This is a genomic window from Allostigmatella hybrida, assembly GCF_020103775.1.
Taxonomy (GTDB): domain Bacteria; phylum Myxococcota; class Myxococcia; order Myxococcales; family Myxococcaceae; genus Hyalangium; species Hyalangium aurantiaca.
In genome coordinates, this window is record NZ_JAHXBH010000023.1 from 56,895 (window position 1) to 113,433 (window position 56,539).

53 protein-coding genes and 1 pseudogene (2 of these 54 only partly in view) are annotated in these 56,539 nt (G+C 69.1%); 25 read left to right on the top strand and 29 right to left on the bottom strand.

What is annotated here, in order from left to right; genetic code table 11:
- From nuoD to KY661_RS27395, 5 genes are all read left to right on the top strand, one after another.
- Positions 1-476 carry the end of an NADH dehydrogenase (quinone) subunit D gene (gene nuoD, locus KY661_RS27375; RefSeq protein ID WP_075008160.1) on the top strand. The gene continues 772 nt to the left of window position 1, outside the view, so the window shows 476 of its 1,248 coding nt (coding positions 773-1,248); the start codon falls outside the window, past its left edge; its stop codon occupies positions 474-476.
- Positions 473-2,362 carry a 2Fe-2S iron-sulfur cluster-binding protein gene (locus KY661_RS27380; RefSeq protein ID WP_225413025.1) on the top strand — a complete coding sequence of 630 codons (1,890 nt, stop codon included), beginning with the start codon at positions 473-475 and terminating at the stop codon, positions 2,360-2,362. The genes nuoD and KY661_RS27380 overlap by 4 nt, the downstream gene beginning before the upstream one ends.
- Positions 2,363-3,787, top strand: coding sequence for a complex I subunit 1/NuoH family protein (locus tag KY661_RS27385; protein WP_225413026.1), 1,425 nt, complete (start codon positions 2,363-2,365; stop codon positions 3,785-3,787).
- A gap of 12 nt (positions 3,788-3,799) precedes the next feature.
- Positions 3,800-4,534: a NuoI/complex I 23 kDa subunit family protein gene (locus tag KY661_RS27390; protein ID WP_225413027.1), complete on the top strand. Its 735-nt coding sequence runs from the start codon at positions 3,800-3,802 to the stop codon at positions 4,532-4,534.
- A gap of 97 nt (positions 4,535-4,631) precedes the next feature.
- The gene (locus tag KY661_RS27395) at positions 4,632-4,988 is read left to right on the top strand and encodes a (2Fe-2S) ferredoxin domain-containing protein (RefSeq protein ID WP_225413028.1); all 357 of its coding nucleotides are present in this window, start codon (positions 4,632-4,634) and stop codon (positions 4,986-4,988) included.
- A 16-nt stretch (positions 4,989-5,004) separates the two neighbouring features.
- On the opposite strand, the gene KY661_RS27400 is transcribed toward KY661_RS27395, so the two are convergent.
- A complete protein-coding gene (locus KY661_RS27400; protein WP_225413029.1) occupies positions 5,005-7,599 on the bottom strand; it encodes a CHASE2 domain-containing protein in 2,595 nt (864 codons plus the stop codon).
- 98 nt (positions 7,600-7,697) lie between these two features.
- Between KY661_RS27400 and KY661_RS27405 the strand changes: the two genes are divergently transcribed.
- Entirely contained in the window at positions 7,698-8,549 is an 852-nt protein-coding gene (locus KY661_RS27405; protein ID WP_225413030.1) for a hypothetical protein, read from the top strand.
- A 54-nt stretch (positions 8,550-8,603) separates the two neighbouring features.
- On the opposite strand, the gene KY661_RS27410 is transcribed toward KY661_RS27405, so the two are convergent.
- From KY661_RS27410 to KY661_RS27460, 10 genes and pseudogenes are all read right to left on the bottom strand, one after another.
- Positions 8,604-8,954 carry a DUF2019 domain-containing protein gene (locus KY661_RS27410; RefSeq protein ID WP_225413084.1) on the bottom strand — a complete coding sequence of 117 codons (351 nt, stop codon included), beginning with the start codon at positions 8,952-8,954 and terminating at the stop codon, positions 8,604-8,606.
- Positions 8,954-10,303 (bottom strand): annotated as a pseudogene (gene sitA5 / locus KY661_RS37920) (SitA5 family polymorphic toxin). Before sitA5 ends, KY661_RS27410 begins: the two are co-directional and overlap by 1 nt.
- A 191-nt stretch (positions 10,304-10,494) precedes the next feature.
- Entirely contained in the window at positions 10,495-11,394 is a 900-nt protein-coding gene (locus KY661_RS27425; RefSeq protein WP_225413085.1) for a hypothetical protein, read from the bottom strand.
- 172 nt (positions 11,395-11,566) lie between these two features.
- Positions 11,567-11,839, bottom strand: coding sequence for a YtxH domain-containing protein (locus tag KY661_RS27430; protein ID WP_075008151.1), 273 nt, complete (start codon positions 11,837-11,839; stop codon positions 11,567-11,569).
- Between the two features lie 50 nt (positions 11,840-11,889).
- Positions 11,890-12,321 carry a hypothetical protein gene (locus KY661_RS27435; RefSeq protein ID WP_075008150.1) on the bottom strand — a complete coding sequence of 144 codons (432 nt, stop codon included), beginning with the start codon at positions 12,319-12,321 and terminating at the stop codon, positions 11,890-11,892.
- A 34-nt stretch (positions 12,322-12,355) separates the two neighbouring features.
- Positions 12,356-12,556: a hypothetical protein gene (locus KY661_RS27440; RefSeq protein ID WP_075008149.1), complete on the bottom strand. Its 201-nt coding sequence runs from the start codon at positions 12,554-12,556 to the stop codon at positions 12,356-12,358.
- 54 nt (positions 12,557-12,610) lie between these two features.
- Positions 12,611-12,826, bottom strand: coding sequence for a DUF3618 domain-containing protein (locus KY661_RS27445; RefSeq protein ID WP_225413033.1), 216 nt, complete (start codon positions 12,824-12,826; stop codon positions 12,611-12,613).
- Entirely contained in the window at positions 12,816-13,277 is a 462-nt protein-coding gene (locus KY661_RS27450; protein ID WP_075008147.1) for a phage holin family protein, read from the bottom strand. Before KY661_RS27450 ends, KY661_RS27445 begins: the two co-directional genes overlap by 11 nt.
- 159 nt (positions 13,278-13,436) lie before the next feature.
- The gene (locus KY661_RS27455; RefSeq protein ID WP_225413034.1) at positions 13,437-14,201 is read right to left on the bottom strand and encodes an endonuclease/exonuclease/phosphatase family protein; all 765 of its coding nucleotides are present in this window, start codon (positions 14,199-14,201) and stop codon (positions 13,437-13,439) included.
- Positions 14,202-14,214: 13 nt separating this feature from the next.
- Entirely contained in the window at positions 14,215-14,700 is a 486-nt protein-coding gene (locus KY661_RS27460; protein ID WP_225413035.1) for a hypothetical protein, read from the bottom strand.
- Positions 14,701-14,931: 231 nt separating this feature from the next.
- Between KY661_RS27460 and KY661_RS27465 the strand changes: the two genes are divergently transcribed.
- The gene (locus KY661_RS27465) at positions 14,932-15,846 is read left to right on the top strand and encodes a M23 family metallopeptidase (protein WP_225413036.1); all 915 of its coding nucleotides are present in this window, start codon (positions 14,932-14,934) and stop codon (positions 15,844-15,846) included.
- Between the two features lie 4 nt (positions 15,847-15,850).
- Here KY661_RS27465 and KY661_RS27470 read toward each other — a convergent pair whose 3' ends face one another.
- The 11 genes from KY661_RS27470 to KY661_RS27520 form a co-directional block, all read right to left on the bottom strand.
- The gene (locus tag KY661_RS27470) at positions 15,851-16,624 is read right to left on the bottom strand and encodes an enoyl-CoA hydratase/isomerase family protein (protein WP_075008143.1); all 774 of its coding nucleotides are present in this window, start codon (positions 16,622-16,624) and stop codon (positions 15,851-15,853) included.
- Positions 16,579-17,271: a TetR/AcrR family transcriptional regulator gene (locus KY661_RS27475; RefSeq protein ID WP_225413037.1), complete on the bottom strand. Its 693-nt coding sequence runs from the start codon at positions 17,269-17,271 to the stop codon at positions 16,579-16,581. The genes KY661_RS27470 and KY661_RS27475 overlap by 46 nt, the downstream gene beginning before the upstream one ends.
- A gap of 86 nt (positions 17,272-17,357) precedes the next feature.
- Positions 17,358-18,881 carry a hypothetical protein gene (locus KY661_RS27480; protein WP_225413038.1) on the bottom strand — a complete coding sequence of 508 codons (1,524 nt, stop codon included), beginning with the start codon at positions 18,879-18,881 and terminating at the stop codon, positions 17,358-17,360.
- 144 nt (positions 18,882-19,025) lie between these two features.
- Positions 19,026-19,376, bottom strand: coding sequence for a helix-turn-helix domain-containing protein (locus KY661_RS37620; RefSeq protein ID WP_075008140.1), 351 nt, complete (start codon positions 19,374-19,376; stop codon positions 19,026-19,028).
- A gap of 86 nt (positions 19,377-19,462) precedes the next feature.
- Complete coding sequence (locus tag KY661_RS27490; protein WP_225413039.1) at positions 19,463-22,012, bottom strand: LPS-assembly protein LptD; 2,550 nt, start codon at positions 22,010-22,012, stop codon at positions 19,463-19,465.
- A 57-nt stretch (positions 22,013-22,069) separates the two neighbouring features.
- Positions 22,070-23,425: an AMIN domain-containing protein gene (locus KY661_RS27495; protein ID WP_225413040.1), complete on the bottom strand. Its 1,356-nt coding sequence runs from the start codon at positions 23,423-23,425 to the stop codon at positions 22,070-22,072.
- 84 nt (positions 23,426-23,509) lie between these two features.
- Complete coding sequence (locus tag KY661_RS27500; protein WP_225413041.1) at positions 23,510-24,787, bottom strand: alpha/beta hydrolase; 1,278 nt, start codon at positions 24,785-24,787, stop codon at positions 23,510-23,512.
- Between the two features lie 9 nt (positions 24,788-24,796).
- Complete coding sequence (locus KY661_RS27505; protein WP_225413042.1) at positions 24,797-26,110, bottom strand: bifunctional folylpolyglutamate synthase/dihydrofolate synthase; 1,314 nt, start codon at positions 26,108-26,110, stop codon at positions 24,797-24,799.
- An 11-nt stretch (positions 26,111-26,121) separates the two neighbouring features.
- Positions 26,122-26,973, bottom strand: coding sequence for an acetyl-CoA carboxylase, carboxyltransferase subunit beta (gene accD, locus KY661_RS27510; protein ID WP_075008136.1), 852 nt, complete (start codon positions 26,971-26,973; stop codon positions 26,122-26,124).
- 50 nt (positions 26,974-27,023) lie between these two features.
- Positions 27,024-27,779, bottom strand: coding sequence for an MBL fold metallo-hydrolase (locus KY661_RS27515; RefSeq protein WP_075008135.1), 756 nt, complete (start codon positions 27,777-27,779; stop codon positions 27,024-27,026).
- A complete protein-coding gene (locus KY661_RS27520) occupies positions 27,780-28,430 on the bottom strand; it encodes a Crp/Fnr family transcriptional regulator (RefSeq protein WP_075008134.1) in 651 nt (216 codons plus the stop codon).
- Between the two features lie 89 nt (positions 28,431-28,519).
- Here KY661_RS27520 and purM point away from each other — a divergent pair, with 89 nt between their 5' ends.
- Genes purM through KY661_RS27535 form a run of 3 tightly spaced genes read left to right on the top strand, consistent with a single transcriptional unit; the run spans position 28,520 to position 30,692 of the window.
- Positions 28,520-29,554, top strand: coding sequence for a phosphoribosylformylglycinamidine cyclo-ligase (purM, locus tag KY661_RS27525; protein ID WP_225413043.1), 1,035 nt, complete (start codon positions 28,520-28,522; stop codon positions 29,552-29,554).
- Complete coding sequence (gene purN, locus KY661_RS27530; RefSeq protein ID WP_225413044.1) at positions 29,551-30,216, top strand: phosphoribosylglycinamide formyltransferase; 666 nt, start codon at positions 29,551-29,553, stop codon at positions 30,214-30,216. The genes purM and purN overlap by 4 nt, the downstream gene beginning before the upstream one ends.
- Positions 30,213-30,692, top strand: coding sequence for a DUF523 domain-containing protein (locus KY661_RS27535; RefSeq protein WP_225413045.1), 480 nt, complete (start codon positions 30,213-30,215; stop codon positions 30,690-30,692). Before purN ends, KY661_RS27535 begins: the two co-directional genes overlap by 4 nt.
- Here KY661_RS27535 and KY661_RS27540 read toward each other — a convergent pair.
- Positions 30,673-31,614 carry a LysR family transcriptional regulator gene (locus KY661_RS27540; protein ID WP_225413046.1) on the bottom strand — a complete coding sequence of 314 codons (942 nt, stop codon included), beginning with the start codon at positions 31,612-31,614 and terminating at the stop codon, positions 30,673-30,675. The two genes, KY661_RS27535 and KY661_RS27540, sit on opposite strands and share 20 nt — an antisense overlap.
- A 76-nt stretch (positions 31,615-31,690) precedes the next feature.
- Here KY661_RS27540 and KY661_RS27545 point away from each other — a divergent pair, with 76 nt between their 5' ends.
- Positions 31,691-32,785, top strand: coding sequence for an L-dopachrome tautomerase-related protein (locus KY661_RS27545; protein ID WP_225413047.1), 1,095 nt, complete (start codon positions 31,691-31,693; stop codon positions 32,783-32,785).
- A gap of 5 nt (positions 32,786-32,790) precedes the next feature.
- Here KY661_RS27545 and KY661_RS27550 read toward each other — a convergent pair whose 3' ends face one another.
- The 4 genes from KY661_RS27550 to KY661_RS27565 are packed head-to-tail and all read right to left on the bottom strand — an operon-like array spanning position 32,791 to position 36,050.
- On the bottom strand, positions 32,791-33,480 hold the full coding sequence (locus tag KY661_RS27550; RefSeq protein ID WP_225413048.1) for a lycopene cyclase domain-containing protein: 690 nt from the start codon (positions 33,478-33,480) through the stop codon (positions 32,791-32,793).
- A 7-nt stretch (positions 33,481-33,487) separates the two neighbouring features.
- A complete protein-coding gene (locus KY661_RS27555; RefSeq protein WP_225413049.1) occupies positions 33,488-34,396 on the bottom strand; it encodes a prenyltransferase in 909 nt (302 codons plus the stop codon).
- Positions 34,393-35,118 carry a ferrochelatase gene (locus KY661_RS27560; RefSeq protein ID WP_225413050.1) on the bottom strand — a complete coding sequence of 242 codons (726 nt, stop codon included), beginning with the start codon at positions 35,116-35,118 and terminating at the stop codon, positions 34,393-34,395. The genes KY661_RS27555 and KY661_RS27560 overlap by 4 nt, the downstream gene beginning before the upstream one ends.
- Positions 35,115-36,050 carry a prenyltransferase gene (locus KY661_RS27565; RefSeq protein ID WP_225413051.1) on the bottom strand — a complete coding sequence of 312 codons (936 nt, stop codon included), beginning with the start codon at positions 36,048-36,050 and terminating at the stop codon, positions 35,115-35,117. The genes KY661_RS27560 and KY661_RS27565 overlap by 4 nt, the downstream gene beginning before the upstream one ends.
- 104 nt (positions 36,051-36,154) lie before the next feature.
- On the opposite strand from KY661_RS27565, the gene KY661_RS27570 reads away from it, so the two are divergent.
- From KY661_RS27570 to KY661_RS27605, 8 genes are all read left to right on the top strand, one after another.
- The gene (locus KY661_RS27570) at positions 36,155-37,618 is read left to right on the top strand and encodes an amino acid permease (RefSeq protein ID WP_225413052.1); all 1,464 of its coding nucleotides are present in this window, start codon (positions 36,155-36,157) and stop codon (positions 37,616-37,618) included.
- A gap of 41 nt (positions 37,619-37,659) precedes the next feature.
- Entirely contained in the window at positions 37,660-38,352 is a 693-nt protein-coding gene (locus KY661_RS27575) for an HAD family hydrolase (RefSeq protein WP_225413053.1), read from the top strand.
- A gap of 24 nt (positions 38,353-38,376) precedes the next feature.
- Positions 38,377-39,888 (top strand): NAD(P)-binding protein, encoded by a 1,512-nt coding sequence (locus KY661_RS27580; RefSeq protein ID WP_225413054.1) that lies wholly within the window; start codon positions 38,377-38,379, stop codon positions 39,886-39,888.
- A 97-nt stretch (positions 39,889-39,985) separates the two neighbouring features.
- A complete protein-coding gene (gene rpmB / locus KY661_RS27585) occupies positions 39,986-40,177 on the top strand; it encodes a 50S ribosomal protein L28 (RefSeq protein WP_075008123.1) in 192 nt (63 codons plus the stop codon).
- Positions 40,178-40,194: 17 nt separating this feature from the next.
- Complete coding sequence (locus KY661_RS27590) at positions 40,195-41,109, top strand: N-acetylmuramic acid 6-phosphate etherase (RefSeq protein WP_225413055.1); 915 nt, start codon at positions 40,195-40,197, stop codon at positions 41,107-41,109.
- Positions 41,106-42,197 (top strand): hypothetical protein, encoded by a 1,092-nt coding sequence (locus tag KY661_RS27595; protein WP_225413056.1) that lies wholly within the window; start codon positions 41,106-41,108, stop codon positions 42,195-42,197. The genes KY661_RS27590 and KY661_RS27595 overlap by 4 nt, the downstream gene beginning before the upstream one ends.
- 59 nt (positions 42,198-42,256) lie before the next feature.
- The gene (locus tag KY661_RS27600) at positions 42,257-43,411 is read left to right on the top strand and encodes an anhydro-N-acetylmuramic acid kinase (protein WP_225413057.1); all 1,155 of its coding nucleotides are present in this window, start codon (positions 42,257-42,259) and stop codon (positions 43,409-43,411) included.
- Positions 43,408-44,547 (top strand): GTP-binding protein, encoded by a 1,140-nt coding sequence (locus KY661_RS27605; RefSeq protein WP_075008119.1) that lies wholly within the window; start codon positions 43,408-43,410, stop codon positions 44,545-44,547. The genes KY661_RS27600 and KY661_RS27605 overlap by 4 nt, the downstream gene beginning before the upstream one ends.
- Before the next feature lie 21 nt (positions 44,548-44,568).
- Here KY661_RS27605 and KY661_RS27610 read toward each other — a convergent pair whose 3' ends face one another.
- Positions 44,569-45,657 carry a DUF4388 domain-containing protein gene (locus KY661_RS27610; RefSeq protein WP_225413058.1) on the bottom strand — a complete coding sequence of 363 codons (1,089 nt, stop codon included), beginning with the start codon at positions 45,655-45,657 and terminating at the stop codon, positions 44,569-44,571.
- Positions 45,658-45,698: 41 nt separating this feature from the next.
- On the opposite strand from KY661_RS27610, the gene KY661_RS27615 reads away from it, so the two are divergent.
- The 6 genes from KY661_RS27615 to KY661_RS27640 all read left to right on the top strand — a co-directional run bounded on the left by KY661_RS27615 (position 45,699) and on the right by KY661_RS27640 (position 55,569).
- Positions 45,699-46,634 (top strand): alkaline phosphatase family protein, encoded by a 936-nt coding sequence (locus KY661_RS27615; protein WP_225413059.1) that lies wholly within the window; start codon positions 45,699-45,701, stop codon positions 46,632-46,634.
- A gap of 7 nt (positions 46,635-46,641) precedes the next feature.
- Positions 46,642-47,505 (top strand): peptidase MA family metallohydrolase, encoded by an 864-nt coding sequence (locus KY661_RS27620; protein ID WP_225413060.1) that lies wholly within the window; start codon positions 46,642-46,644, stop codon positions 47,503-47,505.
- A gap of 133 nt (positions 47,506-47,638) precedes the next feature.
- Positions 47,639-48,292 carry a hemerythrin domain-containing protein gene (locus KY661_RS27625; RefSeq protein WP_225413061.1) on the top strand — a complete coding sequence of 218 codons (654 nt, stop codon included), beginning with the start codon at positions 47,639-47,641 and terminating at the stop codon, positions 48,290-48,292.
- 62 nt (positions 48,293-48,354) lie between these two features.
- Positions 48,355-48,846 (top strand): thiol peroxidase, encoded by a 492-nt coding sequence (gene tpx / locus KY661_RS27630; protein ID WP_225413062.1) that lies wholly within the window; start codon positions 48,355-48,357, stop codon positions 48,844-48,846.
- Between the two features lie 1,382 nt (positions 48,847-50,228).
- Complete coding sequence (locus KY661_RS27635; protein ID WP_225413063.1) at positions 50,229-53,609, top strand: NACHT domain-containing protein; 3,381 nt, start codon at positions 50,229-50,231, stop codon at positions 53,607-53,609.
- A gap of 178 nt (positions 53,610-53,787) precedes the next feature.
- A complete protein-coding gene (locus KY661_RS27640) occupies positions 53,788-55,569 on the top strand; it encodes a phosphatase PAP2 family protein (protein ID WP_225413064.1) in 1,782 nt (593 codons plus the stop codon).
- 105 nt (positions 55,570-55,674) lie between these two features.
- Here the strand turns inward: KY661_RS27640 and KY661_RS27645 are convergent, their stop codons facing one another.
- Positions 55,675-56,539: the 3' portion of a D-alanine--D-alanine ligase family protein gene (locus tag KY661_RS27645; protein ID WP_225413065.1), read on the bottom strand. 110 nt of this gene lie beyond the right edge of the window; only the last 865 of its 975 coding nucleotides appear in the window; its start codon lies off the right edge, out of view — the gene reads right to left on this strand; its stop codon occupies positions 55,675-55,677.

A 56,539-nucleotide genomic window follows, 5' to 3' on the forward strand; every position in this document is an offset into this window, starting at 1 on the left:
AGCCCTACTGGGTCTATGACCGGTTCGACTTCGACATCCCCGTGGGGGAGAAGGGGGACAACTACGACCGGTTCCTCGTGCGGCTGGCGGAGATCGAACAGTCCGACCGCATCCTGCGCCAGGCGTTCAAGCAGCTGCCCGGCGGCCCCATCATCGTGGACGACTGGCGCATCGCGCTGCCGCCCAAGCCCGAGGTGTACGGCACCATCGAGGGCGTGATGAGCCACTTCAAGCTCGTCATGGAAGGCATCCAGGTTCCGCCGGGCGAAGTCTACGACTTCACCGAGGCGTCCAACGGCGAGCTGGGCTGGTACCTGGTGAGCGACGGCCGCGGCCGTCCCTACAAGGTCCACGTCCGGGCTCCGGGGTTCCCCATCCTCTCGTCCATCTCCCACATCATCGAGGGCAAGATGCTGGCGGACCTCATTCCCACCTTTGACACGATCAACATGATCGGCGGCGAGGTCGAGCAGTGAGCGACAACGACACCAAGAAGCCGACGGGCGACGCGCAGACGCCCCCCAAGGGCGCGCCCACGGACACGCCGGCGGCGAAGATTGGCCCCGAGCCGTCCAACCCGCCTGCGGCCCCCAAGGCGGACACCCCGCCGGTGGCCCACAGCAGCACCACGGGCACCAAGCCCGCGGCGCCCCCGCCCCCGCCCGGCCCGCCCAAGCCTCCACCCCCGAAGAACCCGGGCTTCGTCACCTGCACCATCGACGGCCGGGAAGTGGTGGTGAAGCCGGGCACGAACATGATCGAGGCGGCCAAGACGGTTGGCTCGGACATCCCCTACTACTGCTACCACCCGCGCCTCTCCATCGCGGCCAACTGCCGCATCTGCCTGGTGGAGGCCTCCAACGCGCCCAAGATGGTGCCGGCGTGCCAGACGCCGCTGGCCGAGGGCCAGGTCATCAACACCACCTCCGCCAAGGTGAAGGAGCAGCGGCGCGCGGTGATGGAGTTCCTGCTGCTCAACCACCCCGTGGACTGCTCCATCTGCGACCAGGCCGGGGAGTGCAAGCTGCAGGACTACTACATGAAGTACGACTACCGCCCCTCGCGTCTGGAGGGCGGCAAGGCGCTGAAGAACAAGCGCAAGGTGCTCGGGCCCCGCGTGGTGCTGGACCAGGAGCGCTGCATCCTGTGCACCCGCTGCGTGCGCTTCATGAACGAGGTGCCCAAGGAGCCGCAGCTGGGCGTGTTCGGCCGCGGCAGCCACGAGCGCATCGACGTCTTCCCGGGCAACGAGCTGTCGAGCAATTACTCGCTCAACACGGTGGACGTGTGCCCCGTGGGCGCGCTGCTCAGCCGGGACTTCCGCTTCCGGGCCCGCGCGTGGTTCCTGTCCGCCACGCCCTCGGTGTGCACGGGCTGCTCGCGCGGCTGCAACATCTACGCGGACTGGATGTCCCAGGACACCTACCGCTACCGCCCGCGCGAGAACGAGGCCATCAACAAGAGCTGGATGTGTGACCAGGGCCGGCTCTCGTACAAGTCCCTGAACCTGGGGCGCGTGCTCGTGGCCTCGGTGGGCCGCCGCGCCACCCAGGCGCCGGACACCGCCCAGCCGGCGCTCACGCGCGTGGAGGCGGCCAAGGCCGCGGCCCAGGCGCTCCAGCCCTTCAAGGGCAACGCGAAGCTGGCCGTGCTCGCCTCGCCGCTGCTCTCCAACGAAGACCTGCTCTCGGGCCTGTCCTTCGCCAAGGCCACGCTGGGCATCAAGGACGTGTACGTGGGCGGCCGCCCCCAGGGCGACGCGGACCACTTCCTGATGACGGCCGACAAGAACCCCAACCGCAAGGGCCTGGAGCTGATCGCCCAGGGGCTGGGGCTGACGCTCAAGCCGTTCGAGGACCTGACGGCCGCCCTGCGCGGCGGCAAGGTGAAGGCGCTCTACGCGCTGGGCACCGAGGTGCCCGCGGGCGAGGAGGCCTTCGCGCAGGCGGCCTCGCAGCTCGAGGTCTTCGTGGCCCAGGCGCTCACCGAGTCGGCCGTCACCGCGCAGGCCACGGTGCTGCTGCCGGCCTCGGCGCACATCGAGGACGAGGGCTCCTTCGTGCAGTTGGAGGGCATCGTCCAGCGCTTCCGCAAGGCCTACCCCTCCAAGGGCGAGGCGGTGCCGCACTGGCGCTGGACCGCGGAGATCAGCAAGGCGCTGGGGGGCACGCAGGCGTGGACCTCCGCGCGCGACGTGTTCCGCGAGCTGGCCCCGCAGGTGGCCGCGTTCGCTTCATTCAACTGGGATCAGGCGTCCCCGCCGGACCGCGAGAAGCCGGGCATCAACCCGCTGCCCAGCGGCGCCGACGGCCGTCCTGCGGGCTACCGCGAGTTCGGCACGCCCCGCGTGCGAGGGATTTAAATGAAGCGGATCTTCACCGTTCTGTTTGGCATGGGGTTGATCGTCTTCGCGTGCGCCGCGGTCACCGCCGTGGCGTACGTGGTGGGCGCGCTCGCCGAGGAGCACCTGTTCGCGGGCGCCAGCCGCCTGACGAACATCATCTTCCTGATGGTCACCTTCGTGATGATCATCGCCACGCTGCTCACCGTGGCCGAGCGCAAGTGGAGCGCGCTCATCCAGGACCGCATCGGCCCCAACCGCGCGCGCATCAACCTGCCAGGGCTTCGCAACTCCCCGCTGGCCGGCATCCCTCACCTGGTGGCCGACGCGGTGAAGATGCTGACCAAAGAGGACTTCATGCCGGCGCTGGCCAGCTCGTTCCTCTACAAGCTGGGCCCGGTGCTGGCCATGGCCTCGGTGGTGGCGCTGTTCGCCGTCGTCCCCGCGGGCCCCTCCATCACCCTGTGGGGCCACCGCGTGGACATGGTGGTGAGCACCCCGGACTTCGGCCTGCTCTACCTTCTGGCCATCGCCTCGCTGGCCGTCTACGGCACGTCGCTGGCCGGCTGGGCCTCCAACAACAAGTTCGCGCTGCTGGGCAGCGTGCGCGCCTCCTCGCAGATGATCTCCTACGAGGTCGCCCTCGGCCTGTCGCTGGTGGGGCTCATCATGGCCTTCTCCACCGTGCAGCTGCCGGCCCTCGTCGGCACGCTCGCGGCCGAGACGGGCACGAGCACCGGCCAGGCCCGCTACCTGTGGCAGTTCACCGGCGCCGAGGGCGGCTTCGACTTCGGCCTGCCCGCCTGGGGCTTCATCCTGCAGCCCATCGGCTTCCTTGGCTTCTTCGCGGCCTCGTTCGCGGAGACCAAGCGCGCCCCGTTCGACGCGCCCGAGGGTGACTCGGAGATCATCGGCTACTTCGTCGAGTACTCGGGCATGAAGTTCGGCCTGTTCATGATCTCCGAGTTCATCGAGGTGGTGATTCTGGCGGGCGTCACCGCGGTGCTCTTCTTCGGCGGCTGGAACCTGCCGTTCGGCGGGGAGTGGGTGGCCACGCAGCTCAAGGACGCCCCGCTGCTGTACGGCACCCTGCTGGGCACGGTGTTCTGGCTGAAGGTGATTGGCCTCATCTTCGTGCAGATGGTGATCCGCTGGACGTTCCCCCGCTTCCGCTACGACCAGATCCAGACGCTGGGCTGGAAGATCCTCCTGCCCATGGGCCTGGTGAACGTCTTCGCCACGGGCGCCCTGGTGCTGTGGGATCCGTCCCTGCGCTACCTGGCCCTCTTCGGGTTCCTGCAGATCGCCGCAGTGCTGGCCCTCACGTTCTCCACGGGGGACGAGCCGCAGGCCTCACATGGCCCTGCCCTGCCGGCGCACGGCCGTGTCGCCGAGTCCCTGGACGCCAAGGCCCCGGTGGCGGCGTCCGTCTCCTCCTCGCATTAGGTTAGGAAAGCCATGGCCTACAAGGTAAGCCAAGATCCCCGCACGGACATCCGCGAGCGGAGCTACGTCCCCGAGCTGCTGCGCGGGCTGGCGATCACCACCAAGCACTTCTTCCGCAACCTCTTCGGCACCCGGGACACGAACACCGAGGTTGTCGACCGCACGGGCACCAGCCTCGTCACCACCGTGTCGTACCCGGAAGAGAAGCCCGTCTATCCGCCGGGCTACCGGGGGCTGCACCGGCTGGTTCCCCGCGAGGATGGCAAGCCCCGGTGCGTGGCCTGCTACATGTGCGCCACCATCTGCCCCGCCCAGTGCATCTACATCGAGGCGGGCGAGTACGCGCCGGAGTCGGACGAGAGCGAGTCGCGCGTCATCGAGAAGTACCCCACCCAGTTCGTCATCGACGAGCTGCGCTGCATCGTGTGCGGCCTGTGCGTGGAGGCGTGCCCCAAGGACGCCATCCGCATGGACACGTACGAGCACACCAAGCCCGAGTACAACCGCCAGGGCTTCGTCTTCGACATCCCCAAGCTGCTCAAGGGCCCCGCCGTGTCGCACCCGTCGGATCCCTGGAACAAGCGCGACAGCTCGAAGGAGCCCCACCACGCGCACAAGGAAGCCCACACCCGCATCGGAGAGGGCCTCGTGCAGCTCAAGACGCCCCACTCCGTGGGTGCGGGTCACGAGCCGGCGAAACTCGCCAGCGGTGAAGGGGTCCCCCCGAACCCGCCTGCTCACAAGTAGCCCCCCTGCCTGCTGGCTTCCCCCTCTCCGGGAACGCCCGCGGGCTTCGGGCGGGGGTGCCCTTCCTGGGTGCCTCAAAGTCCCGTAGGGTGGCGGGATGAAGCGCTACCGTTTGTCCGTGTGCAAAGGCATGGACTGCAAGGCCAACGGATCCAACGCCGTCTTCGCCGCCGCCCAGGAAGAGCTCGCCAGCCGGGGCCTCGCGCCCCGCTGTGAAGCGTACCGGGGCGGCTGCTACGGCTTCTGCCACATGGGCCCCAACGTCGTCATCCGCGAGGACACGGGCCGCAAGAAGGACCCCCTGTCCCCCGAGGACTACCAGCTCATGGGCTGGCCGGGCGAGGTCTACTACTCGCGCATGACGCCCGAGCGGATGCGCCGGGTCGTCGCCGAGCACATTGCTCAGGATGCGCCCGTCCGGGAGTTCTACGGAGACCCGGACGAGGGCCCCTGAGCGGCCCCCTTCCGCCTCACGGCTCCTGCAGCGCGTACACGCCGTTCCAGTCCTCCGCCGGCGCGGTCACCTGGAAGCGGCGGCACCGTCCCGCGTACACGGCGGAGACGGGATCCTGGTATTCGGTCTCGCCCCGCTCGAACAGGGCCAGCGCCTCGTCGAAGCGCCGCTGGTGGTAGGCCGTGAGGGCCTGCTCGTACACACCCAGCAGCTCCTGCACGCGGGGGGCGATCTGTCCCCGGCGGCCGAGCAGCTCGTGAATGCGCGTGGGCTCGGGGCTGCCCGGCACGCGCACCCGGTCCACCTCGCGGAAGACGTAGGCGTCGCTGGCGAGCTGGGCGGTGTCCTCGCCCACGAGCACCGAGGTGCCATAGGCCTTGTTGGCGCTCTCCAGGCGTGAGGCCAGGTTCACCGCCCGGCCCATCACCGTGTAGTTCGACTTGAGCTCGCTGCCCATGTCGCCCACCACCGCCTCGCCGCTGTTGATGCCGGCGCGCAGCTGGATGCGGTGGCCATAGGTCTTCTGCCAATGCGGCTGGCGCTCCTTCAGCACTGCGTGCATCTTCATCGCGGCCTCGCAGGCCAGGTGCGCATGCCGGTCCGAGCGCACGGGCGCGCCCCAGAACGTCATCAGCCCGTCGCCGATGTACTTGTCCACCTGGCCGCCGGTGGAGCGCACCGCCACCGTCATCTCCGTGAAGTACTCGTTGAGGAACTGGACGAGCTGCTCGGGCGGCATCTGCTCGGACAGCCGGGTGAAGCCCTCGATGGCGGAGAAGTACGCGGACACCTGCCGGCGCTCGGGGCGCACGAGCAGCGTCAAGTCCCGGGTGACGAGCCGCGCCACCTCCGGGCTCACGTAGCGGCCCAGGGCGTGGTTGACGAACTCCCGCAGCTCGCGCTCGGTGCGCACCGCGTACAGGGTGGTGAAGAGGAACGTAGCGCCCATGGCCGCCAGCGGCCCCACCACGGCGATCCACAGGCTCTGCGTCACGAAGACGTAGCCCGCCGCCGCGCAGTAGCCCAGCCCCGTCAGCACCGCGACGGAGAAGAACAGCGTGGCGCCGAAGCCCGAGCGGAACGTGTTGCTGAAGAAGAAGGAGATGGCCGCGCCCAGGAAGGCCATGCCCACCGTCAGCATCAGGTCCAGGTCCAGCGGGGCGCGGAGGATGCCCCGGGACTGGAGGAGGTTGTCGAGCGACTGCGCGAGCATGGCGCCCCCGGGCGTCAGCTTTCCGATGGGGGTGGGCTTGTAGTCCGTGGCATACGAGGACGTGTGGGTGAGGACGACGGCCCGGCCCTCGAGATCATGATCGGCGCGGGGCGGCCGGCCGTTGGCGGTCTCGAAGAGGTTGGACAGGATGTTCCAGGCGCGCAGGGTGCGGAACACCGAGGCCCCCGCGGAGCGGCCCACGTCCCCCGTCTCCCAGCGCATGAGGCTGAAGCCCGTCTCGTCCATGGGAATCGCGTAGGCGTCCCCCACGTGGAGCAGGCCGTTCGCGTAGCGCAGCTTCCGGGTGCCGGCCTGCTGCATCGCCGCGGCCAGGGGCAGCGAGGGCAGGACATGGCGCACGCCCTCCCGGGGCGCATAGCTGACGAGGTGAAGCAGGCCCCGGACCACGCCATCGGGGTCCGGCAGCGCCGTGGCCGCGCCATAGAGGATGGAGGGGCTCAGCAGGGGCGCCACCGGGTGCCGGAGGTTGCGCACCTGCAGCAGCCGGGAGGCGTCCAGCCCCTCCACCTCGACTTCGGCCAGGGAGACGAAGAGATCCAACGCGGTGAAGCGGTGGTCACCGTCCCGGGCGCTGCGCTCCTCCACCTTCGTGGGGGGCAGGCCGAGCTGCGCGGCGAACAGCTGCCCGTCCCGCTCATCCTCCACGCCCGCCCACACCGCCATCCGCTCGCCCTCGGGCAGGAGGAACGCGGGGCGCTGCGCGGCGAGCACCCGCTGCGCCAGGGCGTGCGCCTCGGGCAGCGCCTGGGGGGCGCCCACGCGCACGCGGTAGGGCCACAGCCGGAGCGAGGGCGGGCTCGCGCGGGGCACGGACCAGGAGAAGGCGAGCGCGGAGCGCCCCGGGGTCTGGTCCAGCAGCTTGCGGAAGGCCGCGTCGTCATCGCCGCTGCCCTCCTTGCCGGCGCGGGGAAGCTCGCACGTGCGGGGGCTCAGCTCCGGAAAGCGCATGTCGAGCAGGACGGCCGAGGCGCCCTCCTGGATGAGCCGCTGCGTCATGCCGCCGGTGATTTCCCGGGGCCAGGGGTAGGAGGCCAGCCCCGGGTACTCGCTCTGGCGGGCATTGGCGAGCGTGTCGTCGTCCACCGTCACCACCACCACGCGGTCCTGGCGCTTGGGCTCCCGCCGCCGCTGGCGCTGGAGCCACTCGCCCAGCAGCCGCACGCGGACATCGTAGGTGGAGCGCTCGGGCGCCTCGACCCACTCGGACAGGTAGGCGATCAGCGTCGGGGATGTCCCCTCCTCCTCGAGCTGGGTGCGCGGCACCCGGAAGTACAGGAGCGAGCCCACCAGTCCGCCCACGAGGACGGCCTGCAGGAGCGCGAACCCCAGGCGCTTGAGGAAGCGGCGGCCGGAGGATTGGAAAAGAGGGTTTCGCACGGGGGCGCGAGGATAGCGCGCCCCCGCCCGCCGCGTCCGGGGACTGCTATGCTCGGTGCCTTTCCCCCGGGGCCGGCCTTCTGGCTCCAAGGAGCCCCATGCACCGCCTCCCGCTGCTGTTCACCGCTGCCGCCTGCTGCCTGCTGCCCCTGGGATGTGATCTCGACAAGCTCACCGCCGACACGGTGATGGTGGGCACCCTGCTGACCACCCCCGAGGTGCGCATCTCCCCCGCCGCCTTCCTGAACGTGGACACCGGAACGCCGCCGCAGAACGGAGAGGACGATCTGGTCATCCCCGCCCAGACGGCGGCCTTCGTCTTCATCGGCACCCGGGATGGCGAGGGCGGCTCGCCCCAGGGGCTCTCCGGCGCCACCGTCACCCTCCGGCCCCAGAATGGCACCGGGGTGGAGCTGACGCCCGATGGCTCGGGCGCCTACAGCCGCTCCGTCAACGGGGATGACTCCCTGAAGTACCAGAGCGGCGCCAACTACCAGTTCATCGCGGAGCGCAACGGCACGCGCTACGAGGGGCGGGTGGAGAACGTCCCCCCCCAGGAGAAGCTCTCCGTCCTGCACCCGCCCGAGGGCGTGGTGCGCCTGAACGCCGGGCAGTCCCTCACCCTGGAGCGCGCCGCCCCGGCCTCGGGCCAGGACCGCACCATCGGCTTCGTCACGGTTGTCCCCCTGAGCCAGAACGGGGCGCGCGGCAAGCCCACCTACAGCAACGTCCCCACCGAGCCGCTCGACTTCGTCGAACTCGTCGCCTTCCCCTCGGCCTGGAAGCAAGCGCGCATCACCCTGCCCGTAGAGGCCTTCCCCTCGCCCCAGCAGACCTACCTCGTCACGTTCCAGTCGGTGCGCAGCGGGGGCGCCGAGTCCGACAACCTCTTCCTGGGCAGCGCCCTGCTGGCGGGCACGGCGGACGTGGGCGTGATCCGCACGCGCTAATGACACGCGCTGGATTCACATCTTCGATGGCCAGCAGCCCGGACTCGCGCTGGGCTACCCTGGATCGAGCGCCCAGGTTCCTTCTTCCCAGCGTTTCAATGCCTGCTGCGCTCCGAACGGGACCAGCCCCTGTCCCTTGGCTGCTTCCTCCAGGACCGCTTTGGCCTCGGCCGTCCGGTAACGGAGCAGATGCGCGGCAGCCATCACGCGCACGTCCATTCGCTCATGCTTGAGCAGCACGGCGAGAGCGTCACGTCCAGCATTGCCGTGGGCCAGGAGCTTATCGACGGCGGCACCGTACTTCCTGGCGTGCTTGTTCCCGGTCTTGGCGTCTCCCCGGAAGATGGCCTCGTTCTGCGCGGCCACGTTCTGGGAGAACTGCTCGACAAGATCCTCCAACTTCATCACCAGAGCCCTTTCCCGATGTTCTTGATGGCCAGTAACCCGAAGTCACGTTGGGCCTCATAGGATTGCGTGCTCAACCATTGCCGCACGGTCAAGGGTGAGCCGGTAATATCGCGTCGAATCGACGAATAGAACGCGCTGACGTCGGTGTGCAGGATCTTGTCCAGCGGGATGATATTCCCGGTGTTGTGGAGGGCATGGGGGCCGAAGTGCTTCATGTTGCCCGGGGTCTGCTCGACGATGTGGTGCCACTCCTGCCCTGGGCCCGCCGGGCCCAGGGCCTTCTTGAATCCGCTGAACGATCCCCAGGCTCTGTAGCCCGTGGGACGCGTCTTGGCGGAGGTGCCGCCGCCCGTGCCTCTGGCTGCCATGGCCACCGCGCCGGGCGCGAGGGCGATGGTGATGGTTTCGGCACTCACGGTGACTGTTTCCACTGCCCCAACCGCTGCGAGCCTGATGCCCACCTGAGCTTCGGCTTGCACCGCCGCCTGCGCAGCACCGGGGAGCTTTGGCACCTTCGCGGCCAACCCTGGCGCCATGTTCCCAATGGCGGCCGTGGCCAACAGGGCGAACGCGCGCGCCGCGTTGCGGCCCATGACCTTGCCGTAGCGCTCCCCCTCCACGCGCAGTTCGTCAAAGGTGGTGGCCCGGTCCGCTGCTACCACCAGCCGCTTGAAACCCACGATGAGGTTCCAGAAAGTGTCGATCCCTACGTAGGCGATGAGCGTGGAGGTCATCACGGCGGCGAGCCCTTTGGAGAAGGGTTCGGGCACCGTGAGCAGGATCATGTACGTGGTCTACGTCCATAGGACGGTGGTGAGCATGGCCTGGGGGTCGGCCATGTCCTTGAAGGCGTCCATCATCTCGTCCAACACGGCGCCCTGGGCCAGCGCCATGGCCAGGGCGTAACGTCCATCCCCGGTGACCGTAGGATTCTCCACCAAGAGGCGTAGGCAATCGCCGGGCTTGTTCGTGCGCTCGCACCAGCGCAGATAAGCGCGTGTCAACTCCACCGCTGCCGCGGGTTGTTCGCCCTCCAGGTGTTTGCCCGGTCCCAGCGGAGTGACGCGACGGGTGCGAGGGTCATACAAGTACGAGCCGCTGCGCGGCTCCACCTCGAACAGCCGCCTGGCGGTTTCCTGGGGGCGTGTGGACGGGCGCACGGCGCGGGCCAACGCGTCCAAGGCCTGCTCGAAGTCGTCCTCGTCCAGTTCTACCGGATGGGCACTGGAGCGTGGGGTGAACATGAGGGGCGAGCCACGGCCGGTGTCCAGGCGCACCACTGTCCGGGTGCTGCTGCATCCCGTGAGGAGGACCAGCAGGAGGGGAATCCACCACCCTGGCCGCATGCGGAACGCTCCTGGTAACCGTGACGAGCACACACTTACGGGAACGTCACCCCGGAGACGATCACGATCCGGGTTCCATCCTCGTTCCACACTCAAGATCGCGATGGCGCGTCTCTCCACCGCGCTGATGCTCCCCACCGAAACGCTCACTCCCAGGGGTTCCAGCAGGAACTCGCGAGCTTCGCGCTCGCTCAGCCCGCCTCCAGCTCCAGGTCGATCTTCCCCGCGAGCTTCAGCCGCAGGAGGTGGCCCGCGAAGCGCTCCGCCTCCTCACGTGCCAGGAAGCTGCGGAACGTGCCGCCCTCGGCCACCTCCACCTCCATCACGGGCCCGCGCTGCAGCAGCCGGAAGAAGTCCTCGCCTCCTCCGGGCCTCGGGATGAAGATGGGCAGGAAACCCTTGAGGGGCACCACCGCCCCGGGCGCCCTCAGACATGCTTCCAGGGCAGCGGCGCTGGGACGAATGCCGTCTGGGGCCACGCCCTCCTCCGCGTACAGGACGGGCGGCGGCAGCGCGACATCCTCCGTGGAGTCATCGAAGAGAAAGCCGTAGCGGGACGGGATGCGCCCGGCCCACAGAAAGCAGAGCAGCACGGCCTCGTCCGCGCCCACGCGCGTCACGTGGAGGATGGAGCGCTGTGCATCCACCTTGCGCAGGAGCAACTGGAGCCGCGGGCGCGTGGCCTCCAGGAAGCGCTGAACCCGGTTCACCAGCGTGGCGCGGAGCTCCGCGAACGCCTCCTGGTACCGCGCCTCCGCCTCCGTCTCCTGGCGCTCCAGCTGCGCCCGCCGCTCGCTCAACCGCCCCTGGGCCTCCCCCAGGAAGCCCTCGCCGCCCGTGGACGCCAGCGCGGAGGCCTCCCCGGCCTCGGGCGTCAGGCCCGCGGCCCGCACGGCCCCCAAGAGGAAGCTGCCCTGCTGATCCAACCGCTCGCGCTCCTCCCGGAAGCGCGCCCGCGTGGCGCCATGCTCCGCCCGCAGCGCCAGCCAGGCCTCATAGGCGGGCTCCAGCGTCTCCAGGCCGCGCACCCGGGAGAGCACGTCCCCCGGGCCGTCCCCAACGCCCTCTGGGGCCGCCTCCAGGGCGGGCATGTCCCGGGGCGTGTCCCTGCGCGCATCCACGAGCCCCCTCGCGGGCGGGCGCGGGCGTCGGGGGCGGGAGGGTCCATCCTTCGGCGGCATGGGGGCGAGTGTACCCGGAAATGAAAAGCCCCCCGAGCACGCTTCCGCGCTCAGGGGGCGTTGGACCTGGATGCGGTCCGGATCAGGCGTTGCGGGTGACGCCCTCGGTCACGCGGCCCACCGCGCCGGAGACCGCGTCCTGGCCGCTCTGGAACCGGTTGCGCAGGTCCGTGCGCAGCTCCTGGCCCGGCTTGGGGGCCAGCAGCACGCCCACGCCGACGCCGAGCAGCACGCCCACGGTGAAGGCGCCCAGCGCGGGCAGCAGGTAGTCCGCGGTGTCCTTGCGGGTCTCGAGCCCGATGAGGTTGAGCAGGTCGTCCTTCTCGAGCTTCTTGAGGTCTCTGGCGGTGAACATGGATCAGATCTCCAGGTAATGGGGTGTAGGGTGTGAGGCCGTGCGACGGATCAGCTGATGCTCCCGGGACCGGAGGTCCGGGGCGCGGCGCCAATGCCCGCGGAAGGGTTCTGGCCGTTGACGTTGGCCTGGCCGGTCTGGAAGCCCTGGAGCGCGGCCTCGGCCATGCCCAGCAGTTCGTCCTTCACGAAGGGCAGCGCCGCCAGGCGCACGCCGAGCTTGAGGATGCGCCCGGTGAGCGGCGTGAACAGTCCGCCTCCCAGCACATAGCCCACGCCCACCGCGGCCAGCACCATGCCGTAGGGGTTGCGATCCACGCGGCCGCGGACGTCGAGCGTCTCGGACAGGCCCGTGACGGCGCTGCGCGCATCGCTCCACAGCTGCTGGGCGTCCACGCCGATCTGATCCACGCGCTGGCCGAAGCCGTTGTTGTCGGTGCTGCCAGCAGTGCCGTTGTTCTGAGGACTCTGGAAGGTCGTCATGACTGTGCTCCCGGTAGGTCGAGGAAGGAACGGCTCAGCGGCGCGAGGCGAGCCGGCCGACGAGGAAGCCCACGGCGATGGCGCCGATGAGGCAGGTGCCCGGGTTGGCCCGGATGAAGCTCACCGCGCGGGTGTTGAAGTCCACCAGGTTGCGGCGCGCCTCGTCGATCTGCGGAACGATGCGGTCCTGGAGCTCACGGGCACGGTCCTGAATCTGCTGCGGATTGATTTCCATGGAAGCCTTCTCCTTCGTGCGAATATGGGACTGAAGTCCGGTGGAAAGAAGTGGTCAGCGGCGCTGGCCGAGCAGGAAGCCAAGCGTGAAGGCCGCGCCCACGGCCGCCATCGGATGGGTGCGCACCCACTCACGCCAGTCCACGGCGGCGGCCACCTCTTCGCGCAGCGCGGACACGGAGGTGGACAGTTCGGCCCGGGTGCGCTCGATCTCGGCGCGCAGGGCTTCGGGGCTACGAGGCTCGGTCTTGGGAGGACCATTACTGGGCATGCGGAGTTTCCTTCAACATGGGTCGAGACGCCGCAGCGGGCGAGGCCTCGGTGTCCTGGGTGCCGGGCCCACCGAGCGCCGCCACACTGCGAGAGAGTTCCTGGGCACTGTCATCCATGACCTGCCGGCCCTGGAGACGGGAGATGGCCCGGTGAATGCCAATGCCCCCGCCAATGAGGTTGAGGACACCCACCGTCACCAGCGCCCCGGCCACGCCCAACCACCGGGCAAGCACCGCGGCGAGGGCGCCACAGACGAAGAGGTAGCCCACGAGGATGAAGGGCACGAACGCGGCGATGCGGGCCACGTCCTTGCCCATGGCCTTGGCATCCTCCGCCATCTCCATGCGCGCCAACGTGAGGTGCTGGGACACCAGGCGGCTGAACCCATCGGCCATCCGCCCGACAAGGGCGGAAATGCCGCGGTCCGTCTGTTCCGAGCCCACGTTCATCTGTTCTCCAAACCACGCGCGTGTCGTCCCCACGGGCGGAAGCCAACCTAGGCATATGCACCCGCTGCGACAACCCCGTCACAAACGAATGTGTCCAGCAGACGAAGAGCGTTGGCCATTCAACCAACGCCGCCGAAGGACGGCATGTTCTCCGCCCCCCTACCCGATGAGCTGCACGGGAGCCGGCACTTCCGCCACGGACACCACCGGGGCCTCGAAGCGCATCACCAAGGGCAGATGGTCCGAGGCCACGCTGGCCAGCGACGACCGGTGGGGCCGGATAGCCAAGGGCCGCACGCCCGAGTCCACGAAGATGCGGTCCAGCCGGAGCATGGGCAGCCGCGAGGGGTAGGTCCTCGCGGGGGCGTCGAGCTCCAGGGCCGCGTCGTGGATCGCTTGGCGCACCAGGGCCGGCACAGGCTTGTTGCCCCAGTAATTGAAGTCCCCGCAGACCACCACCGGGTCCTTGCGCGCCGCATCCTGGAGGATGTCCGCCGACAGCAACAGCCGCTCCTGCCGGCGGCGCTCGCCAATGGAGAGCCCCAGGTGGAGGCAGAAGACGTGCAGGGGCTTGCCAGAGCCCAGGTCCAGGTCGCACCGCAGCGCGCCCCGGGGCTCGCGCCCGGGGACACTGAGGTTGTAGTTCTTCGACTGGAGAATGGGCAACCGGGTGAGGATGGCGTTGCCATAGCGGCGTCCGGACTTCACCACGTTGGGGCCAAAGGCCATGTGCAGGCCCAGCATGTCGGCCAAGTGCTCCGGTTGATCCTCGCGGGGCGTCACGCTGCGGAAGTCGCCGACTTCCTGCAGCGCGATGACATCCGCCTGGATCTCCCGGAGCACCTCGCCCACCCGGTGCAGATCAAAACGCCCATCCGTGCCAATCCCGCTGTGGATGTTGTACGAGACGAGGGTCAGCTCCACGGGCCCGGCGTCCTCAGCCCTCGATGGGGTTCAACCGGCGCGCGGCCAGACGGACCGCCTCCCCCGGAAGCGAGGCCAGGCGCTGGGCGGCCTTCACCACGTCGCCAATGCCCCCCTGGATGGCCTCGACCTGGCGCGTCGCCTCGTCGAGCAGGTCCTTCAGGCGCCGGCGCGGCGGCAGTTCCTCGGTCATCGGCAAGGCCCCAATGGGGGCCGTGTTGCGGTTGACCGGCGGCGGCAGGGCCTCGGCCTTCATCTGAGCGGGGGCCTGCTCCTCCTCGGCCTCCTGCTTCTTCTTCTCATGGCGCGGCTCGGCGGCGCGCGCCTTGAGGATCTCCTCGGTCTGCGCGTGGCTCTTGCCGTAGTGAATGCCACCGTCCTGGCCAGGGCTCACGTGGTGCGAGTCCGCGAAGTGCTGCTTGTCCTCGCGGCGCAGCGCCCTGCTGCGAGGCTCGGCCGCCGGCACTTGAAAATGATCATAGCTGTATGAACGAGGCATGCTGCGATCCCCCTGGCTGAATGGTCCGCTCCAAAAGCTAGGCAGACGTCCGGGTTCACGGAATGTCGAGCCCTATTCCCAACGCCTGGACGTTCGCTCCTCGACCAGTTTGCTTCCCAGTGGTGAACAGATTCCCTTTCCTCGCTGGACGCCTGGGGATGGGCGGGCGGCCCGTCAAGTCCCCGCGTGAAGGGAGCAGGGTCGGCCGTTTCCCGCTATAGAGCCACCCCTATGCCGCCGCTCTCCCCTGCCCGCCGCTGGTCCCCTGCCCTGTCCCTGCTCCTGGCCCTCCTGAGCCTGGGGGCGGGCCGCGCCGGGGCGGAGCCGAGCCTGTCGATTCAGCCCGGCACGGCGAAGCCGGGGGATCCGGTGCTCATCACCGTCTGGGGCTTGAACGGGACGCCCACCGGCACCCTGGCCGGGCGCGCGCTGCGCTTCTACGAAGCCACCGGCGGCTGGCAGGCCATCTCCGGGCTTCCGGTGGAGCTGACGCCGGGGACCGCCGCCATCCAGGTGCTGGGCTTCGGGCCTTCCGGCAAGGAGCCGGTGGAGCTGACCGGCACGCTGGACGTGGTGGACCCCGCCTACCCGGACCGGCAGCTGCGCGTGGCGGGCAAGTACGTCCAGCCGCCCGCCTCGGTGAAGGCCCGGATGGCCGAGGACAAGGCCGCCTTCGCCACCGCCTTCTCCCAGGCGCTCGGGCCGCTGCTCATCGCCCAGAACTTCGCGTGGCCGCGCCAGGACCGCATCACCGCGCCCTACGGCGACAAGCGCTCCTTCAACGGCAAGCTCCAGAGCCAGCACTTCGGCACGGACATCGACGGGGATCCGGGCACGCCCGTGCAGGCCGCCAACGATGGCGTGGTGGTGATGACGCGCGACAACTACAGCGCGGGCAACACGGTCATCCTCCACCACGGCGGAGGGCTCTACACCACGTACTTCCACCTCTCGCGCATCGACGTGAAGGTGGGCGCGAAGGTCCGGCAGGGCGAGCTGCTCGGCAAGGTGGGAAAAACGGGCCGCGTCACCGGCCCGCACCTGCACTGGGGCGTGAAGGCCGGCGAGCTCTGGGTGGATGGCGAGACGCTGCTCAAGCTGAACTTCTTCTCCGCGCCCCCGCCCCGGAGCACGCCGGCGCCGTAGGGGCTCAGCGGTCCTTCCACTCCGGGGCGCGCTTGGCCAGGAAGGCCCCGATGCCCTCGGCGGCATCCTCCGCCAGGGTGTTGAGCGACAGCTGGGAGGCGAGGAACTCCAGGGCCACGGGGAACGGCATGTCCTCGGCGGTGAGGAAGGCCCTCTTCCCGAGCGCCAGCACCGCCTGGCTCTTGCCTGCCAGCTTGCCCGCGAGCGCGCCCACCGCCGCATCCAGCTCCGCGGCGGGCACCGCCCGGTTGATGAGCCCCAGGGCCACGGCGTCGCGCGCGGACAGCCGGTCGCCGGTCATCACCAGCTCCAGGGCGCGCTTGCGCCCCAGGTGCCGCTGCAAGAGCGCCATCACCATCATGGGGAAGAGCCCCACATCGATCTCCGGAGTGCCCAGCTCCACGTGCTCGGCGGCCACCGCCAGGTCACACGCCAGCACCAGCCCCAGCCCGCCCGCGAGCGCGTGGCCGTTGAGGCGCGCCACCGTGGGCTTGCGGCAGCCCTGCAGCCGCGACAGCAGCTGGGCATAGGCGCGGCGCCCCTCGTGCGTGGCCAGGAAGCCGCCCTCGCCCATCTGCCCGAGGTCTCCACCGGCGCAGAACACCTTCTCGCCGGCGCCGGTGAGCACCAGCACGCGCGCTTCGGGGTCCGCCTCCGCCCGGGAGACGGCCTCCATCAGCCCCTGGACGACGTCCGGCGACAGGGCGTTGCGCGCCCGCGGCCGGTCGATGGTCACAAGAGCTTGGCGCTCTTGGACCGCATAACGGACTTCTTCCATGACTCCTCCGCGGCGGCGGCATCCTGCGTGAGGACACCATGAAGGAAGGATCCGGCGATCTGCTGCCGGGCGCGCTCCAGCATCTCGGTGTCGCTCGGATCCACCAGCCCCAGCACCAGCGCGGTGAGCCCCATCTCGATGGAGCCAAAGAGCAGCGCCGAGGCGAGCAGCGGATCCACCTCGGGCCGCAGCTCGCCGGAGGCCTGGGCCCGGACGAACATCTCCGCGCACATGCGGATGGTGTCCGTGAAGGCGTTCTGCCGGTTCACGTGGCCGCCCGGGCTGCGGGCGATCTCCACGATGAGCACCTTCACCGCCCGGGGGTCCACCCGGTACGCCTCGAAGGCCACATCGGTGATGCCGCGCACCTTGAGGCCCACCGGCCCCTCGGCCTCCACCACCGCGCGGATGCGCGACACGAAGCCGCTCCAGCCCGTCTCGAAGACGGTCTCCAGCAGCTCATCCTTGTTCTTGAAGTAGTGGTAGACGAGGCCGTAGGCCACCCCGGCCTCGCGCGCCACATCCGCGATGCGGCACCCGTGGTAGCCCTTGCGCGCGAAGACGTCGATGGCGGCCCGGAGGATGGTCCTGCGGCGCTCTCCCTCCCGGCTGCCTCCCTCGACGGCCTTGCTGCTCTGCTGGCTCACACGTCCTCCACGGCCCGTTGACTCAGAAATCAGCCGTGGAAGACCCTACGGAGGCAGGGGCCCGCGGTCAATAGCCCCGTTTGCGGCTACTGCACCGTGCCCCGGATCTGCGGCGCGGCGATGAGCACCACGTGCCCCTCCTCGGGCGAGCCCGTGTACGAGCAGGAGGCGTTGACCTCGTACGGGAGCGGCGGGACGAAGGGGGACGGCGGCGGCTCGGTGACCGGGTCGTGCGCGTCCCGGATGGTGTAGGTCTCCACGCTGAAGGCCGGGTAGGTGAAGGCCACCCCCTTGGGCAGCGGCTCCACCAGCACCGGGCCAATGGCGCCGCCCTTGCAGCCGTCCCCGCTCGCGTTGCGGGCGATGCTGTTGAACCAGGGGTCCGACAGCAGGAAGGTGGACAGCACCGTGGTGAAGTGGCCCACCGCCACGGGCGACGTCGAGGGAGACAGCTGGCGCACGATGGGCCGGGCATCCAGGCGGTCCAGCGGGTGCGGCCAGCCCGTCCACAGGATGCGCTCCTGCACCCAGATGAGGGTGTTGGCGTCGAACAGGCCGTTCTTCCCGTCCCACCGGCCGTTGGCGTTGGTGTCCACGAACCGCTCGCCGGCATCCCACGTCCCGTTGTCATTGCTGTCGACAAACGGCTCGGTGAGGTCCACGAACGTCTCACCCGGGTCGTACTGGCCGTTGTTGTTGCTGTCGTCGTACCCCTCCTCGCCCGTGGTGACCGCGATCATCGCCACCAGGTTGTCGCGCGGGTTGTTGGTGCGGTTGGGGCGCACCGGATCCGCGCGGAAGGGCTCCGGCCGGGGGGTCGACGGATCGGGGGGCGCGCCGTAGTCCTGGATGGGGTTCGCCGTCCAGATGAAGGGCTGCATCCACAGCGGGGCCAGATAGTCGCCCGTGTGGGTGGCATCGTTCGGGGGGTTCCAGGTGAAGGTGCCCGGATCCGTCTCCACCGGCAGCGGGTAGGACGTCTTGTAGAGAACCTGGGCGTTGCCCACCACGTCCGTGGTGGAGGTGCTGCTCGGCCCGATGGTGCCCGCCTCGGTGATGAAGGAGACCTGCGCCCCCGAGATGCCATCGCCGTTGCGGTCCGCCACGTGCGCGGTGCAGCGCAGCTTCACGCCGGCGATGAGGTAACGCGTCTCGTCATACGCGCCGATGGCGTGGACGCCACCGGAGGCGCTGCCGGCCACCTCGCCGCACTGAAAGGTGAACTGCTTGCCGTGGGCATTGGCGCCCGCGAAGCTCACCGCCGGGCTCACCGCCGTCTTGTCTCCCGCGGTGGCCACCACCACCGCCGAGGCGACGCGGCCGGTGGCGATCAGCTGGGTCGAGGCGATGCCATCGCTGACATTGGTGGTCGCCTCGGTGGGGCTCAGGCTGACGCCCGGCACCTCCGGCTGCAGGCGAAAGGAGACCGTGCTTCCCGCCTGGGGCATGCCCCGGCTGTCGATGGCCCGGAACCGCACCGTGGTGATTTCACCCAGCCGGGGCTGGGCCGGGGACTGATCCACGAACTCCAGCGTGGCGGGAGGAGGAGGCTCGCAGGCCACCCAAAGCACGCTCGCGAGCGCCACGCATGAGGCCAGACCCAGACGCATCTGCGGTGTCTCCAGTCGATGAGGAAGAGGCGTGCGCCCAAATGACGCACAGCCAACAGTCCTCCATCTTCCTGGGCCGCCCTGCGTCCAGTCAAGAACAGCGCCACCCGCGCGGCGCCTCGGCGGAAGGCGCCACGGGGGGGCTTAGGCCGCGGTGCCGTTGAACATGGCCCGAGCCACCCCCAACAGGCGGTCCACATCCCGGGCCGTCAGCCCGCGTGCGCGGGCAAAGTCCGACAGCGGGCGGAGCAGATCCTCCGTCTGGGCCAGGGACTGCTCCGTTCCCGCGAACAGCTCCCCGAGGCTCACGCCAAGCGCCCCGGCGAGTGCGGCCAGTGTCTCCACGTGGGCCACGCGCTCACCGCGCTCGATCATGGACAAGAACGACACACTGATCTGAGCCCGCTCAGCGAGCTCTTCCTGGGTCCACCGCTCCGGTCTCTGCGTGCGAAGCTCGCGGATGCGTTGGCCGATACGTTTTCCGAGTTCCGACACGTAGAACCTGTCCTCCGGTTTGAGACAATTTAACTGGGTAATTAAAACAACTGGGGGCGTTTCGGAATTCCTCTGCCCGTCAAACTTCACGACCCCAACGCGCCGAAGCTGGCCACACTGAAATTGAAGCCGAAATCCGGCAGATTTTGGCCCCGCCGCAGCGTGGCAACGCCCTCGAGCCGCCAGCAGCCGCAATCCGGCCCATAAGACACACCGAGGGTCTGCTGTGTCAGCGGAGACTGCTCCTGCACGAGGGGCTGTACGAGCGCTTCGTACCTCAGACCGAGCCCGATTCCGAGCGTCAAACGCCCGCCCGCCGTCAGAAGTTGGGCCCGCGCCCGGCTCTCCGAGGACGGACCTACCAAGGTGTCGATCCCCCGGCGGAGCCGGTCGGACCCCACCGCGAGCAAGTCGTCGTACCGTGCATACAGGGCATCCCCGCGTCCATTGTCGACACTGAAATCCGCGCTGAGTTGAGAAACACGCGTGCTCCGAGTGTCATAACGGGCCAGGATCCCCGCGCCAAAAATACCAACACGGGCAAGCAACCGCCCGAAGGTGTCTCGCAGGACGGGCGCCTCTTGCCTGCCTGCCCCCCGCCAGGTGGGGGCGTAACGGGTCAGGTCAAACCCCTGGCCCAGCTGCAACCGCAGGGGTTCGGTCACGGCCAGCCCCTGCTTGCGCTGCAGGGACTGGGTCACCTCCACCACGGCGTGCAGGAAGCCCTCGTCCTCCCCCTCGGGCCCCACGGGCAGCGCGGCGTCGATCTCGTCGTAGCGCTGAGGGGGGCGTCCGGGCGAGGCCCCCGGCGGCGGCACCCCACCCCACACGCCGGGGACATACCGCAGGCGGACGGAGGGCATGAGGGTGTGGCGGAAGGTGGTCTCCCCCCGGACGAAGTTCCGGGCCAGCTCGGAGTCCACCTGGAGATCCGCGAGGGGGTAGCCCCGCTGCGCGGTACGGCCGGAGACTTCCCCGGCATAGAGGTCCTGCCGGAGCGCCACGGTGGGCGTCACCCGGGCATAGGGCCCCCACCCGAAGGAGGTGGACAGGCGGGGAAAGAGATCCAACCGGTCGCGTGCTTCCCGGTCCGAGGCATCGAAGAGGCCGTTTGCCTGGGCCGGATCCGGCAGCCCCTGGGGTGCGCCCTCGGGTCCCGCCACCGTCTGGAGGCCGGAGGCCTCGAAGCGGCCATCCTCGCCCTCGTCCCCGAAGCGCGAGCGCAGGGGGGACAAGCGGCTGAACTCCATGCGCATGCCCACCACCCACCGCTCCCCCAGGCGCCGCTCGGGCAGCGAGAGCGTGAGGGCGGGCAGCTTCTGGAACGTCCGAGGGCCCTGGAGCACGGGCCGCAGGGGGTCCGCCGCGGCGGGCACCCGGTCCTCCCGGAAGAACGAATAGCCCCAGCGAATGTCCTGGCGGAGGGCCACCTCCAGCCCGGCGAAGTGGTTCTCCCCCCGGTGCGACAGCGAGGCGGTGCTGCGCAGGTACTGGTTCTCGCGGGCGACGACGTCGGCGACGAGGTCTCTCGTGAAGAACCCGTCGGAGACGAGGGAGGCCTCCACCCGGTTGGAGAACCCGTGGCCCATCTCCTGGATGTGCTGCCAGGAGGCCTCCCCGCGCAGCCCACGGGCCTCGGTGAGGGCCTCGCCCTGGGGCGCGTTCCCCTGGCGGAAGAAGGTCCCCGTGCGCGGATCCCGGAGGGGCTGCAAGTCGTAGAGGAAGCCGAGCGTCGCCCGGCCCCGGGTGTTCACGCTGGGGACATAGCGGAACTCGGTGACCAGGCGGGGGCCCCGGATGCCCTGGTAGCGCGGCTCCTCACGGAGCGTGCCGTTGCCGAGCTCGTGCGTCTCCTTCGAGGCGCCCGTGTAGTAGCCCGGCGACAGGGTGACATCGTAGCTGCGCCCGAGCGTGATGAAGAGCGGCTGCTCGATGCTGAAGCCGTTGAGGCTGGAGATGCCCGGGCGCGGCATGAGCAGGCCGGTGCGCCGGTCGGACAGCGGCAGGTACAGCCAGGGCAGCGCGAACACCGGCACCGAGTGGATGTAGATGACCGGCCAGGTGAGGATGGCCCGCTCGCCGGTGATGACGGAGGCCCGCTGGGCCTCGATGCGCCAGTCGGGCGCGTCCTTGCCACACGCGCACGGGGTGAAGGCGATTCCATCCACCTCGAAGGTGTGGGTGTCCGTGCGCTGGATGCGGGTGCCGCGCATCAGCATGGGCGTCTCCCCCATCTCGCGCAGCTGCTGGGGCGTCTGCGCCGTGGCGAGGGCCTCCGGGGTGACGTTCCGCTTCTGCATGAAGAGGCCGCCCTGGGCGATGGCCTCGTTGGACTCCAGGTCCAGCGTCACGGCTTCCGCCACCGCGGCGAACTCGCCGCTGACGAACATCACGTTGCCGGTGGCGCTCACCTTCCGCGCGCCCGGCTCGTACGTCAGCGCGTCCGCGCGCAGCAGCGCTCCGGCGGTGCGCACCTGGGTGTGGCCCTGGGCGGTGACCCGCTGGCGGTCCGGCTCATAGACGACGTGGTCCGCCGTCACCTCGACCGTCTCCCCGTTGGGGAGCTGGAACGGGGTGGACGCGGGCGTCTGCGCCGACACGAGCAGCGCGAGGGTCAGCGGAAGAAGAAGGCTCATGGCCCATCCACCCGGGCGGACGCCGCGGGGGCCAGGCGAAGCGGCGCGGTGCTTCGCCTAGCGGGGGAACTCCAGCGAGATGGTGTTGCCCTCCTGGCGCGTCTGGACGGACACCGGCTCCTTGAGCCGGATGGACACGCGCACGGAGCGGTCAGGCCCCGCGACGGGATCCACGCGGGCAACGGCGGTATCGAAGAAGGACGTGTCGAGCGCACGGGTGTTGTTGCCCTTGCCGATTTGCGTGTTCTCCAGCTCGAGGATGATCTCTCTGTCGCTCTGCGAGACCTTATACTGAACACGCTCGTTGGTGCGGATGTACACGCGCGAGGATGAAGCGCGCTGTTGGAAGCCAACAATCTCCAGCGTCTTGCGCCGCGCGGAGATTCCCGGCGTGGCCGCGGGCTCGCGCTCCACCGGACGGGCAGGAGGCTCGGCGCTGGCCACACGCGCCGCGCGCGCCTCTTCCTGTCGGCGCCGCTCCTCGGCCTGGGCCACCTTGCGGGCATCGGCCTGGGCGCGCGCCTCCTCCTGCGCGCGCTGCCGGGCCTCCGCCTCGTCCTGGCGCTTGGCCTGGGCCTCCTCGGCCTGGCGCCGCTTCTCCTCGGCCTGGGCCGCCTTGCGGGCATCCGCCTGGGCACGCGCGTCCTCCTGCGCGCGCTGCTTGGCCTCCGCTTCCGCCTGGCGCTTGGCCTGGGCCTCCTCGGCCTGGCGCCGCTTCTCCTCGGCCTCGGCGGCCTTGCGGGCATCCGCCTGGGCCCGGGCCGTCTCCTCTCGCTGCTTGGCTTCGGTCTCGGCCTGCCGCTTGGCCTCCGCCTGGAGCCGCTCGGCTTCCTGCTGCCGCTGCTTCTCGGCGGCGGCGGCGGTCTCCTGGGCCTGGCGCTGGGCCTCCTGCGCCTGGGCTTGCGCTTGGGCCTCGCGCTGGGCCTGCGCGGTGTCCGGGGGCGTTGCCTCGGCCTGCGGCTCCGGGGCGGTCCCCGCCGCGGGGGCTGGCTCGCGCTCGAACGGCCGCGCCTGGGCCACGGCCTGGCCGCCCTCCTCCAGCACCTTGACGGAGAGGACGTTGCCGGACACCTGGATGTCCGTCTCCACGTCCCGCTCGTAGCCGATCAACACCCGGGCCACGGACGTCGCCTCCGAGCCGTAGTTGGCCGTGCGCAGCCCCGTCACCCCACCGCCCCGGGCCGGAATCTCCTCGGGGACGCCGGAGAGCACCGCGCCCGAGATGTCGATGACGAGCCGCGGCGGGTCCGTCATGGTGAAGGTGGTGAAGTTCGGCTTCTGGCTGCCGGCAATCTCCACCACCCCACCGCTCACCGTCACCCGGGTGATGGCGTTCAGTGCCGCCTTCTCCTGCGCGAACGCGAACAGGGGCAGCAACACCCAGCCCAGCAGGGCCACCGCATAGGCCTTCATCGACCATTCCCTTCTTGAGAGGGCGTCAATGTAGAGCAAGCCCCCCGGGGCTCCAATTTTCCATTGCTGCTGTCTGCCGGAAGCTCACCGAATCCGTGGCAGCACCGGCGCATGGGCGCGGTGGGTCCGCGCGTACTCGATGAGGTTCTTGATGTCGTAGCAGATCTGCCGGATGTCGTGCCCCATCGTCAGCTCGACGTGGCTGTTGCCCTTCACCGGGCGCCACAGCAGGTACTCGCTCTGGGCCGCCCGGTACACGCTCCGGGTGGACTCCACCGAGGCCAGCGGATCCATGTCCCCGAAGATGATGGCCATGGGGATCTTGATCTTCGAGAAGCCGCGCTTGAAGTCGTAGTCGGTGCGGTAGCAGACCATCTCCCCGCGCCGGATCCACCGGGCGAACTGCTCCAGCACCTTGCGCGGCTCGCGCTCACCGCCCTCGCGCAGCAGCCAGCGGATGTCCTGGGCGCTCACGCGGGCCGGGTTGCTCAACCGGTTGATCCGGGCCGCCAGGCGCTCGTAGAGCTCATGCCCTTCGGCGCGGGCGAGCTGTTTCTCCGCGTACTTCAGCCAGGCGTCCACGGGCACGTACTGGAAGCTCGCCGCGTTGGGCTGCGTCCGGGGGGACAGGCGCTCGCCCAGCTCCCGGCTCACCCACCCCGCCCCGCGGGCCAGCGCGGACAGGCCCAGGTGGCTCAGCTTGCGCTGCGCGTTCACGCCCTCCAGGGTCACGTCCACCAGTCCGGCGAGCGCCGGCGCGCTCAACGCCAGCGCCTTCAGCAGGAAGAAGCCCCGCCCCAGGTCCGCGGGCGAGCCGATGGTGATGAGCCCCTCGAAGTCATCGTGGATGCCGGCATAGCCGTAGCCGAGCATCCCGCCCATGGAGTGGCCGCAGTAGAAGATGCGGTCCCGCCGGGTGACGCGTTTGACGCCCGAGACGGCGGCGGGCAAGTCATAGAGGAAGTAGCTGTCAATGTCCCAGCCGTAGTCGAGGTCCGGCGGCAGCGGCCGGCGGAAGCGCTGGGCGCGCTCGCGCTGGAAGGCGATGGAGCTCTTGCCGTGGCCGCGCAGCTCCAGGATGTGGATGTCCACGCCGAAGAAGAGCAGGTTCTTGACGAACTGGCCGCTCGTCCAGGCGTGCCGGTTCTGGGAGAAGCCATGGACCAGGAGCAGCGTCTCGCCGAAGAGCGGCTGCGGGAAGGGCTGCTTCACCGGCCGGTACCGCGTCATCACCAGCGACCAGCCGTCCGCGGTCTCAACGACGTAATTCGTCTTCTGATACAGCGCCCGGAAGTCGACCTCGTCGACGGTCGGTATTCGCGGCCCCGAGGCCTCCACTCTCCAATCTTCCGGGAGACGCATGTCTCAAACTTATGACTGCCGCTGTATCGCGCCAAGGTTTCTCATCAGCCGAGAGCGAATGGCCCCGATGAGGAACAGAGAGCCCGTACAAAGGATGAGGTCTTCCGCCTGCGCGTGAGCCCTGGCGCCTGCCAGGGCGTCATCCAGGGAAGCGTGGGCATACACATCCCCACAGAGGGCTTGGGCCTCGTGCAGGTACCGCTCGGGCGCCAGGGAACGGGGGGAGTCCAAGGGGGTCAGGTGGACGGACGCACACCGGGGGAACAGGCCCCGCATCATGGGCTCCCGGTCCTTGTCCCCCACCACGCCGAACACTGCGTGAAGCAACCGGCCCGGATACAGGGCATCCAGCGAGGCAAGCAACACCTTCATGCCCGCAGGGTTGTGGGCCCCATCCAGCACCACGGCCGGCCGGCTGCCCAGCTCTTCCAACCGTCCCGGCCAGCGCGCGGAGGCCAGGCCCGCCCGGGCCGCCTCCGCGGGCACCACGAGGCCCCGCGCATCGAGCTGCTCCAGCGCGGCGAGGGCCACCGCCGCGTTCTGGCGCTGGTGGGGGCCCCTCAGGGCCAGCGAGAGGCCCTCCAGGGGGCGGTAGCGCGGCCCCCGGTAAGTGAACGTGCCGTCCGGTTGCGCCTCCAGGGAGAAGTCCCTGTCCTCCCGCAGCACCGGCGCCCCCAGCGCGTCCGCCCGGCGGAGGATCGCCTGCCACGCCTCGGGCTCCTGCGCGCTGATCACTGCGGGAACCCCCGGCTTGAGGATGCCCGCCTTCTCGCCCGCGATGGCCTCCAGGGTGTTGCCCAGGTACTCCATGTGATCGAAGGAGACGGGGGTAATCACCGTGACGAGCGACGAGACGGTGTTGGTGGCATCCAGGCGCCCGCCGAGGCCCGTCTCCATCACGGCCACCGAGACGGCCTCCTGGGCGAAGTGCCAGAGCGCCACCACCGTGGCGAACTCGAAGTACGTGAGGGGCGCGGGGGTGTGCGCGGCCTCCGGGTAGCGCGCCAGCACCTCCAGGATGCGCTGGCCCAGCACCTCATCGGAGATGTCCGCCCCGTCCACCTGGAAGCGCTCGTTGACACAGCTCAGGTGGGGCGAGGTGTAGAGCCCTACCCGGTGTCCGGCGGCGCGCAGGGCCGCGGTGGCGAAGGCACAGGTGCTGCCCTTGCCGTTGGTGCCCGCGACGTGGAGCGACGGGAAGCGCCGCTCCGGGTGGCCCAGGGCGGCGAGCGCCTCGCGCACCCGCTCCAGGCCCAGCTTGATGCCGGACGGGTTGAGCCCGGCGAGAAACCCCAGCGCCTCTTGCGGCGTGCGCGGCGGCATTCCGCGAGGGCTCAGCCCACCATGCGCAGCAGCTGGCTCAGCCGCGAGCGCATCTCCTTGCGCGGCACGATGGCGTCGATCATCCCGTGCTCCAGCAGGAACTCGGAGCGCTGGAAGCCCTCGGGGAGCTTCTGGCGGATGGTCTGCTCGATGACGCGCGGGCCCGCGAAGCCGATGAGCGCCTTGGGCTCGGCGAGGATGATGTCCCCCAGCCAGGCGAAGGAGGCCGCCACGCCGCCCGTCGTCGGGTGCAGCAGCACGGAGACGTAGGGCTTGTTGCCGTTGCGGAAGCGGGCGATGGCCGCGGACGTCTTGGCCATCTGCATGAGCGAGAAGATGCCCTCTTGCATGCGGGCGCCGCCCGAGGCCGAGAAGACGATCGCGGGGTACTTCAGCTCGTACGCACGCTCGAAGACGCGCGTCACCTTCTCGCCCACCACCGAGCCCATGGAGCCGCCCATGAACTCGAACACGAAGCAGCCCACCGAGACCGGGGTGCCGTCGATGCGGCCCACGCCGGAGATGAACGCGTCATTCTCGTCGAGGTTCTTGCGCGTGGACTTCAGCCGGTCCTTGTACTTCTTGGAGTCGCTGAACCCGAGCGGATCCTGGGGCTCCAGCTCCTTGTCGAACTCCTCGAAGCTGTCCGGGTCGAGCAGTCCCGCCAGCCGGGCGCGCGCCTGCCAGGGATGGTGGTGCTCGCAGTGCGGGCACACCATGATGTTCTTCTCCAGCTCTTGCCGGTAGATGATCTCGTCGCAGTTTTCGCACTTGGCCCACAGGCCCTGCATTCGAGAAGGCGCTTGCTCCTCGGCGGGCTCCTGGCGGGCGGCGATACGGGGCTTCTTGGAGAACCAGGCCATGGGAGGGCCGGGGTTAATCCGGCTGGGCCCGCGCGTCAACCCCTGGTTCGTCAGAACTCGAAACTGTCCCCCAGCTCCAGGATTTCCACCGGCAGCCCCGCCAGCTCTCGCTTGAGCTGGCTCACGAAGGCGGGCTTGAGGTGGTACAAAAGCACCTCGGCCCCATTCCGGTTGAACTTGGCCAGCTCCGTCTGGAGCGTCTGCGGCGTCAGGTGCCCGGACAGGTCCGCCAGTTGCTGCAGGGCGTTGGGGAAGCTCGTCTCCACCAGCAGCGCCTTGAGGTTCTTCGTCGCGTTGAGCGCCTTCCAGAGCCGGTCCGTGGGGCCGGTGTCCCCGCTCATGGCCACGGCCGTTTTGCCCCGGGAGATGATGAAGCCGCAGGACTCCACCGGGTGGCTCACCGGCACGGACTGCACCGTGTAGGGGCCGATCTGGAAGGTGCTGCCCGCGCGGAACGTCTTGATGCGCAGCACGGGCGCCTTGCGCGTGGGAATCCGCGTGAAGTCCGGCCACAGCTCGTTGTTGAACATGGAGTGGCGCAGCGCCCGGGCGCACTCCCGCGAGGCATGGATGGTGACGGGGTGCTCACGACGGCCGATGACCAGGTCCGCCAAGAGCGGCAGGTCCTTGGTGTGGTCGAAGTGGCTGTGCCCCACGAGGATGTCGTCCACCTTGCACAGCTGCTCGAGCGTGAGCGTGCCCGTCAGGGCGCCCGCGTCCAGCGCGAGCACCTCGTCGACGAGGAAGCAGGTGGTCCGGCACGAGAGCAGTTCGCCACCGTGACAGCCGAGGACTTTCAGCTTCACCTAGAGGTCTCCGAACTTCCACTTCATCTCCAGATACTGGAGGAAGTCGTGCAGCCGGGCCGTGTCATACACGATGAGGCTGTCACCTTTGCGTTCGACGAGGCCCGAGCGCTCCAGGCGGCTGAGCATGAGCCGGATCGCCGGCTCGCCCACCCCGAGCTGCTGGGGCAGCTCGCGCGGGTTGAAGTCCACCTCGAGGCCATCCTCCACGGGGCGCCCCCGGGACTGGCAGGCGTGGAGAATCTGGTGCACCACCCGGCTGGCGGGATCCGAGTGCATCAGGTTCTCGATCTGCGCGGACATCTCCGAGAGCCGCTCGGCCAGCTTCTTGATCATCCGCACGGCGATCTCCGCGTTGCCGCGGATCATGCCCTCGAAGGTCTTCGAGTCGATGACCAGGAGCTTCGCGTCCTCCGTCACCGTGGCGGTGGCGTTGCGCGGCTTGTTGGAGATGATGGCCATCTCCCCGAAGAACTCGCCCGGGCCCAGCACGGCCAGGTGCTTCTCCACCTCGCGCACCTTCTTGGAGATGGTGATCTTCCCGGACTGCAAGACGAACATGTCCTTGCCAGGCTCGCCCTCTTGGAAGAGGACCGTGCCCTTGGGGAATTCCTGTCCGAACCGCTGAAATAGGGTTTCCTCGGCGCCCATCTGGATTCCGAGTCAACCAGTCCCCATCGTTGGGGTCAAATTTCACTGTTGGCAAGACAAGGCGGGCCCTTGCCGGTAGAAGTCCGCCCGTGACGACCTACAAGCAATCCGGAGTGGACATCGAGGCCGGGGATGCGTTCGTCGAGCGCATCAAGCCCTATGCCGCGCGCACGGTACGCCCGGAGGTGGTGTCCGGGGTGGGTGGCTTCGGCGGCCTGTTCGCCCTTCCCCCGGGGAAGTACCGGGAGCCCGTGCTGGTGTCCGGTACGGATGGGGTGGGCACGAAGCTGAAGGTGGCCTTCCTGGCGGGCCGCCATGACACCGTGGGCGTGGACCTGGTGGCCATGTCGGTGAACGACATCCTCACCTGCGGCGCCGAGCCCCTGTTCTTCCTGGACTACTTCGCCACCTCGCGGCTGGAGGTGGACGCGGCCTCCGAGGTGGTGAAGGGCATCGCGCTCGGGTGCGAGCAGGCCGGGTGCACGCTGCTGGGCGGCGAGACGGCCGAGATGCCGGGCTTCTACGGGCGGGGCGAGTACGATCTCGCCGGCTTCTGCGTGGGCGTGGTGGAGCGCTCGGAGATTATCGGCGGGCGCACCATCGCCCCCGGCGATGTGCTCATCGGCTTGCCCTCCTCGGGGCTGCACTCCAACGGCTACTCGCTGGCCCGCAAAGTGCTTCTGGACGACCGGAAGCTCTCCCTGGACGCCACGCCCGAGGGGCTGGACCGGCCCCTGGCGGAGGCCCTGCTGGAGCCCACGCGCATCTACGTGAAGGACATCCAGGCCCTGCTGAAGGTAGTGAAGGTGAAGGGAATGGCGCACATCACCGGCAGCGGGATTCCGGGCAACCTGCCCCGGTGCCTGCCGGATGGGACGCGCGCGGTGCTGAGCGAGAAGGCGTGGCAGCGCCCCGCGCTGTTCGACGTCATCGCCCGGCTGGGCGGCGTGCCCCGGGACGAGATGTTCTCCACCTTTAATATGGGGCTGGGCTTCATCGTGGTGGTGGCCCCGGAGGACGCAGCCACGGCGCTGAGCACGCTGAACGCGCGCGGGGTGAAGGCCACCCAGGTGGGCCGGGTGGAGCAGGGCCAGGGCGAGGCCACGGCGGTCATCGAGCCATGAGCGCGGGGCGGGCGCGGCTCGGGGTGCTCGTGTCCGGCAGCGGCAGCAACCTGCAGGCGCTGCTGGATGCGTGCGCGCGCGCGGACTACCCCGCGGAAGTCGCGTGCGTGGTGTCCAACGTGCCCACCGCGTACGCGCTGGAGCGGGCGCGCCGCGCGGGCGTGCCGGCGGTGGCCCTGGACTCCAAGGCGGCGGGCTCCCGGGGGGCGTTCGAGCAGGCCCTGGTGGAGACGCTGCGGGCGGCCAACGTGGAGTGGGTGTGCCTGGCGGGCTTCATGCGGCTGCTGAGCGCGGACTTCCTGGCGGGCTTTCCGGGCCGGGTGCTGAACATCCACCCTTCCCTGCTGCCCTCCTTCCCGGGGCTCCATGCGCAGCGCCAGGCGCTGGAGCGCGGAGTGAAAGTCACGGGGTGCACGGTGCACTTCGTGGACGCGGGCACGGACACGGGCCCCATCGTCGCGCAGGCGGCGGTCCCCGTGCTGCCGGACGATGACGAGGCGAGCCTGAGCGCCCGCATCCTCTCGGAGGAGCACAAGCTCTTCCCGCTCGCGGTGCGGCTGGCCGTGACGGGCAAGGTCTCCCTGGAGGGCTCGCGCACGCGCGTGGCGGCGCCCCCCGCGACGGAGGGGTTGTGCCTGCACAACCCCGGAATGCCGCGGTGACCCGGGAAGAGCGGCGGGCGGCGCTGCGGGAGGCCCGGGTGGTGCTGGTGAGCGCCTGCCTCCTGGGCCAGGCGTGCCGCTACGACGGCCAGTCGAAGGGCTCGGACCGGGTGCGCCAGGCCCTGGAGGGCAAGGAGGTGGTGCCCCTCTGCCCGGAAACCGGCGCGGGGCTCGGCACGCCCCGGCCCGCGGTGGTGCTGCGCGGCGGCACCGGCGAGGCCGTGCTGGCAGGACACGCGCAGGCGGTGGAGCGGGAGTCCGGCCAGGATCAGACGGCGGCGTTCCGGCGCGGGGCGGAGCTGGCGCTGGAGGCGGCGCGGCGCTTCGGGGCCACGGTGGCCCTGCTCAAGGAGCGCAGCCCCTCCTGCGGAACGCAGGGAACCTATGTGGGCGAGCAGCTCGTGCAGGGCCGGGGCGTCACCGCCGCGCGGCTGCACGCCGCGGGCATCCTCACCGTCAGCGACGAGGACTTGTAGGGGGCGACAGCAGGGGCTCCATCGTGGCGAGCAACGCCTCGCAGCGGGCCTTCAGGAAGTCGCGCAGCCGGGCCACCGCGGGCGAGAGCAGCGAGCGGTGCGCGCAGACCAGGTGAAGGGGGGTGGCCTCGCCCTGGTACTCGGGAAGCACGGGCACGAGGCGCCCCGCCTGGAGATCTCCGGCCAGATCCAAGAACGACTTGTAGACGAGGCCCTGCCCCGCCAGGGCCCAGCGGCGGACCACGTCGGCATCGTCGCAGAACCGGTTGCCATCCACGGTGATGACCTCGGCGCCCTGGGGCCCGTGAAAGGTCCAGCGGTCATGCACCACGTCCCCCAGCGTGAAGCGCAGGCAGTTGTGGCGGCGCAGGTCCTCCAGGGACGCGGGAGCACCGTGGCGCGCGAGGTAGGCCGGGGCGGCGCACAGCACCCGGCGGTTGGTGGGGGCGAGCGGCTGTGACACCAGCGCGGAGTCCTCCAGCACGCCGTAGCGGATGGCGACATCCACCGGCTGGCGGTACAGGTCCGCCACGCGATCGCTGACCCGCATCTGCACGGAGAGCTTCGGAAACTGCTCCTGGAACGCATCCAGCCACGGCAGCAGCACGTTGCGCCCGAAGTCCGAGGGCACCGACAGCTTGAGGATCCCGGTCAGGCCGCCCTTCTTCCGGGCCACCGTCATCTGGCCATCCTCCAGGGCCTTCAGCGCGAGCCGTGCGTGCGAGAGGTAGCGCTCCCCTTCGTCGGTCAGGCGCAGGCTGCGGGTGGAGCGGACGAAGAGGCGGACATCGAGCTCCCGCTCCAGCCGCTTCATGGCCGTGCTGGCCACCGCCGGCGTCAGGTTCAGCACGCGGGAGGCGGCCGAGAAGCTGCCCGCATCCGCTGCCGCGACGAACACCTGGAGGTCTTCGAGTCGGACCATTTTCGTCATTCAGAAGAAAGTGTTTGTCTTCCCTAGCGCGTTCTTCACCTCGCGGAAAGAACCCAGGATGCGCCGCATGAAAACGCTCCTCTCCTTCAGCGCCGCGCTCGTCCTTCTTGGCAGTCCCCTCGCTCCCCAGGCCCATGCGGCCCCGCCCACCCTGGCCATCGCCGCGGAGAGCCGCGAGATGATCTGGAATGGCGTCGCCGTGGACGACCAGGGCCGGGTGCTGGTCAGCGGCCCCCGGTGGACCGGCTCCCAGGGCCCCTCCGTGGCGGAGATCGACGCCAAGGGCAAGCCCGTGCCCTTCCCGGACGCGGCCTGGAACGGCTGGCAACCCGGCAAGGACCCCAGCAAGGGGTTCATCAACGTCAACGCCATCCACCGGGACAAGCACAACGGCCTCTGGGTCATCGACACGGGCGCCTCGGGCTTCGGCGGCACCGTGATTCCGGGCGGCGCCAAGCTCGTCCGCATCGACCTGAAGACGCGGAAGGTCGCGCGGGTCTATGTCCTGGGGCCCGAGGTCGCGACGGAGAACAGCTACGTCGATGACATCCGCTTCAACGGCCAGCAGGCCTACCTGACCGACGCGGGCCGCCCGGGCATCATCGTGCTGAACGTGGAGACCGGCGCCGCCCGGCGCGTCCTGGACAACAGCCCCTTCACCTCCGCCCCCGGCAACCGCCCCATCACGGTCGGAGGCAAGACGGTCCTCGCTCCGGATGGCCAGCCGCTCAAGGTCAACGCGGATCCGCTGGAGATCAGCCCGGATGGGCGCTGGTTCTACTTCGCGCCGCTCGAAGGGCCGCTCTACCGCATCGAGACGCGCTGGCTGGATGACGCCAGCCTCGACGCCGCCACGCTGGCCTCCAAGGTGGAGAAGTGGTTCGACCTGCCCCCCGTGGGCGGCACCGCCATGGATGCCCAGGGCAACCTCTACTTCACCGAGCTGGCCACCCACAGCTTGCGCAAGCTGACCCCGGACCGCCGCGTGGAGACCGTCATCACCGACCCGCGCCTGCACTGGACGGACGCCCCCTATCTCGATCGCAAGGGAACGATCTGGCTGCCCGTTCCCCAGATGGACCGGGTGGGGCTCTTCAACAACAAGGAGTCGAAGATCGAGTGGCCCATCCGCCTCTACCGGCTGGACCTACCGAAGCCGTAGCCCACTCACCGCCGTCGGAGCGGGGTGAAGCCGAAGCCAAAGGCCCACGCCGGAAACACCGTGGCGGCCAGCCCCGAGCCCAGCCCGTACAGCAGCTCATCGAGCGGGACGCCCAGGAACTTCCCCGGCAGCAGGAGGCTCGGCCGCCACGCGCGCTCGAAGACACCCGGAACGAGCGCCGCGAAGATCAGGCACAGCCCGAGGTAGAGGCCCATCGACACCAGGGCCCCCAGGACACCGGGCCCCCACAAGTCCCTGCGAACCCACAGCACGCCCCCGGCGCCCAGCCCCATCGCCACGACGGCGGCATAGAGGATGGGCACCCCCACCATCCGCAAGGCCCCCGCCAGGGCCAGCACGGCCACGATGGCGAGCGCGGCCCGCCGCCAAGGCTGGGAGACGCCTTCCCGGAGGCGCACCCCTTGGCGGAAGGCGACGGCGTAGGCGGTGGAGGAAAAGGCCCCCAGCCCGGCGACGAACAGCACGTCCTCGATGCCAAAGCCAATCCGGTCCGCCAGCCCGAACAGGAACCTGGGCGACCAGTACTCCGGATAGAAGAGCCACTCCGTCGCCGCGAACGGGAGCGCGAGCAGGGCGGCCCTCGCCATCAGCCAGCGCAAATCCGGCCGCAGAAAGGCGATGACGATGCCTGGAACCATGAACAGCAGCGCCAGCACCAGGAAGTCGTAAGGCACGTCTACCTCACCTGGCCGCCAGGCCCAGGAGGGGAATGGCCACCACGGCCAGGGTGGCGGTGATGCAGGCCGCGACCCGGGCTTGGATGAGCAATGACCCCGGAGGCGCGGGACGCAGGCCCAGCACCACGAGCGTGGCCGCGGCGGGAACGGCCAGGGCCCAACCGGCCGTCATGCCCAGGGAGGCCAGCCCCCACGGGGCCAACGCCAGCGAGAGTCCGTTCAGCGCCGCGATGATCCACACGGCCTGTTCCCCTCCGAGCCGGACGGGCACCGTGCGCTTGTGGCTGTCCCGGTCCGAGGGCTCATCCGGAAGCGCCGTGGCGATGGCACAGGCCAGATGGGTGGGGAGCAACGCCACGGTGAGGGGCCACGGAAAACGTCCCAAGTCTCCCCCCTGAGCCAGGTAGCCATAGAGCGGGAGCACCCCGGCGACCCCCACCATCTGCAGCAACTCCCCTCCCCCGCGATAGGAGAGCCGCAGGGGCGGATAGCTGTAGGCCCACAGCAGCCCCAGCGCGGCGAAGGCCAGCGGCACGAGCCCGGGCGTCCCCTGGACCACCGCCAGACCCACCGACACCGCCAGCATCGCGGCCGCGCAGAAGAGGGCTGCCCCGCCCAGCGCCCGGGGCGAGATCCGCCCCTCGACCAGCACCCGGGAGCCCCCCGAGAAAGGGGTGGCCGTCTGGTTGCGGCGATCGGTCTCCTGGTCCGCCCAGTCATTGGCGTAGACGATGAAGAGCTGATCGAAGACCCCGAAGAGCTGCACGCACAGCAGGAGCCCGTACGGGATGTCCTCTCCCTGCGCGCGCAGGGCCACGAGCTGCCCGAGCAACAGCGGAAGCGCGATGTACGACTGGGAGGGCAACCGGGATGCTTGGAGCCAATCCCGGAGCGTCCCCCTTCCCGCCGTCATGGTCCGGCCTTCCGCGACAGGCCCAGGCGCAGGGCCGCCTCGGCCCTCAAGTCGGTGAAGGGCAGGTGCCAGCGGCGCTCCCCATCGAAGCGCCAGGCCTTGACCGGGATGAGATCCTCCCGGGCGAGCACCTGGTGCAGGTGGGCCTCGTCGGCGGGCTCGCGGCAGAAGATGAAGGGGTTGCGAAACTCCGGCCCCTGGAGGGGGCCATACTTGGCGTCGCTGCGGGAGATCAGCTCCACCAGTTCCTGGCGCCGGGCATCGAGGTAGTCCAGAAAGCCGAGATCGAACGGCCCTGTGTCCTCGCGCCCTTCCGGCTCACGCAGGACCCAGCGGGCCCAGTCGTAGCCGAACAGGAAGTCGTGGGCGTACCGGAAGCGCAGCTTGGACTTGTTGCCGAAGCCACGGCACAGCCGCACCACCCGGCCCGCGAGGTGCTCCGTCTCGCGCGGGCCTCCGGCAAGCCACAGGCAGCTCGCCAGGTAATCCAGGTCCCAGAAGATGTTGTCCGGGAAGTCCTCCAGGATGGCGCGCACCACGTCGATCAATCCCTGAACGAAGGCGCGGCGCTGATCCATGTCGCCGCGGCCCTCCATCAGCCGCGCCGCCAGCTCGTGGGGAAAGGGCGCCCGGGCCCGCGTGGCATCCAGCGAGGCGCAGTTCCCCAGCAGGGACTTCAACCGCTCCAGTTCGAGGCGCAGGCCTTCCGGCAACTCGCTCACCGTTGAGCCCCCAGCCCTACCGCGAGCACCAGCACGGACAGCAGGGTGGAGCCCCACCAGATGGCACGATGCAGCTCCAGCTTGTAGGCCGATTGGGCACCAAACGCATTCGTCACCGCCGAGGGGCTCTTCCTCCACACGCGCGCCGCGAAGAATAGCGTGAGCAGCGCACCGAGCACCAAGCTTCCCTGGAGCAGGGCGCCCCGGGCCCATCCCGCGGCCCCAAGCCAGAGCAGCGCGCCCAGCACCAGCAGAACCTCAGAGGCACGGCGGGACACCGTGTTGCCCAGGAGCGTGGTGAACGTGCGCTTTCCTCCCGCCCGGTCACTCTCCTCGTCGGACAGCCCGCTGGCAAGCGCGCTCGACAGGCAGAGCGCCAGCAGCCCCGGCATCACGAGCTTCAGCTCCAGGGGAAGCCACACCCCACCCTGCGCATAGGCATGCAGCACCGGGAGCACGCCCCCGACGCCCACCATCTCCAGCAGCTCTCCCCCACCCCGGTAATTGAGCCGCAAGGGCGGCAGCGTGTAAGCGGCGAACACAAACAGCCCCAGCGCCGCCAGCGGCAGCAACGCGGGGCGCTCCAGGAGCCTTCCCGCCACCGCCGCGAGAAGCAGCGCCACCGCCCCGGCCCCGAGGCCCGCCACGAGCACGGCCCGGGCGGGAAGGATGCCGTCGGGGATGGTCTTCGGAGAGCACCCGCGCGGGAACATGCGGCGCTTGAGCGCATCCACCTCGCGATCCCCCCAGTCGTTGAGCAGCACGATGAAGGCGACATCGGCGATCATCCACAGCAGGCCAAAGGCCAGCGCCCCCACCGACACCTGGCCCGCGCTGGCCGCCCCCAGGGCCTGGCCCAGCAGCGCTGGCACGAACACCTTCGGCCAGCTCGCGGGCTTCAGCGCGTACACCCACCGCCGCAGGGGGCTCACCCGCGCTCCTCTCCCATGAGACTGTTGTCCATCCACATGCGCGGCAGGGTGTCAGCCCCCCCGGGGGTTGTCGATGCCTTGGACCGTCACGTTAAGATGTGACTATGAGTGAAGATCTGGCGCGTCAGAAGGAAGCCGATGCGGCCCAGCTCCAGGGGCTGGGCTACGGGCAGCAGCTGCTTCGCGACATGGGGGGCTTCTCCAACTTCGCCGTCTCCTTCTCCATCATCTCCATCCTCACCGGGGCGGTGACGCTCTACGGCCACGGCCTGAACTTCGGCGGCCCGCTCGTCATGGGCGTTGGCTGGCCCCTGGTCTCGGTGATGACGCTCACGGTGGCGGCGAGCCTCGCGCAGCTCGCCTCGTCCTTCCCCACGGCGGGCGCGCTCTACCACTGGTCCGCGATGCTGGGGGGCCCCCGCGTGGGCTTCTTCACCGCCTGGTTCAACACCGTGGGCCAGTTCGCCATCACCGCGGGCATCGACTACGGGCTGGCCGAGTTCGTCGCGGACATGCTCGGCTGGCCGCGGGAACGTGGCTCCGTGCTGCCCCTGTACGCCGCCATCCTCACCTCGCACGCGGTGCTCAACCACGTGGGGGTGCGCGCGGTGGCCTGGCTCAACAACCTGTCGGCCTGGTACCACGTGGCCGGCGTGGCGGTGGTCATCGGGGCGCTCGTCGCGTTCGCGCCCAAGCAGGACCCGGCCTTCCTGCTCACCCGGTTCACCACGGGCAACCACGTCTACTTCTACGGCTTCCTCATCGGCCTGCTGCAGGCCCAGTGGACCTTCACCGGCTACGACGCGAGCGCCCACGTCTCCGAGGAGACGGTGGACCCCACGCGCAACGCCCCCTGGGGCATCTTCCTCTCCGTGGCCGTGAGCGCGGTGGTGGGCTACGGCCTGCTCGCCGCGGTGACGCTGGCCATCACGGACCTGCCTTCAGCGGCGGCGGCGCCCAACCCCTTCATCCACGTGCTGACCACCGCGCTGGGCCCGGCGCTGGGTGGGGCGCTGGTATGGGTGGCGATTGGCGCGATGTGGTTCTGCGGCCTCTCCTCCATCACCTCCAACTCGCGCATGCTCTTCGCGTTCGCGCGCGACAACGGGCTTCCCGCCTCGGCGCAGCTCGCCCGCGTGTCCGGGCGGTTCCAGAGCCCGTACGTGGCCGTCTGGGTCAGCGCGGCGGGCGCGTTCCTCGTGGCCATCTGGAGCGGTGCCTATGCGGCCATGGTGGCACTGAGCACCCTGGCGCTCTATGCCTCCTACGCGCTGCCCATCTGGGTGGGGTGGCGGGCCCGCCGCAACGGCACCTGGTCCCACCGGGGCCCGTGGGATTTGGGGCGCTGGTCCACCCCCATCAACCTGGTGGCGCTCGTGTGGTGCGGCACCATCACGGTGCTCTTCGTGCTGCCGCCCAACGAGCTGGCGGGCTACACCTTCGCCGGGGCGCTTGCCCTGCTGGCGCTCTACTGGATCGTGGCGCAGCGGCACACCTTCGTGGGGCCGAAGGTCACCCTGCTCAAGCCCGCCCCGGCCCCCGTGGAAGGGCCTTCCAACGCCGCGTGAGAAAGCTCCCCGGCGCAATCCAGACGCGATAAGCAAGGGGGATGACCGCCTTCCCCCGGCCGCTCGCCGTCATCTTCGACATGGATGGCACCCTCGTCGACAACATGCGCTTCCACTCGGAAGCGTGGGTGTCCCTCTCCCGGAAGCTGGGCGTCGAAGCCACCGCCGAACGCTTCGAGCGCGAGTTCGCCGGCAAGAAGAACGAGGAGATCCTCCCGCTGCTCCTGGGCCGGCCGCTGCCCGCCGAGGAGCTGGCCCGCCTCTCGATGGAGAAGGAGATCCACTACCGGACGCTCTACACCCCGCACCTGGCGCTCATGCGCGGCGCCGAGGCCTTCATCGCCCGGCTCCAGGGCGCGCACCTCCGCCTCGCCGTGGCCACCGCCTCGCCCACGGAGAACCGCCAGCTGGTGCTCGACGGGCTGGGCATCCGGAGCACGTTCGCGCGCGTGGTGGGCGCCGAGGAGGTGGTCCACGGCAAGCCCGCGCCGGACATCTTCCTCGCGGCGGCCCGGGGCCTGGGTGTGGAGCCCGCGGCCTGTGTCGTCTTCGAGGATGCCCTGAACGGCATCCGCGCGGCCCGGGCTGCGGGAATGCTCGCGGTGGGCATCACCTCCACCACCCCCCCGGAATTGCTCCGCGAGGCGGGCGCCCACTGGACGGCCCCGGATTTCGCCTCGCTCCCGCCCGAGTTGGAAGCCCTGCTTCTCGACGGGAAAGGCGCCAGCCGCTGAGACGTTGTGTAGTGTGTCCACCCCATGGCGACGCAACCAGCCAGACTTCAGCTTCCCTCGGGCCCTTCCCGGCACGTCTATGACGCGATTGTCCTGGGCAGCCAGATCGGCGGGGCCCTCGCGGCCGCGCTCCTGGCGCGGCGCAGCCACCGGGTGCTGCTCATCGAGCACGACGGCACGGGCACGGGCTACGAGCACGGGGGCTACATTCTGCCGTACACCCCGTCCATCACCCCGTCCCTGAAGGCCATGCCCTCGGTGGAGGAGGCCTTCACCGAGCTGGGCCTGACGTCCACGATTCAGCGCAACCTGCGCTCCCACGTGCCCGAGCTGCAGCTCATCCTCCCGCGCCACCGGGTGGACCTGCACGGCGACCTGACCCGCCGCCGCGCGGAGCTGGGGCGCGAGTTCGGAGAGACGGCCGAGGGACTGTTCTCGGCGCTCTCGGCGACCACCACCCAGCACGAGGCCAGCGACGCGTTCTTCAAGGAACAGCCCAACCTGCCGCCCGACGGCATGCTGGAGACGTGGAAGCTCAACAAGCGCATCCGCCAGCACGAGGGGCTGGAGGCCCACCCGCGGATCTCCAGCAACACCCCGCCGGGGGCGCTGCTGCGCGCGCTTCAGCCGTTCCTCACCTACCTGGACAAGTCCTCCGCGCCGCTGGCGCTCACCCGCCCACTGTCCCAGGCGCTCCAGTCGCCCCAGCGCTACCCGGGCGGCACCGAGGGCCTGCGGGAGCTGCTCGTCAAGCGGCTGACCGAGCTGGGTGGGGACGTGCTCAGCCGGGAGAACTCCGAGAGCTTCATCGTGGAGGAGCTCACCTTCGATGGGGCCCGCTTCGAGGGCGTGAAGGTGCTGCGCTCGGACGTGGTGTACCGGGCCTCGTGCCTGGTGGCCGCCACGGACTCGGGGGCCCTGCGGCGGCTCGTCACGGACCGCAAGCGGCACCGGGGCCTGCTGGAGCAGCTGGACGCCTCCACCACCCGCTCGCTGCTGTTCACGGTGAACTGGGTGGTGCCAGTGGAGGCGCTGCCGCGGGGCATGGGCGAGCTGCTGCTCATGGACACCGAGGACGCGGAGCTGGGCGCGATGCTGATCCAGCAGCACCCGGCGCGCACGCCGGGCGGCAAGGAGGACGAGGCGCTGCGCATCGTCTGCGCCGGGGTCTTCATCCCCGCCAGCGCGCGGGAGCTCGGCGAGGAGCACCTCCAGAAGGTGGCCCAGCGCATCGACGCGCACCTGGATGGGCTGATGCCCTTCACGCAGGGCAAGCGGGTGCTGCGCTCGGTCCCCTACCTGGACGCGGGCGGGGTGCGCGGGAGCCGGTTGATGCCCCACCCCCTGTACTCCTTCGAGGCGGAAGCCTTCCTGGGCGTCACGGGTTTGAACCAGCGCACGCAGGCGAAGAACATCCTGCTGGCGGGCCGCGAGGTGCTGCCGGGCCTGGGGCTGGAGGGCGAGTTCCTGGCGGGGATGCGCGCGGCCCGGCTGGTGCAGGAAATGCTCAAGAAGAAGAACCCCCTCAAGGGGTGAAGCAGATCGGCTGGATTTTCAAAGAATTTCTGGTAGGTTCCGCCGCTCTTTTCGGGGCCCTGCCTGTATCGCCCCTGTTTTCAAGGAGTTGGCTGTCATGGCGTGGAAGTGCGACCTCTGTGGAAAGCGTCCGCTGGTGGGGAACAACGTCTCCCACGCGAACAACAAGACCAAGAAGCGGAGCCTGCCGAACCTCCAGAAGATCCGGGCCAGCGTCGAGGGCCGCACGGAGCGCGTTCTGGCCTGCACCCGCTGCATCAAGGCGGGCAAGGTGGTAAAAGCCGCCTGAGCCGCGGACGCTCACAGGTGGGAAGTCCGCGGCGAGGTTCGCCCGCGCTCCCACCCAGCGAGCGGCTGCATCCCCGTGCGGACGTGCTCGACCTCCAATCTCCGGAGGAGATCGTCCGCCGGTTGCATCGAGAAGACCTGGCAGCCGTCCGAGCGGTCCGTGGCGCCCTTCCTTTCGTAGCGGAAGCGGCCCGGGCCGTCGCGGATGCGTTGCGGGCCGGTGGCCGGTTGCTCTACGTGGGCGCCGGCACCAGTGGACGCCTGGGGGTGCTGGACGCCAGTGAGTGTCCCCCCACCTTCGGCAGCCCTCCTTCCCAAGTCCAGACCGCCCTGGCCGGTGGCCGCCGGGCGATGACCCGCGCCGTAGAAGGCGCGGAGGACGACGCGGGCGCGGGGGCCGAGGCGGTGCGCCGCTTCCGGATCCGTTCCCAGGACGTGGTGTGCGGCATCTCCGCCAGCGCCTCCACGCCCTACGTGCTGGGCGCCCTGGCGGAGGCCCGGAAGCGCAAGGCCCGCACGGTGCTCGTCTGCTGCAACCCGCCCAAGCGGGGCACGCCGGCGGACATCCTGATCCTGGCGCCCACGGGGCCGGAGCTGGTGGCGGGCTCCACACGGCTGAAGGCCGGCACCGCGACGAAGCTGATCCTCAATGCGCTGACGACCACGGCCTTCATCTCCCTGGGCAAGGTGTACCGGGGGCGGATGGTGGACGTGCGGCCGACGAACGTGAAGCTCCGGGCCCGGGCCGCCCGCATGGTGGCGGAGCTGACGGAGCTCCCGCTGCCCGAGGCCCAGCGGCTGCTGGCCTCCGCGGGCGGAGAGGTAAAGGTGGCGCTGGCCATGCACTTCACGGGGCTCAAGGCCGGAGCGGCCCGCAAGCGGCTGCGAACCTCTTCCCTGCGTGCCCTGGCCTCGAAGGTGGATCGACCATGAGCCTCGTGCTGCCTTTGACCGTCGCCCTGCTGGCCGCGTCTCCTCCGGTGGAGGGGCTCTGGGAGGGTCCCGTGACCTGCCCGCCCCAGGCCTCCACCCCCGGGCAGACGTCCCCGCCCTTTCCGTTGACGGTGTTCATCACCCAGGGCGCGGAGGGCCTCGAAGGATTCATGGGCTCGCCGCGGCAGGGGCTCTCGGCGCAGCTCAAGACCCTCTCGGTGGAGGAGAGCTCGCTGCGCCTCACCGCGAACATCCCCCACCACTACCAGGCCGAGCTCGCGGGCCCCATCGAGGGCTCCACCTGGAAGGCCACCCTGACGCAGGGCCCCGTGTCCTGCACCGCGGAGCTTCAGCGCGAGCCGGACGTCCAGCTCAAGAAGCTGCCCATTCCGCCCACGTTCCAGACCCGGCCCGCGTGGAGCTGGCTCTCCATCGGGGAGATGATCTTCCGCCATTACGGCGTGCTCGGCGCGGGGGAGCCGCCCGGCTTTCCCACGCAGTGCACCATCGTCCGCACGCTGTTCGCGGGCAACCCCCGGTTCGAGTGCAATTCCAACTGCAACTTCTGCAAGTCCATGGCCGGTGGAAGCACGTACGAAGTCCTGGGCATGCTGACGGACTTCCCGCGCAAGCGCACCACCCCCAGCCGCCAGCCGCCGCGCCTCTTCGCCGCCGCCGCCCCCGTGCTCGACTCGGGCGAGGTGCGGCGCGAGCTGGAGCAGGGCAACCCCGTCCTCGTGGGCCTCAACCCCGGAGCCCCCTCCGCCGTGACAGAGCCGGGACTGAACAGCTTCTTTCCGCCCCTGCACCTCGCGCTGATCACCGGCTCCCTGAAGACCCAGGCCACCACCTGGTACCTCGTCAACGATCCTTTCCCGTTCCCCCAGCTCTCCGCGAACCCCTACGTGCAGAACCAGGGCATTCCCCTCATGGGCCTGCGCAGTGGCGCCCCCACCCCCCTGGCGTACTGGCTCCGCGAGGACACCTTGAAGTCGAAGCTGCGGTGGAAGGAGTCCTTCCTCGTCCGCGTGGAGCCGCTGGCGGCCCCCACCCCGCCCCCTGCCCCCAGAGGGGAAGGGACCCACTGAACGCCTGGCCAGCCCCTCCCCCCTCCTAGAGAAAGCGTCCAGGGCATAGACTCCGGACCATGAGCTCTCGCGCTTCCGGGCCTTCGGCTCCGTCCTCGCGGCTGTGCATCGGGCTGCTGTCCGGGACCAGCGTGGACGCGGCGGAGGCCGCGCTCTGCCGCGTGGAGGGCACCGGCGCCCAGGTGACACTGGAGCTGCTGGCCCACGTGTCCCACCCTTTTCCCCCCGCCTTCACCCAGCGGGTGCTCGCGGCCAACGACGCCCGGACGCTCTGCGCGCTCAACTTCGAGCTGGGCGAGCGCTTCGCCTCGGCCGCCCTGGACGTCATCGCCCACGCGGGCCTCTCGCCCCGGGACATCCACGTCATCGGCTCCCACGGACAGACGGTGGCCCACCTCCCCGCGAGCCTCTCCCCCGTCCCCTCCACGCTCCAGCTCGGCGAGGCCGCCGTCATCGCCGAGCGCACCGGCATCCCCGTGGTGAGTGACTTCCGCACCCGGGACATGGCCGCGGGGGGCGAGGGCGCGCCGCTCATCCCCTACCTCGACTGGGCCATCTTCCGGAAAGCGGGCACCGCCCGGGCGTTCCAGAACATCGGGGGCATCGCCAACCTGGCCGTCGTGGGAGACCGGCTGGAGGACACCCTCGCCTTCGACACCGGGCCCGGCAACATGCTGCTGGATGGGCTGGCCCGCCGCATTACCCAGGGCCAGCTCGCGTGCGACCTCGACGGCCAGCTCTCTCGGCGCGGCCAGGTCCTCCCGGAGCTGCTGGAGGAGCTGCTCGCCCTGCCGTTCTTCGCCCAGCCCCCGCCGCGCAGCGCGGGGCGGGAGGGCTTCGGCGGCGCGCTGCTGGAGCGGCTCTGGGAGCGGGGCGCCTCGCGCCCCTACGACTTGATGGCCACGGCGCTCACCTTCACCGTCGAGTCCATGGCCCGGGCCTACGAGGTGCACGTCCTGCCCCGCTTCGGGAGCCTGGAGGCCGTGTACGTCTCGGGAGGTGGCACGCGGAATCCCTACCTGTTGGGCCGGTTCACCGAGCGGCTGGCCCCCCTGCCCGTGCGCCTCCTGGACACGCTGGGCTTCCCCGAAGGCGCGAAGGAAGCAGCCTGTTTCGCCCTGTTGGCGGCCGAGTACCTCTCGGGAACCGCCGCGAATGTACCGTCCGCGACTGGCGCGAGGCGCCAAGTCGTTCTAGGTAAGCTGACACCGTGAGCAGCGTGAACCTGATGGCCCGCGAAGTGGCCGCCAAGATCGTCTTCTATGGTCCGGGTCTCTCCGGCAAGACGACGACCTTGCGCAAGATCTACGAGACGATCCGGCCAGCGCACCGGGGCGAGATGATGTCCATCGCCACCGAGGGGGACCGGACGCTCTTCTTCGACTTCCTCCCCGTGAAGGTGGAGCGCGTCAACGACTGCTCGGTCCGGCTGGCGCTCTACACCGTGCCGGGCCAGGTCTTCTACAACGCCACCCGCAAGCTGGTGCTCCAGGGCGCCGACGGCGTGGTGTTCGTCGCCGACTCGCAGCCCGAGGCCCTGGACTCCAACCGCGAGTCGCTCCAGAACCTGGAGGAGAACCTGCTGGAGCAGGGCGTCCGCCTGGACCGCTTCCCGCTGGTGATGCAGTGGAACAAGCGGGACATCGAGAAGACGCTGCCCGTGGAGCAGCTGCGCGCGGTGCTCAACACCCGCGGGGTGCCCGAGTACGAGACCGCCGCCACCAGCGGCCAGGGCGTCCTCGACACGCTCAAGTCCATCACCCGGCTGGTCATCAAGGACCTGCGGGCCAAGCGCATCGTCCCCTCGCCCCGCCCCACCGCGCCGCCCGTGGAGAACCCGGGCGCGGGCCTGGAGGCCCGGCTGAGCCAGCACCTGCCCCGCCCCCCTTCCCACACCGGCCTCCCCGCCCATCCGCCCTCGCTCATGCCCCGCCAGAACCCCGCCCAGGCCGCCACGGCCCAGGCGCCCCGGGTGGAGACCCCGGCGCCGCTGACGGCCCCGGCGCCCACCCCGGCGGGCCAGCGCACCCTGGGCCCCGCGAGCGCCCTGGCCCCGGGGGACCTGTTCGACTACGCCCGGGCCGCCGAGGCCGCCTTCGCCAGCGGCCAGTACGGCACCTGCGTGGCCTCGTGCATGGACGCCGTCCGGCGCGCCCTGGCCTACGCCGGCGAGGGGACGCTCGCCCAGCAGGGCTTCCTGCTGCGCACGGATGGCGCGGACCTGCTGAAGCTCCAGGGGCTCTCCAAGCGCGTGGAGACGCTGCGCGTGGATGACGCGGCCTTCGCCCTCTACTTCCTGATGCAGGTCTTCACCCGGCTCAACGACGCCCGGCTGCCAGAGACGGCTTGAGCCGGGCGCGCGGCCGGGGCTTCAGCGCCCGGGCACGTTGAGCTGGAGCAGCCCCATGCGCGTGAGCTTCGCCAGCGTGCGCAGGGTGTCCAGCTCGCGCGCGGGCACCGCCAGCACCAGCGTCGAGACGTCCCAGTGCCCGTTGACGAGGCCGGCGATCTGCCGCTCCTCGGGCTTGAGCAACGTCATCGCCCCGGGGTCATGCACCATGACGGGCACGGCCACCGGGGACAGCTCGCCATAGAGCGCCGCCACGTGCTCGCGCTGCACCATGCGCGCGAACTCGCGCACGCGCCGGTCCGCCGGGTCGCTCGACAGCAGCGAGGCGCAGATGATGCCCGCCGCGTCGAACTGCCCCTCGCGCACCAGCACGGCGCCCTTCTCCAGCATCTCCGCCACGGGGTCGGCCTCCACGTGAGGCGCCCCCTCCACCTCCACCAGCTTCAGCCGCAGCAAGTCGTACACGCGCCGGGTCAGCGCCGAGCGCGACACGCCCATGGACAGCCGCAGCCGCCCCAGGTTTTGTGGCTGGGCGCACAGCGTGAGCAGGGCCCGGTGCAGGAACGGCTGGCTGGCGCTGGGCGGCGCCAGGGCGCGCACGCTCATCGCGTCGATGGGCAGCGCCCGCTCCACGTCCGCGTGCTCGTCCACCCAGCGCAGCGACTCGAAGAGCAGCTCCCGGAGACTCATATCCGAGGGGAGCCAGTCCTCGCCCGTCCGGTCCCCGTCCTCCGTCCAGTGGAAGGTGCCCCGGCCCGCCATGGTCAGGTCCATCACCGAGCTGACCAGCTCCTCGCGGCCCATCTCCCGCACCATCCGCACGTCCACGCCGTGCCGCAGGAAGGCGTCCTCCACGTCCGGGTCGCGCTGCAGCTCGTCGAAGGCGGCGAGCACCCGATTGCCCCGGCACAGCCGGGCCAGCTCCGAGAGCCGCGCCACGCGCTCGCGCAGGCCGGCACTGGACATGGCGGTCACCTGGCCGGAGAGGACAAAGAGCTTGCGCTCGCCCGCCTCCCACGAGAGCTGCAACGTTCCCGTCTTGCGGGAGCCGTCCAGCCATTGGAGGAGTTCAGGAAGGGGGTAGCTAAAGAGATCGCCTTGGATGGCCATAGATGACGGAAGCGGGGAATTCGAGGATACAGTCAGAGGCCGTGCGCGTCGCGCTCCTCTTCATCGATGGTGTGGGGGTGGGCCGGAAGGACCCCTCCGTCAACCCGCTGGCCCGGAGGGAGCACCTGCTCTCCCGGTTCGGCGAGGGGTCCGGGCTCCCCCTCCCGGGGGGCGGACACTACCACCCCGTGGACACCACGTTTGGCGTGGAAGGCCGTCCCCAGTCGGCCTCCAACCAGACCGCCATCCTCACGGGGGACCCGGCCCCGGCCCTCATCCAGCGCCACGTGCTGGGCTACCCCAATCCCCCCCTCCAGGCGCTGCTCGCCGAGCGCTCCCTGGTGAAGCGCCTGGTGGCCGCGGGGCGCTCGGCCACCTTCGCCAACACCTACCCTGTCGCCTACCTGGACGCCCTGAAGCTGCCCCGCCATGCCTCCGCCGAGCCCGCCGAGTTCACCTTCCCCCCCGCCACGCTGCGCCGCCTGAAGGCCTCCGCCTCCACCCTGGCATTCGCCGCCGCGAAGGTCCCCCTACGCACCCTGGACGATGCCCGGGGGGGCGCCGGGCTCTCCCACGACATCACCGGCCTGCGGGCCCAGAACCGGGGCTTCTCCGTGCCCCAGCGCACGCCCGAGGAGGCCGCGCGCATCTTCTGGCGGGTGGCCGAGGGCATGGACTTCACCTTCTTCGAGCACTACCTGGCGGACGAGGCCGGACACGCCCAGGACTTCGGCGCGGCCCTGGAGGCGCTGGACACCTTCGACCAGTTCGCCCGGGAGGTGATCGCCACCCGCCCGGAGGATGCCCGGATCCTCATCTGTAGCGACCACGGCAATGTGGAGGACCTCTCCACGCGAAGCCACACCCTGAACCCCGTGCCCGTGCTCTACTTTGGCCCCCCGGCGCCCGGGCTGGACGCCCTGGCCACCGTGGCCGACGTGGGCCGCACGGTGCTGCGGTGGCTGGCCGTGGAGTGAGGTGCGCGTGACGGAAGGACTGGGCCACAGGCGGGCAGGACTTACGGCGGTGCTCTGCCTGCTGCTGGGAACCGGATGCCTGGGGGCCCGCTCCCGGCTGGTGGCCGAGAAGGCCCCGCTGGAAACAGGGCTCGGCGTCTTCCAGCTCCAGGTTCCGCCCAAGAAGCCGGACGCGGCGGCGATGCTCCAGAGGGCCATCCAGAACGCCACCCCCCCGCTCATGCAGTGGGGGCGGCTCACCCAGCCGGTGACCGTGCGCCTCCAGCCAGACCATGGCGCCCTGGAGCGGGTCACCGGCCGCTCGGGCTACACCTGGCTCCGGGCCTGGGCCCGCTACGATCTGCTGGACGTCCAGTCACCGGAGACGTGGGAGCCGCTGAAGGCCTCGCAGCGGGACCTGGACGAGCTGCTCCTCCACGAGCTGACCCACACCGTGATGTTCCAGCTCGCGGCGTCCTCCAGCGACTGGGTCCAGAAGCAGATCCCCGCCTGGTTCCGGGAGGGCATGGCCTCGTACACGGCGGAACAGGCCTACCGCTGGCCCACGCTGGAACAACTGGCCCGGACGCTGGAGGACCACCCGGACTGGGAGCCCCTGCTCCAGCCCGAGGAGCTCTTCGAGCAGCAGATGGAGGTGGCCTATGGCGCCTCCCACCATGCCTTCGTCTTCCTCGTGAACCGCTACGGGCAGGACACGGTGAAGCGGCTGCTCGACGCGATGAGCCAGGGGCCCAGCTTCCAGGAGGCCTTCGCCACCACGGTGGGACTCCCCGCCGAGGCGTTCGTCCGCGACTTCACGCGGTATGTGCGCCTGCGAGGATTCAAGGGCGGCCGCCTCCTGCCCTCCGCGCAGTCCCTCCAGGAACCCTGACCGCCTGGCTGCTCACCGGCCTGGCGTACGCGGTCTTCACGTGTTTTCCGGCATATCGCGTGAGGCATCGCCACCTTCCCCGGCGAACAGGCACCCGAAGAACGGGAATGCCCCACGAAAGGGAGGGACCACGATGGACGCCATCGCGCTCTTGAAAGCGGACCACAAGACGGTGGAGACGCTCTTCCGCAAGTTTGAAAAAGCAGGCGACAACGCCAAGAAGCTGAAGCGCAAGCTGGTCGATCAGATCATCCGCGAGCTGGCCGTTCACGCGGTCATCGAGGAGCAGGTCTTCTATCCCGCGGTCCGGGCCAAGGCCGGGAAGCTCGAGCCCCAGGTGCTTGAGGCGCTGGAGGAGCACCACGTGGCCAAGTGGCTGCTGTCGGAGCTGGACTCCCTGCCGCCCGAGGCAGAGCGCTTCGACGCCAAGGTGAGCGTGCTGATGGAGAACATCCGCCATCACGTCAAAGAGGAAGAGGAAGAGCTGTTTCCCAAGGTCCGTAAGGCCTTCAGCCCCCGCGAACTCAAGGACATGGCGGATGCATTGACGGTGGCGAAGAAGGCCGCGCCCACCCGTCCGCACCCGCGGGCTCCGGACACCCCGCCCGGCAACGTGGTGGTGGGAGCCGTGTCCACCGTGCTCGACATGGGCCGGGATGCCGTCCGGGCCGTGCGCCGCAAGGCCACCCCTTCCAAGAAGCCCACCCGGAAGACCTCCACGAAGGGCGGCACGAAGGGCGCTCTGCCCATTCCCGCACTGAGTGCGGACTCCCACGCAGCGATGTAAGACAGGGCCCGACGAGGGGGGGACCGCCCCCCTCTGTTTCCCACTTTCAAGGAGACACGTTCGTGGCCACGATCAAGCTGAAGGGCAACCCCATCCAGACCCAGGGCCAACTGCCCGCAGTGGGAACGCTCGCACCGGATGCCACGCTCACCGGGACCGACCTGACGGACAAGAAGCTTTCGTCGATCCCCGGCAAGCGCGTGCTCAACATCTTCCCGAGCATCGATACCGGCGTCTGTGCGGCGTCAGTGCGCACTTTCAACCAGCATGCGACGGAGAAGCCGGGCGTCACGGTAATCAACATCTCGATGGACCTGCCCTTCGCGCTCAAGCGCTTCGGCGGTGCCGAAGGCATCGAGAAGGCGCTGAGCTTCTCCGGCTTCCGGGGCGACTTCGGCAAGCAATACGGCGTCACCATCCTGGAAGGGGGCCTGGCCGGGCTCTATTCCCGCGCGGTCATCGTGCTCGATGAAGGCGGCAAGGTACTCCACACCGAGCAGGTACCTGAGATCGGCCAGGAGCCCAATTACGACGCGGCCCTCGCGGCGCTGTAACCCGGCGCCTGAGCGCGAGGCTCACCACACGGCTGCGAGCTGGAGGAGCACACCGTGCTTCTCGTCATGCGCGCTCAGGGAGGGACCGGCCCCGAAGCGGACATCATGGCGCCGCCGGCGGTCTCCACGCACGACGAGCAGTCCTCGCGGTAGCAGCGCCACTCCACCTGGACCGTGGCTGCCACTGCCTTTGCTTGCAAGACGCAGTTCTTACTGACAGGAGATCGCCAAGGGAAACGGTGAGGCCAGCCCCAACCTTCCCATGGCTTCTTTCAGATCCTCTGCCTGAGGCCCTCGCAGAGACTTTGGATTCGTCCGGCTGTCCTCCTTCATTCCTAAAACCACCGTTGCATCTGACCCCACCTCAATCTTGTAATTTCCCCAATTAACCTTATTGATGTCTCCCCATTCTGCGATACTCGAACACAACGAGCAAGGGGTAGGCCCATCTGGTGGTGACCTCTGCTCCGGCGCCTTCTTCGCCGGATTACAGCATGGCTTTTTGGCATCCGTGCCAAGAACTCCACAGAAGCGGAACCGAACCGTAGGATCCTTTGGGTTCCAGAGTTCCACGTAGCACCGGGAGCAATCGCCGATCTGCCCCTCCGTATTGGAACAATTCTCCTTTGAGAGCTTCTCCGCCGGAGCGCCCTTGCGAAGATCGGCCGTGTTTTTGGCTTCCGCGAGTTGGCCCGTCCCAGCGTTGCTTCTCACCCTCTGTTGGTCACTGCCATAAGCCGAAAAGGCAATCATGGGCACTGCGATCCATGCCATCGTGGTCAGAAAACGCATGTTTCCCCCGTTCAACCAGCCTCACTCGAATCCCAGACTGAAAGCTAGGAACATTGTCATCTCGTGGCTTGCCAACAAGCGCTGATTTCTAAGTCCAGAGTGCATCCAAGCTATCGCTCAGTGTACATCGCGCATGCATGGCTTGGTCCAACAGAGCAGGAATGAGAATGTTTCTCCTGAACGGGGGGGGTCGGTGAGAGGAGACCTTCGTGCTCAGGGATGCAGGTAGAGCGGGGAGAGCACCTTGGAGGTTGGCGCTTTTTTGCTTATTGATCCTGTGCGGCCTAATGACATACAGCCAGGATTCAGCGGAGAAGCAGCTGGAAGTCAGGGGCAGCACTCTCTGGCCGGTTCCCGTGGCCAAAACCAAGGCGCGTCTCACCCCCTTCAGTGACGGGTGGCAGACCTGGGTAACAGAATCAGAGAGCATCTACGTCGTCGATGCAGAAGGAAGACGCACCCACGAGCCAGGTTCTTGGCTCGCTCCTGGAAACCAGATCTCGGAGTTGATCCAAACCGATCGCATGGGCCGGGCATGGGTCACCACACAATCGCCTCATCAGGCAGGAACTCGAGCGGAAAACCACCTCATGCTCGTGGAAGCTCATCGCGGACGGGTCGAAGGCCGCACCGTTCTTCAGGCGGATCGGATTACCCGTCTGCGGGAACAATCATCCCGTTCGCCCTACGACGTGTATCCCAACGCAGTCTTGCCACAGGACTCGGACGCCCATCCTTACATTTGGGTCGTCTTCAGTCACTCAGGCTCGGATGTGCTCGGCCTTGCCGATCCCCAAGGGGTCCTCAAGCCTATCGTCTCCTTTGACAGGCTGGGAATCCCCAGGGGTACGGACGCCACGTCCTGGCAAGTTGTCCCGCTGAGAGATGGGCAGAGGGCCTGGCTCAAGACAAGAAGTTCCCTCTTCTTCATTGATGCCCAGGCAGCGGATCCCGTCAGGGGGCCGCTGCTGCAAGCAGAAGAACTGTTGATGGTCGTACCAAGCCCGGCCGGAACACATGCCTGGGTGATGGCCAGACCTTCCACCCAGCCAGGTACCCAGAGAGCACGGCGGCTCTATTCCGTCACCGCCACGGCTGAACCAGGAACCAAACCCATTCTTCTGCTGAATGGGGCGGCGGTCCGCCAGATCGTCCCGGAGCCAGAGGGGACGCACTTATGGGTCGCGGGGGACACCCGTCCCGAGACAGGCGGGTCCGGGGGGCTCTACCTCATCGATCCCTCGGGACGGCAAGTGCTTCCGGAAGGACCGCTCTTCCTCAACCAGGGAGTGATTGTCACAGTGCTCCGGCTTGGCCATGTCTGGGTGTTGACCCGTGAGGGAGACGCGTATCTGTTGGATGGCAAGGGAAAGCGCCTCGCCGGCAGCAAAGGCATCCTGCCCTTGTCCGAATCGGTAGAAGGAGGCTTTGATTATCTTCACACTTTTCCCATCGGCTCCAGCGACGGGCTCCTCGTCTGGACAAACAGCGCTTTTCACTTCCAACCAGCGGATGGCTCAGTCCGGATGACTTCTCTCACAGAGAAGCCGGGAATCAGCCAGCTCATCGTGGAGGAGAATGGCGAGGGAGCTTGGATTCAATCTGAGACTGACGGCAACCTTTACTATACCTTCCTGAGCAAGGACCGGTACCTGGAGACACACCTTGTACTGAAAGCCACGGACCTCAATTACGTCTTTCCTACCCCGAATAGACAGAACGGTTGGATTCAGACCAGTTCCGCCAGCTTTGCCTATGTCCACCGTTCGATCGTAGGCGCGGCCCTGGCACTCAAGGGGGGGACCTTGAAAGTCGAAAAAGGGGGGAATGCCTCGTTGCAAGGAACGCTCAACATCCGGGCCCCGCTCCGCGCAGAGCACTCAGGAGGGATCACCTTGGACTGGCCGGGCCTGGCACACGCGGCCGAGACCAGCGGACTCCTGCAGGTCACCTTCTGGGATCCCCGTACTCCCCAGAGCCCGGTTGCTTCGGCCACCCGGAGTTTTGAAGCGAGCGCACCGGGCCCCCGGCTCAACTGGTATGACACCGGCCCTTCGCTTCAGGGGCGGGCCTACGACATCGTCTTCAAATACCAGGACAATCTCGGGACCGAAACGCAACTGACCGTCCGGAACGTTCCCTTCCATGCGCCGCTCCGGGAGCAGGTCTGGTTCCGGACAGCGGTGGCCTGCCTCGTGGGGACGCTGCTCTTCCTCCTCCCCATGGTGTTCCTGCCCCCCCAGCGTCTAGCGCGGCGCTGGGGCCCCTTCGTGACTTGGCTGGTGAACATCATCGGGGGCAGCGGACTCGCCATGGCCGGCCTGGCACGCGACTTGAGGATCCACTTCCCCACCTTCGTGGGCGTGTTCTTCGCCGAGATGATTCTTTGTCTGATCGTGGGCGCCTTCTCTCCGGCGATGTTCCGCCTGCTGGCGTCGACCAAGCCGTTTCAGTGGCTGGTGCCCCTGGCGCTCACCCTGCCTGCCACCCGCCGGCATGTCTTCGGTGACTATGTCTCGCATGTCCGCCGGAAGCTGGAAGCGTGGCGCAGCCAGGCCAATGACGAGCGGTTCGTTTCCATGCCGGTGAGCCTTCGCAAGGCAGGAGGGAGTTCCCTCCTCCTCTTTTCGCAGCCAGAGGAGCAACTCTGCCGGTTCCTCGTACAACCTCCTGGGGCGCAAAGCGGGAATGTCCTCATCGAATCTCCCGGCGGGCGTGGCAAGAGCGCGCTCCTCCGGGAGGTGGTGCGGCGGATGCTCCTCGCTTTCGAGGAAGACCCTTCAAGACCTCTCCCCGTGCTCTGTGACTCCCGGGCCACGAGCCTGGAGGCAGCCGCATCCCGGGCACTGGAGGCCACACCTCTCACGAGCGAACTCCACGAGATGCTGTTGCACTGGGGAGACTGCGTTCTGGTGATGGATGGGCTCACGGAGTCTGCGCTTACCCCGGAAGCCCTCCAGGCCTTCATCGACTCCAGGAATGGGGCCTCCGTCAGGCTGCTGCTCACGTCCCGGCCCCACCTGGGGTTCCGGCATACCCTCGAGCACTCCCCAGGCTGGCTGCACGTGGAGCCCAATCGCATGGATGAGCAGACCCTTGGCCGGTTCATCTCGGCCTATGCACCCGAGAGCACCGGCACGCAGAACCAGAACATCCTGCGGGCCTGCCGGGGAGCCGATGGCACCTACCTGCCCATCCTGGTCCGGTTGGCCCTCTTATTCGGCGGCAACCCAGGGGTACGTGGCATCGCCGAACTCTATGAGGCGGCCTTCCGCGGCCTGCTCCGGCAGCAAGGGACGGCCACGGGTGAGGAGGACTCGCAGTTGCTGGCGTGGACCAGCCAGTTCTGCCTCCGGACCTACTGGGTCAACGGCATCCGCTCCCTCCGCTACCGGAACGCACCGGAGCAGGAGCACCTGCAAAAGCTCCTGAAGGCCGGGGTGCTCGTCCCTGATGGCACGGCTCCCACCCCAGAACAGGTTCCTTGCGAGGTCCGGTTCTTCCACGACTCGATGCAGAGCTACCTCACCGCCTGCGGGCTCTTCGCACAGGAGCACGCAGCACCGGCTTGGGACATCCTCTGGAGAGCCGCGGGCGATCCCCTCTTCGCCAGCGCCCAGCCCGAAGCGGGCTCAGAACTCTTTCAAATGTGCCTGCAAGTCTTCGGTCCAGGGGAGAGGCTCCGGAGGGAACTCCAGCGGCAGCTCTTGGAGTGGGCTCAGCGGTACGATGACGTGCTCACCAAGCGGCGCATCTCCAGCGCGGTTCCCGAATTGTTGCAGACACGCTTCCGGACCAGGCTCGCCTCCCACCCCGAACTCTCTGCCGGCAGTTTCCTGCGTATCGCTACCGAGGTGAGTTCGGAGGATCTGCACAGCCTGGGCACGCTCTACATGAACATGGCCCACCTGCTCTGGCCACTGCGGCAAGAAGAGCCGCCTGGCGGCCTCCCTCAGCCTGGCCTCGGATGAGGTGCTGTCAACTGGACCCGGAGGCGTCTTCGCAGGCTGCGAGCCAACAGTTTGGCATTGACGAGCGTCAGCGAATCAACCGCGACAGAGAGGTGAAATTGACGGTCTCCACGGATGCGTGATTGAGGGAGGGCCGCAGCTGGTGTGAAGGGAGCTGCGAAAGCAGGGGGGGACACACATGGAAAAGCAACACGAGGACCGTCCACCGGGAGAGTCCGCGGAGGGCCACGCCCAGGCAACACCCGAGGAGGTGCCCCCACAGGCGAGGCCCAGCCGCCGCAGCTTCCTGGGCGGGATGGGAGGCTCGGCACTGGCCGCCCTGGCGCTGGGCGCTCCCCCTGTGATCGAGCCCCCCTGCGAACTGCCCGAGGTTCCCGCGCGGCCAGAAACGCGCAGGGCCCAGGCCCGGCGCACCCGTGCGTACCAACTGCGCCAGCAGGCCGCTCTCAACGAGTTCAAGAGGGGCGTCTTCCCCAAACGGACCAACAAGGATGAAGAGCGCTATCCCAACCGCATTGGCAACTATTCCAAGGGCTTGCCCCACAATGAGCTGGGCGAGGTGGACCCCGCTGCTTACGACGCGATGCTGCGCGCACTCGCCACCGGCCGCTTCGAGGACTTCGAGGCCCTGCCCCTGGGCGGACGGCTGAAGCTGACCAACCCCCTGGGCGGCCTGACGTACGATCTGGTGGGACCGGATGCCGCCGCCGTGTGTCTCGACGTGCCTCCCCCTTTGGCCAGCCCCGAAGCGGCAGCCCAGGTGGCGGAGCTCTACTGGATGGCGCTCTGCCGCGACATCCCCTTCAGCGACTACTCCAGCGATCCCACCATCGCCGCGGCCATCGCGGATCTCAACCGCTACTCCGGCTACAAGGGCCCCAAGCCCCTGACCCCGCAGACGATCTTCCGTATGGACAGCCCCGGAGTCCTGGAGGGCCCCATGGTCTCCCAGTTCCTGCTGCGGCCGTGGGTGTTCGATGGCATCGCCATCGAATCCCGGCTCCAGGTCCCGCTGTCCGTCACCACGGGAGAGGGCATCGACTTCATGACCTCCTATGACGAGTGGCTGGCGGCGCAGCGCGGCTTCCCCGAGGGGACCACCATCACCCCTCCGCGCATGGATCCGGTCCCCCGGCACATCCATGATTTGCGCTCCCTGGGCCAGAACGCCAACTCGGACGTGCACTTCACCCCCTACCTCCGGGCGGCCCTCATCCTCCTGGGCCTGGGGGATGCGGCCTTGAGCGACCGCAATCCCTACAAGGCGAGCAGGACCCAGACTGGATTCGCCAGCTTCGGGGCATCCCATCTGCTCACGCTGATGGGCTGCCTCACCCGGGTGAGCCACCACGGCTTCTATGGCAAGTGGTTCATCCACCGCTACCTGCGGCCGGATGCCTTTGGCGGGCGCGTGCACAACCGCCGACGGGGCGCCGCGGACTACCCCATCCACCCGGAGTTGCTGGACTCGCCCGTGCTCGAGCGCATCCACGCCTACAACGAGCTGGTCAACAAGCGGCGGGGGTTGAACGACGGCCAGGGCTCGTTCCTGCTGCCAGTCATGATGCCCATCGGCTCGCCGACGGATCCTTCCCACCCGGCGGGGCACGCCTACACCGCGGGCTCCCGCGCCGCCCTCCTCAAGGCCTGGTTCAAGGAGGACTTCGTCCTGCCCAACCCCGTCAAACCCAACCGCGATGGCACGGCGCTCGAGCCCTATGTGCCCGGTGTGGACGGCCCCCCCCTCACCGTGGCCGGAGAGCTCAACAAGCTTGCTCACAACACATCGCTCGGCCGGGATGCGTACGGCGTCCACTACCGGGCGGATGATCTCGCCGGCTTCCGCCTGGGCGAGGAGGTGGCCATCCGTTTCCTCCGAGAGGAGCGCCCCACCTACGCCGAGCAGGTCTTCCGGGGGTTCGCCTTTACCCGTCTGGATGGCACCCCTGTCGAGCTGTAACGGCGGGGCCGGAGGAAGCGCCCGGTGCTTGGCAGCCTGCCCACCGCGGCAACCACGATCGCAAGCTGCTGGAGCTCGCGCAAGGGGCGGTGCCCTGAACCGGCATCAGGCGCGAGTCCCCGCCGCGCGACGGGCACACTCAATGATGTGCAGAAGGAAGTCCCGGTGCCCGTCCGGTTGGAGTGACAGGATGAGGTCCGCGCTCCCGGGTTGGTCCGGTGGATAGAACACCCCCGGGTTCGCATTGCAGTCGAGCATGAACAGATGGCCATCCGCGTTCATGCGGATGTCACAGCGGCAGTAGCCCCGGGCGTTCACGGCCATGAACGTCCGCCGCGCCATCTCGCTCAACCGCGCCACGAGCCCCTCGTCCAGCACCGGCCGTGTGTCCATGGCGCTGTGGTTCTTCCACTTGAGATCAAAGTGTTTGAACGTCTCTCCCGGGGGAAAATGGATCTCCACCGGCGGATGGACCCAGGGCTCGCGCGCTCCCCGCTTTGGCTCGGAGACGAGCACGGTGAACTCACGTCCGTCGATGAACTCCTCGATCAGCAGCCCCCCAAATTGGGACAGCGTCCGGGTAGCGCGGTCGAGCAGGGCCTCCCGGTTATTCACCCGGGAGTCCAGCTCGATTCCCACGCTGGCGTAGCCGGAACTGGGCTTGACCAGCATGGGAAAGCGCAGCCTCCCGGCCGCCTGCTCGACGCGGGTCAGATCCGCGGCGAAGAGATGGGCAGGCGTACCGAGGCCATGGCGGAGCCAGGCCTCCTTCAGCTGCTCCCGTGACGCCGTGTAGAAACGCGCGTCCGCCCCTGTGTACGCCAGGCCCAAGCGCTCCAGGTGGTGGATGACGTCGGCTCCCGCCAGGTCCTCATCCGGAGCACCGTCGCAGAGGTTGATGAACGCGTCGAACCCCTCGGCCGCGAGCCGTTCCAGGGTCTCCTGGGCATTGGCGCGAGTCAGGGGCTGA

What these genes read in the sequence shown, in the direction of transcription:
- KY661_RS27385 (WP_225413026.1), top strand. Translation starts at nt 2,363, where the DNA reads ATGAAGCGGATCTTCACCGTTCTGTTTGGCATGGGGTTGATCGTCTTC.
- KY661_RS27390 (WP_225413027.1), top strand. Translation starts at nt 3,800, where the DNA reads ATGGCCTACAAGGTAAGCCAAGATCCCCGCACGGACATCCGCGAGCGG.
- KY661_RS27395 (WP_225413028.1), top strand. Translation starts at nt 4,632, where the DNA reads ATGAAGCGCTACCGTTTGTCCGTGTGCAAAGGCATGGACTGCAAGGCC.
- KY661_RS27405 (WP_225413030.1), top strand. Translation starts at nt 7,698, where the DNA reads ATGCACCGCCTCCCGCTGCTGTTCACCGCTGCCGCCTGCTGCCTGCTG.
- KY661_RS27410 (WP_225413084.1), bottom strand. Translation starts at nt 8,954, where the DNA reads ATGAAGTTGGAGGATCTTGTCGAGCAGTTCTCCCAGAACGTGGCCGCG.
- KY661_RS27425 (WP_225413085.1), bottom strand. Translation starts at nt 11,394, where the DNA reads ATGCCCGCCCTGGAGGCGGCCCCAGAGGGCGTTGGGGACGGCCCGGGG.
- KY661_RS27430 (WP_075008151.1), bottom strand. Translation starts at nt 11,839, where the DNA reads ATGTTCACCGCCAGAGACCTCAAGAAGCTCGAGAAGGACGACCTGCTC.
- KY661_RS27435 (WP_075008150.1), bottom strand. Translation starts at nt 12,321, where the DNA reads ATGACGACCTTCCAGAGTCCTCAGAACAACGGCACTGCTGGCAGCACC.
- KY661_RS27440 (WP_075008149.1), bottom strand. Translation starts at nt 12,556, where the DNA reads ATGGAAATCAATCCGCAGCAGATTCAGGACCGTGCCCGTGAGCTCCAG.
- KY661_RS27445 (WP_225413033.1), bottom strand. Translation starts at nt 12,826, where the DNA reads ATGCCCAGTAATGGTCCTCCCAAGACCGAGCCTCGTAGCCCCGAAGCC.
- KY661_RS27450 (WP_075008147.1), bottom strand. Translation starts at nt 13,277, where the DNA reads ATGAACGTGGGCTCGGAACAGACGGACCGCGGCATTTCCGCCCTTGTC.
- KY661_RS27460 (WP_225413035.1), bottom strand. Translation starts at nt 14,700, where the DNA reads ATGCCTCGTTCATACAGCTATGATCATTTTCAAGTGCCGGCGGCCGAG.
- KY661_RS27465 (WP_225413036.1), top strand. Translation starts at nt 14,932, where the DNA reads ATGCCGCCGCTCTCCCCTGCCCGCCGCTGGTCCCCTGCCCTGTCCCTG.
- KY661_RS27470 (WP_075008143.1), bottom strand. Translation starts at nt 16,624, where the DNA reads ATGGAAGAAGTCCGTTATGCGGTCCAAGAGCGCCAAGCTCTTGTGACC.
- KY661_RS27480 (WP_225413038.1), bottom strand. Translation starts at nt 18,881, where the DNA reads ATGCGTCTGGGTCTGGCCTCATGCGTGGCGCTCGCGAGCGTGCTTTGG.
- KY661_RS27490 (WP_225413039.1), bottom strand. Translation starts at nt 22,012, where the DNA reads ATGAGCCTTCTTCTTCCGCTGACCCTCGCGCTGCTCGTGTCGGCGCAG.
- KY661_RS27495 (WP_225413040.1), bottom strand. Translation starts at nt 23,425, where the DNA reads ATGAAGGCCTATGCGGTGGCCCTGCTGGGCTGGGTGTTGCTGCCCCTG.
- KY661_RS27500 (WP_225413041.1), bottom strand. Translation starts at nt 24,787, where the DNA reads ATGCGTCTCCCGGAAGATTGGAGAGTGGAGGCCTCGGGGCCGCGAATA.
- KY661_RS27505 (WP_225413042.1), bottom strand. Translation starts at nt 26,110, where the DNA reads ATGCCGCCGCGCACGCCGCAAGAGGCGCTGGGGTTTCTCGCCGGGCTC.
- accD (WP_075008136.1), bottom strand. Translation starts at nt 26,973, where the DNA reads ATGGCCTGGTTCTCCAAGAAGCCCCGTATCGCCGCCCGCCAGGAGCCC.
- KY661_RS27520 (WP_075008134.1), bottom strand. Translation starts at nt 28,430, where the DNA reads ATGGGCGCCGAGGAAACCCTATTTCAGCGGTTCGGACAGGAATTCCCC.
- purN (WP_225413044.1), top strand. Translation starts at nt 29,551, where the DNA reads ATGAGCGCGGGGCGGGCGCGGCTCGGGGTGCTCGTGTCCGGCAGCGGC.
- KY661_RS27540 (WP_225413046.1), bottom strand. Translation starts at nt 31,614, where the DNA reads ATGGTCCGACTCGAAGACCTCCAGGTGTTCGTCGCGGCAGCGGATGCG.
- KY661_RS27545 (WP_225413047.1), top strand. Translation starts at nt 31,691, where the DNA reads ATGAAAACGCTCCTCTCCTTCAGCGCCGCGCTCGTCCTTCTTGGCAGT.
- KY661_RS27555 (WP_225413049.1), bottom strand. Translation starts at nt 34,396, where the DNA reads ATGACGGCGGGAAGGGGGACGCTCCGGGATTGGCTCCAAGCATCCCGG.
- KY661_RS27570 (WP_225413052.1), top strand. Translation starts at nt 36,155, where the DNA reads ATGAGTGAAGATCTGGCGCGTCAGAAGGAAGCCGATGCGGCCCAGCTC.
- KY661_RS27575 (WP_225413053.1), top strand. Translation starts at nt 37,660, where the DNA reads ATGACCGCCTTCCCCCGGCCGCTCGCCGTCATCTTCGACATGGATGGC.
- KY661_RS27580 (WP_225413054.1), top strand. Translation starts at nt 38,377, where the DNA reads ATGGCGACGCAACCAGCCAGACTTCAGCTTCCCTCGGGCCCTTCCCGG.
- rpmB (WP_075008123.1), top strand. Translation starts at nt 39,986, where the DNA reads ATGGCGTGGAAGTGCGACCTCTGTGGAAAGCGTCCGCTGGTGGGGAAC.
- KY661_RS27595 (WP_225413056.1), top strand. Translation starts at nt 41,106, where the DNA reads ATGAGCCTCGTGCTGCCTTTGACCGTCGCCCTGCTGGCCGCGTCTCCT.
- KY661_RS27600 (WP_225413057.1), top strand. Translation starts at nt 42,257, where the DNA reads ATGAGCTCTCGCGCTTCCGGGCCTTCGGCTCCGTCCTCGCGGCTGTGC.
- KY661_RS27610 (WP_225413058.1), bottom strand. Translation starts at nt 45,657, where the DNA reads ATGGCCATCCAAGGCGATCTCTTTAGCTACCCCCTTCCTGAACTCCTC.
- KY661_RS27625 (WP_225413061.1), top strand. Translation starts at nt 47,639, where the DNA reads ATGGACGCCATCGCGCTCTTGAAAGCGGACCACAAGACGGTGGAGACG.
- KY661_RS27635 (WP_225413063.1), top strand. Translation starts at nt 50,229, where the DNA reads ATGCTCGTGGAAGCTCATCGCGGACGGGTCGAAGGCCGCACCGTTCTT.
- KY661_RS27640 (WP_225413064.1), top strand. Translation starts at nt 53,788, where the DNA reads ATGGAAAAGCAACACGAGGACCGTCCACCGGGAGAGTCCGCGGAGGGC.